The organism is Nocardiopsis sp. NRRL B-16309 (genome assembly GCF_001279585.1).
In the GTDB taxonomy this organism is placed as follows: Bacteria; Actinomycetota; Actinomycetes; order Streptosporangiales; family Streptosporangiaceae; genus Nocardiopsis.
This window is the reverse complement of sequence record NZ_LGEC01000002.1, coordinates 133,255-190,925: the sequence shown is the minus strand read 5'-3', so window position 1 is coordinate 190,925 and position 57,671 is coordinate 133,255. Positions and strand designations below refer to the sequence as shown.

The following is a 57,671-nucleotide window of genomic DNA, read 5'->3' as shown; positions in this document are numbered from 1 at the left end:
CTGGTCGGCGTGACCGCCGGGCACTTCGGCTCCGCCGGCGGCGTGTTCGGCCGGATCACCGCGTCGGTGCTCATGCGCGTCACCGACTGGTTCCTGGTCCTGCCCACCCTGGTCCTGGCCGTCGCCCTGGCGGCCGTGCTGCCCCGGGGCACGGCCACGATCGTCGTGGCCATCGGCCTCACGGTCTGGCCGCCCACCGCCCGACTCGTGCGCGCCCAGACCCTGGCCGTGGAGGCCAGGCCCTTCGTCGAACGGGCCCGCGCGCTGGGCGGCGGCCACGCCCACGTGATGGCCTGGCACGTGCTGCCCAACGTGATGCCGGTCGTGCTGGCCCAGACGACCCTGCTCGTGGCGACGTCCATCATCGCCGAGTCCACGCTGGCGTTCCTGGGCATGGGCGATCCCGCGACGATCTCCTGGGGCGGCGTCCTGGAGGCCGCGCGCACCGCCGGGGCGGTCAGCGCGGGCATCTGGTGGTACATGGTGCCGCCGGGGCTGGCGATCGCCGTCGTGGCACTGTCCTTCACCCTGTGCGGCCGCGCGCTGGAAGCCGTCCTCAACCCGCGGGAGGCACGTTGACCGCCCTGCTCGACGTCCACGACCTGCACGTGACCTACCGCTCCGGCGCGGGGGCGGTCCCCGCCGTCCGGGGCGTGGACGTGGCACTGGACGCGGGGGAGGTCCTGGGCCTGGCGGGGGAGTCGGGCAGCGGCAAGTCCACGGTCGCCCTGGCCCTGCTGCGCCTGCTGCCCTCCGGCACGCGGATCACGGGTCGGATCCTCCTGGAGGGCGAGGACGTGCTGGACATGCGCTGGGGGCGGCTGCGCGCGGTGCGGTGGGCGGGCGCCTCCCTGGTCTTCCAGGGCGCCATGCACTCGCTCAACCCGGTCCGGCGGATCGGCGACCAGATCGCCGAGCCGATGCTGCTGCACCGCACCGCGCCGGCGGCACGGGTGCCCGCGCGCGTGGCCGAACTCCTGGACCAGGTGGGCCTGCCGCCCTCGCGCGCCCGCGACCACCCCCACCAGCTCTCGGGCGGGCAGCGCCAGCGGGTGATGATCGCCATGGCGCTGGCGTGCGAGCCGCGTCTGGTCATCGCCGACGAGGCCACCACGGCCCTGGACGTGATGATCCAGGCGCAGATCCTGGCCCTGCTGCGCGGACTGATCGCCGACCACGGCATCGGGATGCTCATGATCAGCCACGACCTGTCCGTCCTCGCCGACACCTGCGACCGGGTCGCCGTCATGTACGGGGGACGGATCGTGGAGCGCGGACCCGCCCGCGAGGTCGTCCACGCGCCGGTCCACCCCTACGCCGCCGCGCTCAGTGCCGCCTTCCCCCGGATCGGCGACCCGGCCTCGCGCCTGGCGCCGCGCGGGCTCCCCGGCGATCCGCCCGATCCGTCGGAGCCCGCGCGCGGCTGCGTGTTCCGGCCGCGCTGCGCCGTGGCCGAGGCGGTGTGCGCCACCGTCGACCCGCCGCTGTGGCCGGTGGACCCCGACACCGAGGGGCACTCCGACCGGCACGCGGCGTGCGTTCACGTCGGCCCAACCCGTCGCCCGCCAACGCCCCGGGGCCGCTCGGCGGAGGGGGAGGGGCTACCGCCCTCAACGGACGCCTTCGGCGCGGTTCCCTTCGACTGTCGCCCGCCAACGCCCCGGGGCCGCTCCGCGGAGGGGAAGGGGCTACCGCCCTCAACGGACGCCTTCGGCGCGGTTTCCTTCGACCGTCGCCCGCCATCGCCCCGGGGCCGCTCGGCGGAGGGGGAGGGGCTACCGCCCTCAACGGACGCCTTCGGCGCGGTTCCCTTCGACCGTCGCCCGCCATCGCCCCGGGGCCGCTCGGCGGAGGGGGAGGGGCTACCGCCCTCAACGGACGCCTCCGGCGCGGTTCCCTTCGACCGTCGCCCGCCATCGCCCCGGGGCCGCTCGGCGGAGGGGGAGGGGCTGCCGCCCTCAACGGACGCCTTCGGCGCGGATCCCTTCCACCACCACTCGCCGAACAGGGAGGGGGAGTCCTCGTGACCTCCACCGCCTCAGGAAACGGCTCGTTGAACACCACCGACGACCCTGCCCCCGCCGTGGCCGCCCCCGCCCGCGCGGCCGGAGCCGCCGTGCCCGTGCTCAGTGCCCGGCGCGTGGCGGTCGCCTTCTCCTCCGGAACCGGGCTCGCCGGCGGCTCCGGGACCGCACGGGCGGTCGACGGCGTCGACCTCGACGTGGGGTCCGGGGAGATCGTCGCCCTGGTGGGGGAGTCGGGGTGCGGCAAGACCACGCTCGCCCGGCTGCTGCTGGGACTGGAGCGGCCGACCGCCGGGCGGGTCCTCTTCGAGGGGACGCCCCTGCGCTACCGCTCGCGGGACCTGCGCGCCTTCCGGCGCCGGGTGCAACTCGTCCAGCAGGACCCCGCCGGCTCGCTCAACCCCCGCCGCACCGTCTACGAGTCCGTGGCCGAGGGGCTGCGCGTCCACGAGGGCACCACGGCCGACGAGTCCGACCGGGTGGGCCGGGCGCTGTCGCGGGCGGGCCTGCGCCCGCCCGAACGGTTCCTGGCCGCCTACCCGCACGAGCTGTCCGGCGGGCAACGCCAGCGGGTGGTGATCGCGGGCGCGCTCGTCCTGGAGCCCGAGGTCCTGGTGGCCGACGAACCCGTCGCCTCCCTGGACGCGTCGGTGCGCGGCGAGATCCTGCGTCTGCTGCTGGAGCTGCGCGCCGACCTGGGGCTCTCGGCCCTGGTCGCCACGCACGACCTCGGCCTGGCCTGGAACATCGCCGACCGGGTCGCCGTGATGTACCTGGGCCGGGTCGTGGAGACCGGCCCGGTCGAGGAGGTCCTGGCCGCGCCCGCCCACCCCTACACCCGCGCCCTGCTGTCGGTCCTGCCGGACTCGGGGAGCGCGCCCGTGGTCCTGGCGGGGGAGCCGCCGGACCCCAAGCGCGTGCCTCCCGGCTGCCGGTTCCACCCGCGCTGCCCGGTCCTGGCCTCGGGTGCGGCCGAGCACGCCGGGGTGGCCGACCGCTGCCGCACCGAGGATCCCGGCGTGCTGGAGGAGGCGCCGGACGCGTCCGCGCGCCGGTCGGCCTGCCACTGGGTCGCGGCCGGCGCGGGTGGCCGGATCCGGCCACCGGACCACGGAGACCGGAAGCACTAGCCCCCGGGCCGTGTTGCCGCGACCATGTCAACCGAAAGAGATGTCCCCGCGCCCGCTCCCGGGCGGATCTTCACCGAGCGCGACTTCTGGCACGGCGGCGAGCTGGACCTGGACGCCTACCTCGCCCGCGTGGGCCTGCGCGGCGCGGATCTGCCCCCGACCCTCGACACCCTGCGTACCGTGCACCGGGCACACCTGGCGCACATCCCCTTCGAGAACCTCCAGCTCGTGCTGGACCGGCCCGTCCCACTGGACGTCCCGGCGCTGACCGACAAGATGGTGCGCCACCGCCGGGGAGGCTACTGCTACGAACAGAACCTGCTGTTGGCCGCGGTCCTGGACCGCCTCGGCTTCGTGTTCACCGCCCTTGCCGCGCGGGTCGTGGTCGGTGCCGAGGGCCGCACCCGGCCCGCCACCCACGCCGTGCTCCTCGTGGAGCTGGACGGCGGGCGCTGGACGGCCGACGTCGGCTTCGGCGGGGGCGGCCTGTTGGAGCCGCTTCCCCTCGTGGACGGCCACCAGGAGGCCCAGGGCGGCTGGGGCCTGCGCCTGGACCGGGTCGACGACGTGGGCGCGGACGAATGGCTCCTGCGGTCCTTCGACGGCCGGACGTGGCGGGACATGTACGTGTTCGCCACCGCCGCGGTGCTGCCCCAGGACTACGCGATCCACAGCCACTTCCTCACCAGCCACCCGCGGTCCCCGTTCCGGAACCGGCTGATGGCCCAGCGCAGGGCGCCGGGTGAGCAGCACGTCCTCACGGACACGACCCTGGTGACCACGCGCTCGGACGGCACCTCCGAGGAGCGGGAGATCGGGATCGGGGACGTGCCCGACGTCCTGGAGGAGGTGTTCGGCATCGGGCTCACGGCGCGGGAGCGCGGGGTCGTCGTCGAGCGGCTGAAGGACTACGCTGACATGTGACGCACATCACATATGCAGCCGATGGGGCGCGCACTCGGCACGGAGTACCGAAACCACCTGGAGTGTCGTCGTGCGCGCCCCGAGTCACGTGGACGTGTCATGAAACGTCCCGTGATTTCCGGGAGATGTTCATGTTCGCCGCGACGAACACCTGGGCAGGACCCTGGAGGTGCCGTCCGGTTGCGCCGGGCACCGTCGCCCAGGGAGCCGTCCATGACGTACCTGACCACCGAAGACGTCCACGACTACATCCGCGGGGTCTGTTTCAAGACCGGACCCCCCGGCAAGGTCGGGGCCGAGACCGAGTGGCTCGTCTCCGACACCGTCCGCCCCACCGAACCCGTCACGATCGAACGCCTCGCGGCCCTGCTGGAGGCCGGCGGCCCCCCGCCCGCGGGCAGCCGCATCACCTTCGAGCCCGGCGGCCAACTGGAGCTCAGCTCACCCGCCCTGCCGGGCCCGGCCCAGGCCCACCGGGCCCTGGCCGCGGACCTGGACCACATCGGCAAGGCCCTCGCGGACGACGGCCTGTGCCTGGGCGAGACCGCGCTCGACCCGGTCCGTCCGCCCGTACGCCAGATCCGGGCCCCGCGCTACGACGCCATGGAGCGCTACTTCGCCGGACGCCGCCACCCGAGCGGCCACACCATGATGTGCGGCACGGCCTCGCTCCAGGTCTGCCTGGACACGGGAGCCGACCCCGACGACGGCCGCGACCGCTGGGAACTCGCCCACCGGCTCGGTCCGGTCCTGGTCGCCGCCTTCGCCAACTCCGCCGTCTGGCGCGGCCGGCCCACCGGCTGGAAGTCCACCCGGTGGGCGATCTGGGCCGCCACCGACGCCACCCGCACCCGGCCGGTCCTGGACCGGCACGGCCACCGCGACCCCGCCGCCGCCTGGGCGGAGTACGCCCTCGCCGCCGCCGTCATGGCCGTGCCCGACCACGACGGCGGCCCCTGGCGCCCCGACCCGGGCGTGACCCTGGCCGAGTGGATCGCGGGCACCGGACCGCGCCGCCCCGTCGCCGCCGACCTGGAGATCCACCTCAGCACGCTCTTCCCGCCGGTGCGCCCGCGGGGCTGGTGGGAACTGCGCATGATCGACGCGGTCCCGGTGCGCTGGTGGCCCGTCCCCATGGCCCTCGCCGCCGCGCTCGCCGACGACCCGCGGGCCCGTGCCGTGGCGGCCGAGGCCAGTGAGCGGCTGTGCCGCGGCCACGCCCCCGACCCGCGCCTGTGGCTCAGCTCCGCCCAGCGCGGGATGGAGGACCCGGCCGTGGCCGCGTGCGCCCGCGTGTGCTTCGACGCGGCCGTCGAGGCCCTGCCCCGCATGGGCGCCGCCCACCTGGCCGTCCTCGTCGACGCCTACGCCGACCGCTACGTCCGACGGGGCCTGAGCCCGGCCGACCTGCGGCCCGTCGGCCCCGTCCGGCGCTCCCCGTCCGTCGGGACCCGGACGGAGGCGGAGGCCGACCGCAACTCCGAGCCCAGTGGAGGAGCACGGTGAACCACGACCAGGAGATCGCCAAGGAACGCATCGCCGCCGAACTAGACCGCGCCCGCCGGCGCAGCAACGCGCTCACCGTGCGGGCCCTGGACGAGGAGGACCTGCTCGCCCAGCACTCGCCGCTGATGTCGCCGCTGGTCTGGGACCTGGCGCACGTGGGCAACTACGAGGAGCAGTGGCTGCTGCGCGCCGCGGGCGGCCGCGAGGCGCTGCGCCCGGACATCGACGGGCTCTACGACGCCTTCGAGAACGCGCGCGCCGATCGCGTGACCCTGCCCCTGCTGCGACCCGACGAGGCCGAGGAGTACAACGCGCGGGTGCGCAAGGAGGTCCTGGACACCCTGGAGAACGCCGACATCGCCCCCCGCGAGCCCGGCGCGCGCCGCTCCCTGCTCGACGGCGGCTTCGTCTACCACATGGTCGTCCAGCACGAGCACATGCACGACGAGACCATGCTCGCCACCCACCAGCTGCGCCGCGGCGCGCCCGCCCTGCTGGAGGAGCCCGCCGGCGTGGCGCCGCTGCGCGTGCCCCGCCAGGACGAGGTGCTCGTCCCCGGGGGCCCCTTCACGATGGGGACCGACGACGACCCCTGGGCCTTCGACAACGAGGGCCCCGCGCACGTGGTCGACGTCGCCGCCTTCTGGATCGACACCCGGCCGGTCACCAACGCCGCCTACCAGGAGTTCGTCGAGGACGGCGGCTACCAGACCCGGCGCTGGTGGACCAGGGACGGCTGGGAGTGGTGCAAGGAGCGCGACGCCGTGGCCCCCGCCTTCTGGCGGCGCGACGGCCACGCCTGGACCCGCCGCCGGTTCGGCCGCCAGGAGATCGTGCCCCCGGACGAGCCGGTCCAGCACGTGTCCTTCCACGAGGCCCGCGCCTACGCCACCTGGGCGGGCAAGCGGCTGCCCACCGAGGCCGAGTGGGAGAAGGCCGCCCGCTTCGACCCCGCGACCGGGCGCTCGTACCGCTACCCGTGGGGCGACGAGGAACCCGAGCCCCGCCACGCCAACCTTGGGCAGCGCAGGCTCGGCCCCTCGCCGGCCGGACGCCACCCCGACGGCGCCTCCCCGCTGGGCGTGCAGCAGCTCATCGGCGACGTCTGGGAGTGGACCTCCACCACGTTCACCGGGTACCCGGGCTTCGACGCCTTCCCGTACCGCGAGTACTCCGAGGTGTTCTTCGACAGCGGGTACAAGGTGCTGCGCGGCGGTTCGTGGGCGACCCACGCCACCGCGGTGCGCTCCACCTTCCGCAACTGGGACCACCCGGTCCGGCGGCAGATCTTCAGCGGGTTCCGCTGCGCGCGCGACGCGGAACCCGCCTGATGTGCCGCCACCTCGCCTACCTGGGGCCGCCGCGGACACTGCACGCACTGCTGTACGCGGCGCCCCACTCCCTGCACGTCCAGTCCTGGGCGCCGCGCAGGCAGCGGTACGGGACCGTCAACGCCGACGGGTTCGGTGTCGGCTGGTACCCGGAACCGGAAGCGTCCGCGGGGGCCGCGCCGACCGGGTCGTCCTCTGCGCCCGGTGCGCAGGAAGCCCCCGGAGCCCTGGGAGCGCCCGTGCCGACATGGGCGCCGCTGCGCTACCGGCGGGCCATGCCCATCTGGGGGGACGCGTCCTTCGCCGACGCCGCGCGCGCCATCAGCTCCGGGTGCGTGGTGGCCGCCGTGCGCGACGCCACGATCGGGTTCGGCTCGGAGGAGTCGGGTGCCCAGCCCTTCCGCGCCGACCGGCTGCTGTTCAGCCACAACGGCGCGGTCAAGGACGACGAGGCGCTCGCCGCGGCGCTGTCCGCCCCGCCGCCGCCCGGTGTCCTCGACGCACGGGCGCCGGTCGACTCCGCGCCCCTGTTCGCGCACACCGTGCGGCTCTGGCGGGCCTCCGGAGACCTGCCGGGGACCCTGGCCGCCGTGGTCCGCCACGCCCGGGAGCACTCCGAGGGCCGCTACAACCTGCTGGCCAGTGACGGCGGGACCATCGTCGGCACGGCCGCGGGCGACACCCTCTTCACGCTGCGCGAGCCGGACGGCGGGGTCTTCGTGGCCTCGGAACCCTTCGACGACGCCCCCGGCTGGCGCGAGGTGCCCGACGGATCCGTCGTCGTGGCGTCCGCGGACCGGACCGAGGTGCACCAGATCGCCGAGCAGTCGCCCCAGTAGCCGCGCCCCGTCACGGGTAGACCATTCAGGGACACAGGAGACGCCATGTTCCGGATCGACCGAAATCTGACGGCAGACGACCTCGACAAGGCGCTGCGCAGCGACGTCGCCGCGGGTCTGACCGCGCGGCCCAAACAGCTCCCGCCCAAGTGGTTCTACGACGAGCGCGGCAGCGCCCTGTTCGAGGAGATCACCGCGCTGCCGGAGTACTACCCGACCCGCGCCGAGCGCGCGATCCTGGAGCTGCGGGCCGACGAGATCGCCGACGCCGCCGACGCCGAGGCGCTCATCGAGCTCGGATCCGGCTCCGGGATCAAGACCCGCCTGCTCCTGGACGCCATGCGGCACCACGGCCGCCTCACCCGGTTCGTCCCCGTGGACGTCAGCGGCGACTTCCTCGCCGCCTCCGCCGCGCAGCTGGCCGACGACTACCCGCGCGTCGACGTCCACGCCGTCGTCGGCGACTTCGAGGAGCACCTCGGACTCCTGCCCGTCAGCGAGAACGGCGGGCGCCAGCTCCTCGCCGTCCTGGGGTCGACCATCGGCAACCAGGAACCCGGGCCGCGGGCCGCGTTCCTGCGCGACATCCGCGCGGCGCTGGCCACCGGCGACTCCCTCCTGCTCGGTGCCGACCTGGTCAAGGACCCCGACCGCCTGGTGGCCGCCTACGACGACGCCCAGGGCGTCACAGCCGCCTTCAACCGCAACGTGCTCAACGTGATCAACCAGCGGCTGGGCGCCGACTTCGACCCCGCGGCCTTCGACCACGTCGCCCGCTGGGACGCCGGACGCGAGTGGATCGAGATGCGCCTGCGCGCCCGGAGCGACCAGCACGTGCGCGTCGCCGACCTCGACCTGGACGTCGACTTCGCGGCGGGCGAGGAGATGCGCACCGAGATCTCCGCGAAGTTCCGCCGCGAGGGGCTCTCGGCCGAACTCGGCGCGGCCGGGTTCGAGCTCTCCCACTGGTGGACCGACCCCGCCGGCGACTTCGCCCTCACCCTCGCCACCGCCCGGTGAGCGGCGGTGGGCTCACGGACCCATGGCACCGCCCAGGAGTGAGCCCACCAGGTAGGTGACCTGCGCCCCCGACAGGCCCCGACACGCCGAAGGGCACCACCGGCTCCGGTACGCTCGTGCCGTGTTCAAGGTAGGAGTTTTCGGCGCCGATGGGCGCATGGGGTCAGAGGTCGTCAAGGCGGTTCGGGCCGCCGACGACATGGAACTCGTCGCGGGCGTGGACAGCGCCGACGACCGCTCGGCGGTGCTGGGAGCCGACCACGTCGTCGACTTCACGCATCCGGACGTGGTGATGGACAACCTGGAGTGGCTCATCGGCCACGGGATCCACGCCGTCGTCGGGACGAGCGGATTCGACGAGGCCAAACTGGAGCGCGTGCGCGCGATGCAGGCCGCCAAGCCCGGGGCCAAGGTGCTCATCGCCCCGAACTTCGGTGTCGCCGCCGTGCTGATGATGCACTTCGCGCGCAAGGCCGCGCCGTACTTCGACTCGGCGGAGATCATCGAGCTGCACCACCCGAACAAGGCCGACGCCCCCAGCGGCACCGCCTTCCACACCGCCGAGCTGGTCGCCGAGGCCCGCCGCGAGGCCGCGACCGCGCCCATGCCCGACGCCACCACCTCCGAGATCCCCGGCGCCCGCGGCGCCGACGTGGACGGGGTGCGCGTGCACTCGCTGCGCATCGCCGGGCTGATCGCCCACCAGGAGGTCGTGTTCGGCACGGACGGCGAGACGCTCAAGATCCGGCACGACTCGATGAACCGCACGTCCTTCATGCCGGGCGTCCTGCTGGGCGTGCGCGGCGTCGCCGACCTTCCCGACCCGCTCACCGTGGGCCTGGACGCCCTGCTCGACCTGTAGCGCACGGACCCCCTGGCTTCGGTCCGGGGGTCCGGGCCGAGCGCCGGCGGGGACCCCCGTCGGCGCTCGGTCGTGGAAGCGGGGGTGCGGGTCGGCGCGGGGCTCAGCCCAGGAGCAGGCCCACGGAGAACAGGGCGCCGAAGGCCAGTTGCAGCTTGCCGGTCTCGCCCAGGCCCAGGACCAGGTCGCGGCCGACCTGCCCGCCCAGCACCCGGCGGACCGGGGGCACGGCCAGCGGCACGGAGAGCAGGATCAGCGGCGTCCACCAGAACACCGGGGTCAGGGCCAGCGCCACCGCGTAGGCCAGTACGAGGCCGCCCGCGAACAGGCGGCGGGTGCCCGCCTCGCCCAGCCGGACGGCCAGGGTGATCTTGCCCGTCTCGCGGTCGGTCGGGATGTCCCGCAGGTTGTTGATCACCAGCACCGAACAGGACAGCAGCCCCACCGGCACCGACGCCACCCACGCCTGCCACGGCGCGGTTCCCAGCTGCACGAACACCGTGCCCACCACCGCGACCAGGCCGAAGAACACGAACACCGACACCTCGCCCAGGCCCCGGTACCCGTACGGGGTGCGCCCGCCGGTGTAGTACCAGGCCGCCGCGATCGCCGCGGCGCCCACGAGCAGCAGCCACCACGAGGACGTCACCACCAGCACCAGGCCGACCACCGCGGCGAAGGCGAAGGAGCCCAGCGCGGCGGCGAGCACGTGCCGGGGCGGTGCGAGTCCCGTCGCGGTCAGCCGCACCGGACCGGTCCGCTCCGCGGTGTCGGTGCCCTTGACGCCGTCGCTGTAGTCGTTGGCGAAGTTCACGCCCACCTGGAGCGCCAGGGCCACCACCATGGCCAGGAGTGCCTTCCACCACACGAACCCGTCCAGGGCGAAGGCGAGCGCGGAGCCCACCGCCACCGGGACGATCGAATTCGGCAGCGTGCGGGGACGCACACCCGAGACCCATTCACCGACCGTGGCCACGCGACGGTCCCCTCACTCTCGACTACGGCGCACCTGGACGCACCGGTACCAACCCCCTCACGGTAGTACCTGCTCCGGGCTCCGGCGTCCCGGCGCACCCCCTCCGACCTACTGCGACACGGCCGCGTGCAGGCGGACCATCGGCAGGAGGCGCCCCATGTCGATCTCCCGGCGGGCGCCGTCCGGGCGCCACCCCGACGCCTCGAAGAAGGACCGCAGCGCGTTCTCCTCCTCGGGCACCCACACGTGCACCGTCGCGAACCCCGCCTCCACGAGGGTGTCCACGCACGCGTTCACCAGCCGGCTGCCGTGCCCCTGGCGGACCCGGTCCGGGTCCACGTGCAGGGCGAAGACCTCCGCGTCCTTGGCGGGCCACAGGTCGGGGTCTCCCGCCGGTCCGAAGGCGGCGAACCCCGTCACCACGCGGGTGCCCCCCTCCTCGTCGGTGGCCACCACCAGGCGGTGCCGGGAGGTGGGCGGCGACTCCAGCGCGGCCGTCCACTGGTCCCGGAACTGCTCCCTGGCCTCGTCGGCGCCGAGGCCCTCGACCACCTCGTCGGGCAGCAGCGTCCCGTACACCGCCCGCCACGAGGCCACCTGGACGTCCACGACGGTGTCCACGTCGGCGGCGCGGGCTGGACGGACGAACTGGGATACTGACACGTTCTGCCTCCTTCGGGCACGCGCCGGGGACGCGTCCCGTGACAAGATCGTCTGGGTCGGAGTTCCCGGGCCTTGCGCGGGCATGGGAACATCTAGGTTGTGAGCCTCATTATCAGAGTTATCGTGAACGCGCTCGCCCTTTGGGCGGCTGTCTTCCTGATCGACGGGATCGACGTCACGACCCAGGACACGGCCGGGCAGATCATGGTCTACCTCGCCGTCGGTGTGATCTTCGGCGTGGTCAACGCGATCATCAAACCGATCGTCAAAACGGTCGGGTGCCTGTTCTACGCACTGACGCTGGGCCTCATCGGCCTGGTCGTCAACGCGTTGCTGCTCCTGCTCACGAACTGGGTCGCGGGTCTGTTCGACCTGCCCTTCCATATCGAGGGGTTCTGGCCCGCCTTCTGGGGCGCGCTGGTCATCTCCATCGTCAGCTGGCTGTTCAGCATGTTCCTGCCGGACGGGGACGACGGCTGACCGACCCCTCCCCCCTACCCGCCGCCCCCTGACCCGCGCGGTCCCCGGGCCCGCGCGTGGCGGGGGCCCGGGGAGGGTAGGTTCACACTCCTGGGCCGTCCACCTCGACCAACGAGGACGGCGGCCGCATCGGGCTCGCTCCCGAGCGCTCCCATCGCCGGAGCACAGCAGACTTTCCCGCGATCCGGGTACCCGCCGGTACGGCCGATCGCGGTGGCGGACACGCATTTCCGCCCACCCGTGCGCGGACACTCCCGCACGGGCGTCCACGTGAGGACACAGAACACGGAGAGGAGGAGGGGGCGTCCGAGGGCCCGCCGCGTCCCGCGGCGCGGTCCCACGGCCTTTCACAAGCGATGACGAACACGACGAACCCCAAGAACCGCCCATTCGGCAAGATGCTGACCGCGATGGTCACTCCGATGCTGGAGGACGGTGAGATCGACTACGAGGGCGCGGGGAGACTGGCCGCCTACCTGGTCGACGAGCAGAACAACGACGGCCTCGTGATCAGCGGCACCACCGGTGAGTCGCCCACCACGAGCGACGACGAGAAGGACAACCTGCTCCGGGCGGTCCTGGAGGCGGTCGGCGACCGGGCCACCATCGTCGCCGGGGTCGGCACCAACGACACCCGCCACAGCATCAGGCTGGCCAAGGCCGCGGAGAAGGCGGGAGCGCACGGTCTGCTGGCCGTCACCCCGTACTACAACAAGCCGCCGCAGGAAGGCCTGATCCGGCACTTCACCACCATCGCCGACAGCACCGGCCTGCCGGTCATGCTCTACGACATCCCGCACCGCACCGGGACGCCGATCGCCTCCGAGACCCTGGTCCGGCTGGCCGAGCACCCGCGCATCGTGGCCAACAAGGACGCCAAGGACAACGTCGGCGCCAGCTCCTGGGTCATGGAGCGCACCGACCTGGCCTACTACTGCGGCACCGACATCCTGAACCTGCCGCTGCTCTCCGTGGGCGCGGCCGGGTTCGTCAGCGTCGTCGGCCACATCGTCGGCAGCGACCTGCGCGAGATGATCGACGTCTTCGAGGCGGGAGAGGTCAGCCAGGCGCTGGCCATCCACCGCCGCCTGACGCCCGTCTACACGGGCATGTTCCGCACCCAGGGCGTCATCACCACCAAGGCCGTGCTCAACCTGTTCGGCCTGCCCTCCGGCCCGGTCCGCACGCCGCTGGCCGACGCCTCCGCCGAGCTCCAGGCGCTGCTGCGCGAGGACCTCGCCGCGGCCGGCGTCAAGGGCCCGATCGGGCTCGCCCCGCACCAGGCCGTCCCGGCCAGTGCCGTCCATGTCGAGCGTCTGGCGGAGGGATCCGTATGAGCCACCCCCACCCCGAACTCGGTCCGCCGCCGCCGCTGGGCAAGGGCGCGCTGCGCATCGTCCCGCTGGGCGGGCTCGGTGAGATCGGCCGCAACATGACGGTGTTCGAGTACGACGGCCGTCTGCTCGTCGTCGACTGCGGCGTGCTCTTCCCCGAGGAGGAGCAGCCCGGCGTCGACCTGATCCTGCCGGACTTCGACTACATCCGGGACCGGCTCGACGACGTCGAGGCCGTCGTGCTCACCCACGGGCACGAGGACCACATCGGCGGCGTGCCGTTCCTGCTGCGCGAGCGGCCCGACATCCCGATCGTCGGCTCCAAGCTCACGCTGGCCCTGATCACGGCCAAGCTCGGCGAGCACCGCATCAAGCCCGTGACCGTCCAGGTGGAGGAGGGCGAGCGCCACGACTTCGGTCCGTTCGACCTGGAGTTCTTCGCGGTCAACCACTCCATCCCGGACGCACTGGCCATCGGTATGCGCACGCCCGCGGGCACGCTGCTGCACACCGGCGACTTCAAGATGGACCAGCTGCCGCTGGACGGCCGCCTCACCGACCTGGGCGGCTTCGCCCGGTTCGGCGACGAGGGCGTGGACCTGCTGCTGTCGGACTCCACCAACGCCGAGCAGCCCGGCTTCGTGGTGAGCGAGCGCGACCTCAACGACGCCATCGACAAGGTCTTCCGCACGTCGGAGAAGCGCGTCGTGGTGGCCTGTTTCGCCTCCCACGTGCACCGTGTGCAGCAGGTCATCGACGCGGCGGTCCGGCACGGGCGCAAGATCGCGTTCGTGGGACGCTCGATGATCCGCAACATGAACATCGCGCGCGACCTGGGCTACCTCACCATCCCCGGCGACACCGTCATCGACGTCAAGCAGCTCGACAAGCTGCCGCCGGACGAGGTGCTCATGGTCTGCACCGGCTCCCAGGGCGAGCCGATGGCCGCGCTCAGCCGGATGGCCAACCGCGACCACCAGATCAGGATCGAGCAGGGCGACACGATCCTGCTCGCGTCCTCGCTCATTCCGGGCAACGAGAACTCGGTCAACCGGGTGATCAACGGCCTGACCCGCTGGGGCGCCAACATCGTCCACAAGGGCAACGCGCTGGTGCACGTGTCCGGGCACGCCTCGGCCGGCGAGCTGCTGTACGTGCTCAACATGGTGCGCCCGCGCAACTTCCTGCCGGTGCACGGCGAGTGGCGGCACATGCGCGCCCACGCCGACCTGGCCAAGCTCAGCGGTGTGCCGGCCGACAGGATCTCCATCGCCGAGGACGGCGTCGTCGTCGACCTGTACAAGAGCCGGGCCAAGATCGTCGGCGCCGTCCAGGCCGGCTACGTGTACGTGGACGGCGCCTCCGTGGGCGACGTGACCGAGGCCTCGCTGAAGGACCGCCGCATCCTCGGCGAGGAGGGCTTCATCTCGGTGGTCGTGGCCGTGGACTCGAACACGGGCAAGATCCTCGGCGACCCGGAGATCCACACCCGGGGCGCGGGCATCGGCGCCACCGCCTACGACGACGTCATCGACAAGATCCAGGACTCCCTGGACAAGGCGGCGCGGGACGGGGTCAACGACCCCCACCAGCTGCGGCAGCTCATCCGCCGCAGCACGGGCCGCTGGGTCAACGACACCTACCGCCGTCGTCCCATGATCATCCCGGTCCTCGTCGAGGTCTGACCGGGGCCCGTACCACGTCCGCCCGGCCCGGGACGCGTTCCCGGGCCGGGCGGCCCCCGGTACCACTTCCGCCCGCGCGCGACACGCCGGGGCGGATGCGCGCGGCGCGGCTGGACACCTGAGTAGGCTGCACGCCGTGGCGGGCCGTCCTGCCCGGGCCCAGTGATCGTCAGTACGGTGGAGGTGACCCCCGATGCCCGCGCGTGCCTCCTCCGGCGGTTCCGGGCGCAAGAAGCCCGCGTCGCGCAAGCCCGCGGCCGGCAGGCGCATGCCCGACGGACCGATCGCCTTCGCGGTCACCATGTTCGGGCAGTTCCTCCTGGTGCTGTGGAAGCTGGTGGCGCACACCGTCGGCGGTGCCGCCCGCGCGGTCGGCCGCAGCGCACGGGACCTCGATCCCGACCTGCGCAGGGACGGCGCCGGACTCGTCCTGCTCGCCGCGGGCATCCTCGTGGCCGGAGCCGTGTGGTGGCAGAGCGAGGGCCCCCTGCTGGCCTACACCCGCCTGGCCGTCGCGGGCACCTTCGGCACGTTCTCGCCGATCCTGCCGCTGCTGTTCCTGCCCGTCGCCGTCAAGCTGATGCGCACCCCCGCCACCGGCAGGGAGGGCGACACCGGCCGGCTCTTCATCGGCTTCAGCTCGATCATGCTCGGCCTGCTCGGGCTGATCCACATCGGCCACGGCATCCCGCAGCCCTCGGAGGGCATGGCGGCGCTGCGCGAGTCCGGCGGCCTCATCGGCTTCGTCGCCTCGGGCCCCCTCAGCGCGGTCATCACCCCCTGGCTCACCGGGCTGCTCCTGGTCCTGGTGCTGCTCTTCGGCATCCTCGTCGTCACCGCCACCCCCATCCGGCGCATCCCCGAACGCCTCCAGACGCTGTTCGGCGCGCTCCTGGAGCGCGACACCGGGCCCGACGCCGGGATCGGCATCCTGGGGGCCGACGCGGAGAAGCGGAAGAAGCCCGCCAAACCGCGCCGCAAGGCGCCCAGGAGCGCCGAGGAGTCGGTGGCGGGCGACCACGAGCGCCCCTACGACAGCCCCGTGCTGCCGGGCGAGCCCGAACCGGTCGCTCCGGCCCTGACCGACGAGGAGGAGGCCGCCGCGGCCCCGGCGGGCAGGCGCGGAAAGGGCCGCGCGAAGACCAAGGACCCGGCTCCCGACCCCACCCCCGCGCCCGGCGCCACCGAACAGCTGTCCATCCCCTCCCGCGTGGTGGAGGGCGACTACGAACTGCCCGTGGCGAGCATGCTCAAGCCGGGCAGCGCGGCCAAGCCGCGCACCAAGGCCAACGACGAGATGGTCGCGGCGCTCTCGGGCGTGCTCACCCAGTTCAAGCTCGACGCCGACGTCACCGGGTTCACGCGCGGTCCGACCGTCACTCGCTACGAGATCGAGCTGGGCCCGGCGGTCAAGGTGGAGAAGGTCACGGCGCTGGCCAAGAACATCTCCCTGGCGGTCAAGAGCGCCGACGTGCGCATCCTGTCGCCGATCCCGGGCAAGTCCGCGATCGGGGTGGAGATCCCCAACACCGACAAGGACATCGTCAGCCTGGGCGACGTGCTGCGCTCCCCGGCCGCCACCTCCGACGACCACCCGATGCTGGTGGGACTCGGCAAGGACGTCGAGGGCTCCAACGTCGTGGCCAACCTCGCCAAGATGCCGCACGTGCTGGTGGCCGGCGCCACCGGTGCCGGTAAGTCGACCTGCATCAACGGGCTCATCACCTCGCTGATGATGCGCTCCACGCCCGACGAGGTGCGGATGATCCTCGTCGACCCCAAGCGGGTCGAGCTGACCATGTACGAGGGCATCCCGCACCTGATCACCCCCATCATCACCAGCCCGAAGAAGGCCGCCGAGGCGCTCCAGTGGGTCGTGGGGGAGATGGACCGCCGCTACGACGACCTGGCCGCCTCCGGCTACCGGCACGTCGACGACTTCAACGCGGCCGTGCGCAAGGGCGAGCTCACCGCGCCGCCCGGCAGCGAGCGCGTGTACGAGCCCTATCCGTACCTGCTGGTGATCGTCGACGAGCTCGCCGACCTGATGATGGTCGCCCCGCGCGACGTCGAGGACGCGGTCGTGCGCATCACCCAGCTCGCCCGCGCCGCCGGCATCCACCTGGTGCTGGCCACCCAGCGGCCCAGCGTCGACGTCGTCACCGGCCTGATCAAGGCCAACGTCCCCTCCCGTCTGGCCTTCGCCACCTCCAGCCTCTCCGACAGCCGCGTCATCCTCGACCAGCCCGGCGCGGAGAAGCTGGTGGGCAAGGGCGACGCGCTCTTCCTGCCCATGGGCGCGGGCAAGCCCATCCGGCTGCAGAACGCCTGGGTCTCCGAGAAGGAGATCCGGGCGATCGTCGACCACTGCAAGAAGCAGTCCGAGCCCAGCTACCGCGAGGACGTCGCCGTCCCCGAGACCAAGAAGAAGGAGATCGACGAGGACATCGGCGACGACCTCGACCTGCTCCTCCAGGCCGTCGAGCTGGTGGTCACCACCCAGTTCGGGTCCACGTCGATGCTCCAGCGCAAGCTGCGCGTGGGCTTCGCCAAGGCGGGCCGCCTGATGGACCTCATGGAGAGCCGCGACGTCGTCGGCCCCAGCGAGGGGTCCAAGGCCCGCGACGTGCTCGTCACCCCCGACGAACTGCCCGGGGTGCTCGCCGACATCCGGGGCTGAGTCTCCTACGGCCTCGCGGGCTCGGCCGGGGCCACGGGCGCGGAGAACAGGGTTCTTCGTCGTCGCCTCGCCTTGCTCCTTCGGCGCGGCGGCGACGTCTCCTCCCGCAGAACCCTGTGCGCCCTCCGCGAACCCCCGGCGCGGTCCCGGGACGGTCCGCCTTGCGCCCTCTGGGGTCGCGGGTGTTCCCTGCCCGATTTGGGACGATCTTGGACGCCGCATGGGGCGTGGTGGCCTGCGCGGACGCGGGCGGCAGGGCAGAGTGGACTCCGCCACTCACAGACAGTCGTGGAGGGAGTGCGCATGGCGACGATCGGTCACACTCTGGCCGCCGCACGCATCGCGGCGGGCTACACGGTCGCGGACCTCAGCACCCGTACACGCATCCGGGAACGGGTCCTCAAGGGCATCGAGGCGGAGGACTTCGTCCCCTGCGGAGGGGACTTCTACGCCCGCGGACACATCCGGGGCATCTGCCGGGCCCTGGGGCTGGATCCGGATCCGCTCCTGGCGGAGTACGAACGCGACCACGCGAACAAGGCCAAGCTCGCCTTCGTGCCGCTCCAGCGCCACCCGGCGGCCGCGCCCGAGGCCGCCCGCGCGGTCGCCGCGGCACGTGCGGCCCGAAGATCCGGCGACCACGCCGCGGCCGAGCCGCTGAGGGTCGGCGACGAGGGGGAGGACCCCGCCGACGTGTCCGAGCGCTGGGGCCACTTCGAGCGCCGGCGCCACGTGGAGCGGCCGGTGCGGGGCAGAGTGCCCAAGGCGCGCAAGGAGCAGCGGCAGAAGAGGGCGCAGCGGGAGGGGAAGGCGCAGCAGGTGGGAAGGGCGCGGCAGGAGGGCGAAGCGCCGCCCGGCGCCGTGCCCGCCCCGCGCGTGGGCCGGCACAGCGCCGAGGGCCGGGCACGGGCGGCCGCGGACGCGGCCGCGGCGGGCAACGGTTCCGCGGCTGCCTCCGGGGCTGCCTCCGGGTCCGCCCCGGTCCGCGCCGCGGGCGCGCGCACCGCGACCCGGACCACCGTGCGCGCGAGGAGGAACCCGGCCGAGGCGGTCCGCCGGCACTGGCCGTGGGCGGTCGTGGGCGTCATCCTCCTCCTCGCGGTCTTCGTCGGCGTGCGGGCCTGGCAGGGCTGGGAGGGCGAGATCCCGCTGCGTTCGGCGGTCGAGTCCGGCAGCGTGGTCGGTCCCGTGCGGGACGGCGGCGGTACCGCCGAGGCCACGGTGACCGACGTGCCGGCCCTGGAGCCGCCCACGGAGTTCACGGTCGGGGTCGCCGCCTCGGACCGGACCTGGCTCAAGGTCACCGACACCGACGGCACCGACCTGTTCACCGGGTTCCTGCTGGAGGGCCAGAGCCAGGAGTACGTCGCCGACGACGCCCTCACCCTGCGGGTCGGCCACGCCGGTGCGCTGCGGGTGTCCGTCGACGGGCGCGACCTCGGCGCGGCGGGCTCGTCGGGCGCGGTCAAGGAGGTCACCGTCGACGCCGACGGCCTCACCGGGTGAGCGCGCCGGCCGCGTCGGGCCGGGTTCGGGCAGGTGGAGTATCCACGGTAGGGTTGGGGGTCGCGGCAGCGGCCCCCGGCCGGACGCGAGCGCGGCCCGGACCGCGCCGCGCGCCGCACCACTCGAAGCTCTCCCACACGCTTGGAAGCCATGTCATCGCGCCGTACTGTCTCACTCGTCACCCTGGGGTGTGCGCGTAACGAGGTCGACTCCGAAGAGCTGGCCGGGCGCCTGGCCGAAGGCGGCTGGGACCTCGTCGACGGCGACGCCAAGGCCGACGTGACCGTCGTCAACACCTGCGGATTCATCGACGCCGCCAAACAGGACTCCATCGAGACGCTCCTGGAGGCCGCCGAGAACGGCGGCAAGGTCGTCGCCGCCGGGTGCATGGCGGAGCGCTACGGCTCCGAGCTCGCCGACGCCCTGCCCGAGGCGCAGGTCATCGGCTTCGACGACTACTCCGCCATCACCGACCGGCTCGACGACGTCGTCGCCGGCCGCCAACTGGTGCCGCACGACCCCCGCGACCGGCGCACCCTGCTGCCGATCAGCCCCGCGGACCGCGACGCCTCCCAGGCCCACGTCCCTGGCCACGCGGCGTTCACCGACGCCGAGGGCGCCGAGGGGACCGAGCTGCCCTACCGCGCCGCGATCCCGCGCCGCCGCCTCACCGGCGGTCCGGTCGCCAACCTCAAGATCGCCTCCGGCTGCGACCGCCGCTGCACCTTCTGCGCCATCCCCACCTTCCGGGGCGCCTACATCTCCCGGCAGCCCGACGAGATCCTGCGCGAGGCCGAGTGGCTGGCGGGGGAGGGCGTGCGCGAGGTGTTCCTCGTCAGCGAGAACTCCACGTCCTACGGCAAGGACCTGGGCGACGTCCGCGCGCTGGAGAAGCTGCTGCCGCGCCTGGCCGCCGTCGAGGGCCTGGAGCGCGTGCGCGTGAGCTACCTCCAGCCCGCCGAGGTGCGCCCCGGGCTCGTGGACGTGCTCACCGGCACCCCCGGCGTCGTGCCCTACTTCGACCTGTCCTTCCAGCACGCCAGCGGCACCCTGCTGCGCCGGATGCGGCGCTTCGGCGACCGCGAGCGCTTCCTGGAGCTGCTGCGCACGGTCCGCGAGCGCGCCCCCGAAGCTGGTGCCCGCTCCAACTTCATCGTGGGCTTCCCCGGTGAGACCGAGGCCGAGTTCGAGGACCTGGTCGCCTTCCTCAGCGAGGCCAGGCTGGACGCGATCGGGGTCTTCGGCTACTCCGACGAGGACAACACCGAGGCCCTGGACCACCCGGGCAAGCTCCCCGCCGAGGTCATCGGCGAGCGCGTCGACCGGCTCAACCGGCTCTCCGAGGAGCTCATGGCCCAGCGCGCCGAGGAGCGGATCGGCACCGAGGTGACCGTCCTGGTCGAGACCGAGCTGGAGGACGGGGCCTACGAGGGCCGCTCCGGCCACCAGGCGCCCGAGGTGGACGGCAGCACCATCCTCTATGGTGAGAACCTCGCCGTCGGAGACCTGGTGCGCGCCACCGTCATCCAGTCCGCCGGCGCCGACCTGGTCGCCGAACAGGACGAGAGCCAGGCGGACGGGGAAGCCGGAGACAGATGAGCACCCAGGAACCCGCGGCGTCGCCCGCGCCCCAGGCCCCGCTGTGGAACCTCGCCAACGTGCTGACGATGAGCCGCCTGGTCATGGTGCCGCTCTTCGTCTGGTTCATGTTCCTGGACGGATCCTGGTGGCGCTTCGCCGCGTTCGCGGTCTTCGTGCTGGCCGCGATCACCGACCGCATCGACGGCGAGATCGCGCGTCGCCGCAACCTGGTCACCGACTTCGGCAAGATCGCCGACCCCATCGCCGACAAGGCGCTGACCGGCGCGGCGCTGGTCGTGCTGTCCGTGCAGGGCGACCTGTGGTGGTGGGTGACCATCGCCATCCTGGCCCGTGAGTGGGGGATCACCGCCCTGCGCTTCGCGGTGCTGCGGTACGGCGTCATGCCCGCGAGCCAGGGCGGCAAGCTCAAGACGGTCCTGCAGATCGTCGCGATCAGCATCTACCTCTTCCCGCTGTACCTGCTGCCCTTCACCGCGGTGTTCACCTGGACCGCCCACCTGGTGATGGCGGCCGCCCTGGCCGTCACCCTGTGGACCGGCCTCGTGTACGTGTTCGACGCGGTCCGCCTGGCCCGCTCCCGGGGATCGGCGGCCTCGTGACCGGGGGCGGCCAGGACCTGAGCCTGCAGGTCGCCGCGGTGGCCGCCGCCCAGGCGGCCCACGAGTCCCTGCTGGCGCGCGGTGCCACCTGTGCCACCGCGGAGTCGCTCACGGGCGGGCTGATCGGTGCGCACCTGACCGCCGTGCCCGGCTCCTCGGCCACCTACCGCGGCGGCGTGGTGACCTACGCCACCCGGACCAAGGCCGACCTCCTCGGCGTCCCGGAGGACCTCCTGGCCGCCCACGGCGCCGTCCACCCGGATGTGGCCGAGGCCATGGCCACGGGCGCGCGCCGCCTGCTCGGCGCGGATTTCGCGGTCGCGGTGACGGGCGTCGCCGGGCCGGAACCGCAGGACGGACAGCCCGTGGGCACCGTCTACGCGGCCGTCGCCGGGCCCTCCGGGAACTCCGCGGCCCATGCCTTTCGTTTCACCGGTGATCGTGGGGGTATCCGATACGCCACGGTCGAGGGCGCTCTGGCGCTGCTGGACTCGGCCGTCCGCGGGGACGCGGCGGGCGGCACCCGGTTCTGACTCCGTCGGGGCGGCGCCCCCTACCCGTTTCCCGGGAACAAAACCACACCGGGACGCGGTTCCCCCTCCAGCGAACAGGACGACAAGAGGTGCCCGAATCGGGCGTGGGGCAGGTACGGTGTTGTATATGAAGGTCGCTACCGGTGGGAGGGAGCGCGAATGATGGTCCTGCTTCGTCACCTACTTGGTGACGTGCTCAGGCGGCTGCGCCAGCGCCAGGGCCGCACCCTCCGCGAGGTGTCGGCCGATGCACGTGTGTCCCTCGGATACCTGTCGGAGGTCGAGCGCGGGCAGAAGGAAGCCTCTTCCGAACTGCTCTCTTCGATCTGCGGGGCCCTCGGGGTCCCGCTCTCGCAGGTGCTGAGAGAGGTCTCGGACCAGCTGGCCCTCGCCGAGCTCCAGGAGGCCGCACTGCTCGGTGACGCGGTCGCGTCCGACTCCGTTCCAGCGCAGGACCTCGGCATCGAGCCGGTACCGGATCGCGTTCCCCAGGTCGCCGACATGGTGGGGGTCTGACCCCCGCCGGGTCCGTATGTCAGTCCAATTTCACCGTGACGACGTGAAGGAGCCGACCACCCCTCCGGGCGGTCGGCTCCTTCTTGTCACGGGTCGAACCCCTACCGCTCGCCGGGACCCCTGGGCCGGTCGGGCCGAAGCAGAAAGGACCGCGCCGTAGGCGTCCGTTGGGGGTGGTGGCGGGCGACGGTGCGGGCACGAGCGCAGGCGCGGGCGACGGCGAAGGACCCGGCGTGAAGCGCCCGAACACAACACTCAACGGTGGGTGTGGTTCACCCAGGCCTCGGGGTCCTCGGCGAGCGCGCGGACGGGTTCGGGCAACTCGTTGGTCACCAGGTGCTGGAGGTTGACACCCTCCAGGATGGACCGCTCGCTGGCGCGCAGCGCGATCCACACCTGTTGCAGGCTGCGGGCGGCGCCGTCGTAGTCGACGTGTTCGGGGCGTTCGCCGCGAACGTTGGCCAGGGGGCCGTCGACCGCGCGGATGATGTCCGCGAGGGAGATCTCCGCGGCCGGACGGGCCAGCCAGTAGCCGCCCACGGGGCCGCGCTGGCTGCGCACCAGGCCGGCACGGCGCAGTTGGGTGAGGATGTTCTCCAGGAATTTTCCGGGGATGGACTGAGCACGCGCGAGCTGCTCCGCCGTCACCGGCCCTTCGCCGGCGACAGCGAGCTCCGCTGCCGCGCGTAGCGCGTAGTCGACCCGGGCTGAAAGGCGCATGCTGTGATTATGCCGTGTTTTCAAGGGCGAATGGGGCACCGGCCGTCCGCGGGAACGCGGCCGACCGGGATGCTGCCCCCTAAGGATACTTCTCCGACCTGCTTTCGGGGACATCGGTGACGTGTCCCGCCCGTCGACCGCCGTCGACCCCGGAGCGCCGTGCGCGCAGCGGGGGCTTCCACCGCCGACGGCGAGCCTCCGGCGCCACGTGGCGCCGGAGGGCGGATGCCGGCTCCGGGCGCGTCGCGGACCGGGTCAGCCGCGGGGCGGGACCGCGGCGCCGACCGTGCCGCCGGCGCCCAGCAGCTCGGCGGCGCTGCGCGCGTTGACGTGCGCGGCGCCGTACGTGCTCACGTAGGCCCCGCAGTCGGGCCGCCAGATGGGCAGGCCCATCTCCACGACCACCGCGGCGGGGTGGGCCGCGAGCAGGCGGCTGACGAGCTCCCTGGCCTCGGGGTGGCGGTGCGCGTCGCGCACCACGACGACCAGGTCGCGGCCGACGGCCTCGGCGGCCAGCCGGTCGGCTCCGGCGGCGTCGGGAGCGACCCGCCGCACGTCGGGGAACCAACCGGACAGGCCCCACGGGACCTCGCCCACGGCCATGCCGGCGGGCGCGTCGACCTCGACGACGAACGGGTCCGCGAGCGCGGGCAGCTCACCGTCCACCCTGGCCGCGCGGCGGGCCCCGGCCAGGCCGATGCCGTCGGTCTCGGCGGCGGCGGCCCTGCGGTCGGCGGCTTCGCGGATCCACGCCCGCAGCGCGTCCGTGCGCTCGGCGGCCTCCTCCAGGCGCTCGCCGGACAGGCGGCCCTCGCGGACCGCGTCGATCAGGGCCGCGCGCACCCGCTCGATCTGGTCGGCGTAGACGAAGCGTCCCAGGCACAGCAGGTCGCAGCCCGCGGCGACGGCCCGCACACTGGCCTCGGGGATGCCGATGCGGCCGCTGACGCCGTCCATGTCCATGGCGTCGCTCATCACGACCCCGGTGAAGCCCAGCTCGTCGCGGAGCAGGCCGTTGAGGATGCTCGGCGTGAGCGTGGCGGGGCCGTCGCCGCCCAGGGCCGGCATCTCGATGTGCGCGGTCAGGATCGTGCGGACGCCCGCCTCGACGGCCGCCCGGAACGGGGCCAGCTCGCGCCGGTGCAGCAGGTCCAGGTCGGCCTCCACGCGGGGCAGCACGTGGTGGGAGTCCTGTGAGGTCGCTCCGTGGCCGGGGAAGTGCTTGGCGCACGCGGCGACCCCGGCCTCCTGCAGGCCCCGCACGGCCGCCGCCGCGTGCCGGGCCACCAGGTCGGCGTCGGCGCCGAAGGAGCGGGTCCCGATGACCGGGTTGTCGTCGGCGACGTTGACGTCGACGGACGGCGCCAGGTCCATGTTGAAGCCCAGGCCGGCCAGGCGGCCGCCGAGCGAGCGGTGGGTCAGGCGGGTCAGGTCGGTGTCGTCGACGGTGCCCAGGGCGGCGTTGCCGGGGTAGTCGCTGCCGTGCGCCTGCCCGATCCGGGTGACGTCGCCGCCCTCCTCGTCCAGGGAGATCAGCGGCGTGTCGGCGGCCTCGGCCAGCCGCGCGTTCAGCGCGGTCACCTGCTCGGAGCCGTCCAGGTTGTTGTGGAACAGACAGACACCGGCGATGCCGTCCGCCAGCCCCTCCAACAGCCAGCGCGGGGCGTGGTGGGACTCGAAGGGGACCAGCAGCGTGGCGTTGGCCAGGCGCGCCAGGGTCGGGTCGTTCGACATGACGAACTCCGTTCGGTGAGCGTGAGAGTCCACCACAAGGACCGCGGCCGGGGGCCGTCCGTTGAGGGTGGTGGTGGCAGACGGGGCCGGGCCGGCACCGGGCGTCGGGGCGGTGCCGACCCGCGGGTGAGGGGCGGGGCGGGGGCCGGAGGCGGCGGAGTCAGCCCTTGACCGCGCCCATGGTCAGGCCGGAGACCATGCGGCGCTGGACGATCAGGAAGAAGATCATCACCGGCACGGTCAGCAGGGTGGAGGCGGCCATGATCGACCCCCACTCGATGGACACGGCGCCGAAGTAGTACTGGAGCGAGATTGGCAGCGTGTAGGCGCCCGTGTTGTTCTGCAGGAACGTGAACGCGACGACGAACTCGTTCCAGCAGGTGATGAAGGCGAAGATGCTCGCCGCGGCGAGTCCGGGCGCGACCAGCGGCATGAGGATGCGCCAGAAGATGGTCCAGCTGCCGGCGCCGTCGATGGCCGCGGCCTCCTCCAGGTCCTTGGGCACGGCGTTGACGAAGTTGCGGACCATCAGGATGGTGATCGGCAGGGACACCGCGACGTAGACCACGAACACGCCGGCGAGGTTGTTCACCAGTTCCATGTCCAGGGTCCGGCCCAGGTGGAAGAAGTTGACGAACAGCGAGATGATCAGCGCCTCGACCGGCACCATCTGGATGACCAGCAGCAGGACGATGAACACCGAGCGCAGCCGGAACCGGTACCGCGCGACGCCGACCGCCGCGAGCAGGGACAGCAGCGCCGCGACGATGACCGCGCCCAGGGTCACGATGAGGCTGTTGGTGAGGAACGACCAGAACGAGGTCCCCGGGATGAGCACCCCGGACAGGACGCGCTCGAAGTGCTCGAAGGTGATCGTGCGCGGCAGGAGCGTGGGCTCGCGGGTGAAGATCTCCCCGGTGGGCCGCAGCGCGGTGGCCAGGACCCAGTAGACCGGGAAGACCGCGAAGGCCAGGACCGCGAGGGCCGCGGTGTACAGGCCGACCCTGCCGGCGGTCCTGCGCATGCGGTGGACGTTGTTCATCGGGTCTCCCCCTGGCGGATCATCACTCGCAGGTAGTACGCGGTGATCGCGAGGACCAGGACGGTCATGATGACGGCGATCGCCGACCCCATGCCGTAGTTCGGCGGGGTCGAGGCGAAGCCGAGTTGGTAGATGTAGACGGGCAGCAGGGCCACCTCGCGGTTGGTGACGCCGCCGGCGAGGATGAACAGCTGCGTGAAGATCCGGAAGTCCCAGATCACCTGGAGGACGAGCAGCAGCGCGAACAGCGGCCGCAGCATGGGGAACGTGACGTTCCAGAAGCTCTTCCAGGCGCCGGCGCCGTCCATGCGGGCGGCTTCGTAGAGCTCGTTCGGGATGCTCTTGAGCCCGGCCAGCACACTGATCGCCACGAACGGGAACGACTGCCACACGACGGTGACGATCAGGATCGGGAAGAGCGTGCTCGGGGAGTTGAACCAGTTGAACTCCTCCCAGCCCGATCCCACGAGCCAGTCCGGCAGCGCCGCCATGATCGAGTTGAACAGGCCGTACCGCGTGTCGAAGAGCCACCGGTAGACGATCGCGGCGCTGATGACGGGCGTGGCCCAGGCCAGCATCAGGCCCAGGCCGAGGATGGTGGAGGCCCAGGTGGGGAGCTTGTTGAGCAGGATGCCCACGAGGGTTCCCAGGACCATCGTCACGACCACCATGGCCAGGCACACGACGATCGTGTTCCGGAAGATCTCCCAGAAGCGCGCGTCGGTCAGGACCGCTGTGTAGTGGGCGAAGCCGTTCCACTCCGCTTCCTGGCCCTGGAGCTGCCGCAGCCCGTAGTCGTGCAGCGACATCCACACCATCTGGACGATCGGCCAGAGCAGGACCACGGCCAGGGCCGTGAGGGCGGGGAGGATGAGGAGGTAGGGCGCGAGCGCTCGGCGTCGCGGCACCAGCTTCGAGCGGATGCGCGGCCGGGGCCCCTGCGGATCGTCAGGGGTGGTGGCGCGTTCCAGCGTTTGTGTCATGGCTGTTCTCACCTGGCGGTTGGACGGGGCGGCCGTCGGTCCGACGGCCGCCCTAGGGCGAGTACCTGCGGAACACGCCCTAGCCGTGCGCGGGAGCGCGCGGCCGTGGCTGCTCTGTGACTACTCGGTGGGGCGGTTGAGCGCCTCGGTGAGCTCGTCGTTCAGCTCGGGGAGCACGTCGTCCGCGGACTCGCCCTCGGCCATGCGCTGCACGGCGGTCTGGACCGTGGTCAGCTCCCACTGGACGTGGCCCCAGTTGGGGGTGTCCGGGAACAGGCGCAGGTCGCCGGTGGCCTGGGTGGCGGCGCCGGCCAGGACGGGGTCGTTCTGGAAGGTCTCGCTCTCCAGCACGTCGCCGTAGGTCGGGAACATCGAGGAGACCTCGTTGTAGGGAAGCGCGTTCTCCTTGCTGTTCAGCGTGGTGATGTAGTCGAACGCGGCCTCGGGGTGCTCAGAGGTGCCCCACACGGCCAGGTCGGAGCCGCCGCCGAAGGCGGGGGCCATGCCGTCCACACCGGGGATGGGCGCGGTGGCCCACTGGTCGGCGTGCTCGTCGTTCAGGTCCTCCAGCTGGGCCCTCGCCCACGGACCGTCGATGAACATCCCCAGGTCGCGGTTGACGAAGTCGGCGTGCGCGCAGTCGACCTCGTTCAGACCGATGCAGGCGCTCGGCGACACCCCGTCCACCGTCAGGTCCGCGTAGAACTCCAGGGCCTCGGTGGTCTCGGGGGAGTCCAGCTGCCCGGTCCACTCCTCGCCCTCGAGGGTGGCGAACTCGCCGCCGTTGGCCCACACGAAGCTGGCGATGCCGTTGAGGAAGTCGGTCGGAGCGGCGAAACCGGGAACGTCGTACTCGTCCTCGATGTCGGCCGAGACCTCCAGGAGCTCGTCCCAGGTCGCGGGCGGCTCGTGGCCGAGCTCGCGCAGCCAGTCGGCGTTGTACCAGAGGGCGCGGACGCCGCTGTACCACGGGACGCTGTACTGGGCGTCGCCGAAGGTGCCGTTGGCGTAGGCGCCCTCCAGGATGTCCTCGCGGTCCTCCCAGCCCTCGGCCAGTTCGGCGACGTCGTAGAGCGCGCCGGCGTCGGCCCACGTGGGAACCTGGTCGTTGCCGATCTCGACGACGTCGGGGCCGCCGCTGACCATCGCCGTCTGGAACCGCTGGGAGAACTCGCCCCAGGGGACCCACTGCACGTCGACCTCGGTGTCGGGGTAGAGCTCCTGGTACTGCTCGGAGACCGAGTCCATGAAGGCGTTCTGGTCCTCGGTGGCGTCACCCATCCGCCACACGGTGAGGGTCTCGGGGCCTTCGGCGGAGCCGCCCCCGCCGCCCTCGTCGGAACCTCCGCCACAGGCGGCGGCGAGCATGACCACGGCCGAGGCCGCGGCGATCTTGGTGAACTTCATGGTGTACCTGTCTCCCTTCGCACGGCGCGCTGGGGCTCGACGCCTGTGCTCGACGCGGCCTGGGATCATAGGTGATCCGACCGCTTCGACGACTGTGTGGGAACTGTGCTGGGATCGCACGTTGGCCGCCCCGCCGGTGCGGGTGCCGAGGGGTCCGTGTCCGCGAACGACTCGGACCTTTCGGGACGTGACCTCCTGTGAGGTTGTGAGCTAAATTAACAGGAAACTTTCCTAATAAAAACAGGGTGAGGTGTCACGGTTATGTCTCAACGTCCGGGAACTCCCCGGCTGCTACGCCAGCTCAACGACCGCGCGGCGCTGGAACTGCTCCTCTCCGCCGGTCCGCTGACCAGGACGCAGCTGGGCACGAGAACAGGACTGTCCAAGGTGACCGCCTCCCAGCTCCTGGCCCGGCTGGAGGAACGCGACCTGGTCCGCGTGGTCGGCAGCAAGGCCGGCGGCCGCGGGCCCAACGCGGCGCTCTACGCGGTCGTCCCAGAAAGCGCTTACGTCGCGGCCCTGGACGTCAGCGCGAGCCGCGTGACGGCGACGATCGCCGACATCACCGGCCGCGTCATCAGCGAGGTGAGCGTCGACCCCAGCGCCTCGGACGATCCCGTCGCGCTGGTGCACACCGCGGTGATGCGCCTGGCGGAGAAGGCGGGGGTCCCCCTCGACCGGGTCCGCGCCTGCGTCATAGGCACACCCGGCGTCGTCGATCCGCGCACGGGCGACATCCGTTTCTCCTTCGATCTCATGTCCTGGCACGAGGGGGTGCTGGAGGCCCTGCGGGCCGATCTCAAGCGGTCGGTGGTGATCGAGAACGACGTGAACCTGGCCGCCCTGGCCGAGCACGCCGAGGGCGCCGCCTCCGGGGTGGCCGAGTTCGTGCTGATCTGGCTCAGCGCGGCGGGCGGCGTCGGCATGTCCACGATGATCGACGGGCGCATCCACCGCGGCCGCTCGGGCGGCGCGGGCGAGATCGGCTACCTGCCGGTGCCGGGCGCGCCGATGCCCAGCGACATCGGGCTGTCCGGTGGCTACGAGTCGCTGAGGGACCACTCCGAGGACCTGCCCCACGGGTTCCAGGCCCTGGTCAAGGCCAACCAGGTGGTCCGGCTGGCGGCCGAGCACGGCATCACCGGTGAGGACGTGGTGGACGTCGTCAGCGCCGCCTCCGCGGCCGGGACCCCCGACGCCGACGCCTTCCTCGACGCCTTCGCCGAACGCCTCGCGCGCGGGGTGGCCGCCGTCAGCGTCGTCATCGACCCCGGCCTGGTGGTGCTCGGCGGCGACGTGGCCAGGGCGGGCGGCGCCAAGCTGGCCGCGCGGGTGGAGGCGGCGACCGCCAGGATCGGGCCCAACGCCACCGAGGTCGCGCAGGGCACGGTCGAGGGCAGCCCCGTGGTCCGGGGGGCGCTGCTGCACGCCCTCGAACGCGCGCGCGAGGAGGTGTTCTCCTCCACCGTGTGAGGAGCGGCCGACCGTGGCACGGCGTCAGCCGACGGGCTCGGAGGACGTGATCACCCGCATGGAGGCGTCCGCCCGCCCGTCCCCGAGCTCGGCCGGGACGTCGGGGGACGGCCGGTGGGAGCGGCCCGCCTCCGGGTCGCCGATCTCCCCGGCATGCATCCAGCGCTCCGGTACCCCCCTCTCTCCTCGTGCCCGGGCGCCGGGCGCGACGGGGGAGGGCGAGGGGCGCCGGATCGAGCCTCGGGCTTGCCCCGGACCGGTCAGCCCGGTTCCCTCGCCATCACGATCCGCGGTAGCACCCGGATCGGAGCCTCCGCCTCCCACAGGCGCGCCAGCTCCGGCCCCCACGCCGCGCGGGGCAGGGGAGCGAAGCCGCGTGCGGTGTACCAGGGCCCGTTCCACGGCAGGTCGCGGAACGTGGTGAGCGTGATCCTCGTGTGGCCCGGCGCGGCGGCCTCGGCGCACACGGCCGCCAGCAGGGCCGAGCCGACGCCCCGGCGCCCGTGGCCGGGGTCGACCGCGATCTGTTCCAGGTGGGGGTGCCCGTCGACCACGACGGTCGCCGCCAGGCCGCACGGCCGCCCGTCGGAGTCCACCGCGACCAGGACGCGGTCGGCGTGCGCCAGCAGCGCGCGGGGGTCGTCCGGGGGCAGCTCCACCCCCGCGTCGGCGAACACCGTGTCCGCCGCGAGTGACACCCGGACCAGGTCCGGCTCGTCCCCGGCCCGCATCGGTCGGATCCGCACGTCCGCGCCCCTCTCTCGGTGTCTCGTCCGGTGCCATCGTTGCCTGTTCGCGGTGCGTCCGCCACCGCACCACCGCCCGTCAGTCGCGCAGGCGCAGGCCCTTGGGCGTGACGTGGAACCCGGCGGACACCAGCGCCGCGTCCAGCGGCGTCCCGAAGACGTCGGCGCCGTCGGCCCGCTCGACGACCACCGGCCCCAGCCCGCGCTCGCGCACGGTCGCCGCGAGCACCGTGGCGGCGCGTTCCAGGAGGGCCGGGGACGCACCGAAGGTCACCGCCGAGCGTCCGCCCAGGTGCAGGTAGAGCGTGGGCCCGCCGTCGTCGAGCACCACCAGCGCGTGCCCGACCCGGGCCGGCCGCCCGGCGCCCTCGCGGCCGGTCGGCGGCCAGGGCAGGGACTGCCCGTAGGGATTGGCGGGATCGGTGGCGGCGAGGACGACGCGTCCGCCCCCGTCGGCCTCGGCGCCCGCCGTCCCCCGAGTGCCCCCCGACACCTCTCCGGAGGTGCCTCCCGACACCGCGCGCAACCGGTCCACCGCGCCGGGCAGCGCGAACTGGGCGCCGCCCAGCCCCTCCACGAAGTAGCCGCGGCGCACCTGCCCCGACTCCTCCATCGACCGCAGCACCTGGTACTCCTCCCGGGAGATGCCCCGGCCCTGCGACCCGTAGGTCACCAGGCCCTGCTCGTCCAGCTTGGCCTGCGCACGCGCGAGCGCCCGCCGGGTCGGGTCGGCCTCGCGCTCGGGAAGCGCCGACCACCGCCCGGCGGCCGTGGGCGGCCCCGACCGCGACGGCATCACCGGCCGTCCCCGGCGCCCGGCACGCGCGGGTGAGCGCCTGCGCACCGACCCGGCCCCCAGCAGGGCCCGCAGGGGGGCCAGGGAGTCGTTGGTCACGTGCCCCGCCCACAGCAGGTCCCACAGCGCCTCCACCAGCGCGGCGTCGGAGACCACCGACCCCAGGGCCCGGGAGGCGCGGTCGGACAGGTCCCGGAAGAACAGCCCGCCGCCCCCCGACAGGGCCTCCAGGACGGCGGAGGCGACGGGCTCGGTCTCCGCGTCCACGGGATGTGGGTCCGGCAGCAGCACGGCCGCCTCGTCGGCGGGCACCAGCGTCAGCCACCCGTCGTCCCCGGGCAGGCCCGCCCGCCGTCCGCCACCGCCGCCCCCGGCGGATGGCCTCCGGGCGCGGCGCCCCCCGCCCAGACCCGCCCACACCACCTCGCCCGCCTGGGTCAGCGCGTCCAGCGCCACCGGCGCGTAGCCCTCGACCCGGGCGGGCAGCACGCTCGACTCCAGGTCCGGCGCGGCGATCGGCGCACCGCGCATCGCCTCCACGGCGGCGAACACCGCGTCCGGACCGCGCAGCCGTTCACCGGGGACCGCGTGCTGCCATCGCGGGACGAACCGGGCCAGCGCCGACGGCGGCACCGGCTCGACCTCGCGGCGCAGCCGGGCGATGGAGCCCCGCCGCAGCCGCCGCAGGACGTCGACGTCGCACCACTCAGTTCCGCCCCCCGCCCTGCGCCCGCCAGCGCCCGTGGGCGGCTCCGCGGTGGGACGGGCACCTTCGATGGACGTCGGCGGCGCGGTTCCCACCTGTCGCTCACCATCGTCTGTGGGCGGATCCGCGGCGGGGCGTGTCCCCTCGGCGGATGTCCGGGGCGCGGTTCCCCAGGGGCGGAACTCACCGCGGACGACCCGCCCCGACTCCGCCAGCTCCCGGAGCACGCCCAGGACCACGTCCTCGGACAGGCCCAGGCGCTCGGCCGCCTCCGCCGCCGTGAACGGGCCGTGCGTGCGCGCGTACCGCGACACCAGGTCGCGCCGCGGTGCGTCCACCGGCTCCAACAGGGCCTCGGGCACTCCCGGGGGCGGGACCGTGCCGATCGCGTCGCGCAGCCGGGCCGCGTCCTCCACCGCGTACCAGCGGTCGGCTCCCGCCACGGGGCCGCGCACGACGCGCCCGGCCTTCGCCAGGTCGTCCAGCCACGCGGGACGCACACCGCGTTCGGCCGCCTCCCGCGTGGTCAGCGGACCGATCTCCCGCAGCAGGTCGGCGGCGGCCTCCGCGTCCCGGACCGGGGCCGCGATGCGCTGGAGGAGGGCGTCGGTGTGCTCCACGACGTCGGGGTCGAGCAGTTCCCGCAGGTCCACCGCGCCCAGCAGGTCGGCCAGCAGGGAGGAGTCCAGCGTGAGCGCCTGCGCGCGCGACTCCGCGGCCGGGGCGTCCCCCTCGTAGAGGAAGGCCGCCGTGTACTCCATCAGCAGCGACTGGGCGAACGGCGAGGCCCGCTCGGTGCGCACCTCGACCACGCGGACCCGCCGGGACCGGATGTCGGTGAGCAGTTCCACCAGGGCCGGGACGTCGAACACGTCGCGCAGGCACTCGCGCACGGTCTCCAGGACGATGGGGAAGGACCCGTACCGGCCCGCGACCGACAGCAGGTGCGCCGAGCGCAGCCGCTGCTGCCACAGCGGCATCCGCTTGTCCGGGCGCTGGCGCGGCAGGAGCAGGGCGCGGGCCGCGCACTCGCGGAACCGGGCGGCGAACAGCGCCGAGCCGGTCAGCTCCTGGGTGACCAGGTCCTCCACGGAGTCCGGATCGAAGGCGACCAGGTCGGTGAGCTCCCGGGCGAGGACGGCGGCGTCGTGCTCGATGTCGGGCAGCCGGATCACGATGCCGTCGTCGCCGTGCACGACCTGGGCGTCCACCCCGAAGCGCTCGCGCAGCCGGCCGCCGAGGGCCAGGGCCCAGGGGGCGTGCACCCGTGCGCCGAGCGGGGAGTGCAGCACCACGCGCCAGTCGCCGACCTGGTCGCGGAAGTGCTCCAGCACCACCGTGCGGTCGTCGGGCGCCTGCCCGGTGGCCTCGCGCTGCTCGGTCACGTAGGCGACGAGGTTGTCGGCCGCCCAGGGGTCCAGCCCGGCGGCGCGGGCGCGCTCGACGGCGTCGTCGGGATCGGCCGCGGCCAGTTCCCTGGTCAGCGCGCCCACGGCCCGGCCCAGCTCGGCCGGGCGGCCCATCGAGTCCGCCTTCCAGAACGGCATGCGGCCGGGGCGGCCCGGGGCGGGGGAGACCAGGACGCGGTCGGCGGTGATCGCGTCGATCCGCCAGGAGGTCGAGCCGAGGACGAAGACGTCGCCCACCCGCGACTCGTAGACCATCTCCTCGTCCAGCTCGCCGACCCGGGTGGGCGCCCGCCCGGTGCCCGCGGTCCCGGACAGGTGCACCGAGTACAGGCCGCGGTCGGGGATGGTGCCGCCGCTGATCACCGCGAGCCGCTGCGCGCCGGGCCGGGCCCGCAGGACGTCGGCCTCGCGGTCCCACACCACCCGGGGCCGCAGCTCGGCGAACTCGTCGGAGGGGTAGCGGCCCGAGAGCATGTCCAGCACGGACTCCAGGACGGAGTCGGCCAGCCGGGCGAAGGGCGCGGCCCGGCGGACGAGCGCGGCGAGGTCGGCCACCGGCCAGTCGTCCATGGCGACCATCGCGACGATCTGCTGGGCCAGGACGTCGAGCGGGTCGCGCGGTATCTCCAGGCGCTCGATGTCCCCCGCGCGCATGCGCTCCACGACCACGGTCGCGGCCAGCAGGTCCCCCCGGAACTGGGGGAAGAACACCCCGCGCGAGGTCTCCCCGACCTGGTGCCCGGCCCGGCCCACGCGCTGGAGCCCGCTGGCGACGGAGGGCGGCGACGCCACCTGCACGACCATGTCGACGGCGCCCATGTCCACCCCCAGCTCCAGGCTGGAGGTCGCGACGACGCACCGCAGGCGGCCCGCCTTGAGGTCGTCCTCGATGAGCGCGCGCTCGGCCTTGGAGACCGATCCGTGGTGGGCCCGGGCGATGACGGGCTCGCCGCCCCTGCTCTGCCCGGACTGCCCGATGACGTCGGCGGCGTGCTCCTCCGGTGGCAGCCCGCCCTCGTGGAGTTCGGCGTGCAGGTCGTTGAGCCTGGCGCAGAGCTTCTCCGCCGTGCGGCGGCCGTTGGTGAACACGATCGTCGAGCGGTGGGCCTCGACCAGGTCCAGCACCCGCCGTTCGACGTGCGGCCAGATCGACCCCCGCGAGAGCGGGACGGAGCCGCCGGGGTCGGCGCCGGCGGAACCGGCGGGGCCCGGGCCGGGCTCCTCCATGTCGGGGACGGGCACGACCACGCTCAGGTCCATGTGCGGGGTGTCGTGCGGGGCGACCATGGAGGCGCCGCCGAGGAACTCCGCGACCAGTTCCGGCGGGCGGACCGTGGCGGACAGGCCGATGCGCTGGGCGGGCCGGTCCAGCAGGTCCTCCAGCCGCTCCAGGCTCAGGGCCAGGTGGGCGCCGCGCTTGGTGCCCGCCAGCGCGTGCACCTCGTCCACGATCACCGTCTCCACACCGGCCAGGCTCTCGCGGGCCCTGGAGGTCAGGACCAGGAACAGGGACTCGGGGGTGGTGATGAGGATGTCCGGCGGGCGGGTCGCCAGGCGCCGCCGCTCGGCGGCCGGGGTGTCGCCGGTGCGCACGCCGACGGTGACGGGGGACAGCGGCAGGCCCTGGTCCCGCGCGGCGGCGGAGATCCCGGCCAGCGGGGCGCGCAGGTTGCGCTCGATGTCGACGGCCAGGGCCTTGAGGGGGGAGACGTAGACGACGCGGCAGCGGCCGTCACCGGGGGACCGGGTGAGCCGGTCCAGCGACCACAGGAACGCCGAGAGCGTCTTGCCGGACCCGGTCGGGGCGACCACCAGGGTGTCGCGGCCCCGGGAGATCGCGTCCCAGGCCTGGGCCTGCGCGGGTGTGGGGCCGCCGGGGAAGGCCTGGTCGAACCAGGTCCGGGTCGCGGTGCCGAAGCGTTCGCCGATCATGCCGACAGTGTGCCCGCCGCGGCCGACGAACGCGGTCAGGGGTGCCGTGCGCGTCGGGCGGATCACCGATACTGGGGCCGATGAGACTCTCGGATTTCTGGCACAACATGCACGAACAGTTCGGCGAGGCCTACGCGGAGAGCCTGGCCAAGGACTACGTCATCGAGGGGCTCGGCTCGCGCACGGTGCAGCAGGCCCTCTCCGACGGCGTGGCGGCCAAGCGGGTGTGGAGGGCGGTGTGCGAGGCGTTCGACCTCCCGACGAACGCCCGGTGAGGCGACGGGTCCTCGAACACAAGTTCGGGTAGTGTGGGTTGTCCACAGGCGTTCGTCCGGCATCGCGTTTGTCGTAGCGACGGCGTAGCGTCGTGCGCATCATGAAGAAGAAGGCATCCACCCAACAACAGGGGTACCCCGTGGCATCTGGTGACCGAGACAAGGCTCTCGAAACAGCTCTCGCACAGATCGAGCGGCAGTTCGGCAAGGGTTCCATCATGCGGTTGGGCGACGACGAGCGCCCGCCCATCGAGTCGATCCCGACCGGCGCGATCGCGCTGGACGTCGCGCTCGGCATCGGCGGTATCCCGCGCGGCCGCATCGTGGAGATCTACGGACCGGAGTCCTCCGGAAAGACGACCGTCGCGCTGCACGCCGTGGCCAGCGCCCAGAAGTTGGGCGGCATCGCCGCGTTCGTGGACGCCGAGCACGCGCTCGACCCCGTCTACGCCAAGAAGATCGGCGTCGACACCGACGACCTCCTGCTCTCCCAGCCGGACACCGGTGAGCAGGCGCTGGAGATCGTCGACATGCTGATCCGCTCCGGAGCGGTCTCCATCATCGTCATCGACTCCGTGGCGGCCCTCGTGCCGCGTGCGGAGATCGAGGGCGAGATGGGCGACAGCCACGTCGGCCTGCAGGCCCGGCTGATGTCCCAGGCGCTGCGCAAGATCGCCGGTGCCCTGCACCAGACCGGCACCACCGCGATCTTCATCAACCAGCTGCGGGAGAAGGTCGGCGTCATGTTCGGGTGCATGAATTACAGCACCCGAGTCACCCTTGCCGACGGCACACAGGAGAAGATCGGCAAGATCGTCAACCAGAAGATGGATGTCGAGGTCCTCTCCTACGACCCCGAACGGGACGAGGTCGTGCCGCGCAAGGTCGTCAACTGGTTCGACAACGGTGTAGCCGACGAGTTCCTGCAGTTCACCGTCGCTCGATCCGGTAAGAACGGGCGTTCGCAGTTCGCGGCGACCCCGAACCACCTCATCCGTACGCCTGGCGGTTGGCGACAGGCGGGCGAGCTCCTGCCCGGTGACCGTGTTCTTTCCGCTCAGACCCACTATCTGAGCGAACAGCAGATCCAGGTCGTCCTCGGGTCGGTGATGGGCGACGGCACACTCTCCGCGAACACCAGGGGTCGCGAAGGCACCCGGTTCAGGATGGGGCATGGGCAAGAGTCCTACCTGGACTGGAAGGTCTCGCTGCTGGACAACATCGGCCACTCTCGAACCACCAATGACAAGGGCGCGGTATTCGCCGACTTCACACCGCTTCCGGAGCTGGCCGAGCTTCGGGAGGCTGTCTACTTCGGTGATGGAAAGAAGCACCTGAGCTGGGAGTACCTGAAGAAGATCACGCCGCTCGCACTCGCGGTCTGGTACATGGACGACGGCTGCTTCACGGTTCGGTCCAAGGGCGTCCAGGCTCGGACGGAGGGCGGCAGCGGGCGCATCGAGATCTGCGTCGAAGCGATGAGCCCTGGTACGCGCGAACGGCTCACCGATCACCTGCGTGACACCTATGACCTGGACGCCAAGCTCGTCGTTCGGGGAAGCCGCCGCATCCCTTACATCCAGTTCACCACAGCGGCCAGTGCCAAGTTCCAGGAGCTTGTGGCGCCCTACGTGCACGAGTCGATGAGCTTCAAGCTGCTTCCGCGCTTCCAGGGCCGGTGCCGGGTGGTTCCGGAGCGCTCCGAGCCGGTGGAGCGCCTGGTGGCCTCCCCGATCCTGGACATCCAGGTCAAGCCGGAGACCCGCAGCATGCACAAGTTCGACATCGAGGTCGAGGGGAACCACAACTACTTCGTTGACGGTGTCATGGTGCACAACAGCCCTGAGACGACGACCGGCGGCAAGGCGCTCAAGTTCTACTCCTCGGTGCGCCTGGACGTCCGCCGGATCGAGACGCTCAAGGACGGCACCGACGCGGTCGGCAACCGCACCCGCGTCAAGGTCGTCAAGAACAAGGTGGCCCCGCCCTTCAAGCAGGCCGAGTTCGACATCCTCTACGGCGTGGGCGTCTCGCGCGAGGGCAGTCTGATCGACCTGGGCGTGGAGCACGGCATCGTCCGCAAGTCCGGTGCCTGGTACACCTACGACGGCACCCAGCTCGGCCAGGGCAAGGAGAACTCGCGCAACTTCATGCGCGAGAACGTCGACCTGGCCAACGAGATCGAGAAGAAGATCAAGGAGAAGCTGGGTATCGCGGTCAAGGGCGACGACAGCGCCTCCGGCCCCGGCGAGTCGGCCAAGCCCGCGGCCGACGCGGCGGCCAAGGAGCCCGCGAAGCCGACCGCCAAGCGCACGGCGGCGGCCAAGACCACCAAGGCACCCACGACGCCGGATGCGTGAGGCCGGGGAGCACGTGGAGGATCCCGAGGCCAAGGCGAGAGCCCTGTGCCTGCGGATGCTCTCGCATTCCCCGCGCACCCGGGCCCAGCTGGAGCGGGCCCTGCACCGCCGCGAGTTCCCGGACGAGGTCGTGCGGTCGGTGCTGGGCTCGTTCGACGAGGTGGGCCTGATCGATGACGAGGCCTTCGCCCAGGCGTGGGTGAGCTCCCGGCACCACGGTCGGCGGCTGTCCCGGAGCGCGCTGGCCCGCGAGCTGCGCACCCGGGGGGTCGAGGAGGACACCGTGCGCGAGGCGGTCGCGCAGCTGTCGGACGAGGACGAGGCGGAGGCCGCCCGCGACCTGGCCCGGCGCCGCCTGGCCACGACGAGGGGCAAGGACAAGGAGGTCCGCATCCGGCGGGCCCTGGGCGTCCTCGCCCGGAAGGGCTACTCCGCGGGCCTGTCCTACCGGGTGGTCCGGGAGGAACTCGAACGCGAGGGCGTCGAGGCGGAGCTGTACGACCCGGACCTGTAGGCCGTGTCGTGTGCCGCGAGGACCGGTGGCCGGGCGGATAGCGGCTCGACCGGTCGGGCGGTCGGCCGTTGAGCCAGGATTCGGCCGGTCAGACGTCCGTGCGGTCAGTGGCCGGGCGAATCAGCGGTCGGCCGTTGAGCCAGGATTCGGCCGGTCAGCCGTTCTGGTGTTCGTGCCGACGGGCCTCCTCGGCGACCGGCGTCCCGTTCTCGTCCGCCTCCGGCGCCGCCGAAGGTGAGATCTCCGGAGCGGCCGCCTCCGGGCGGTCCGGCGGAGTCGTGGACAGGGTGAGCGGCCGCACGCCGACCCCGAAGTCGGTGCCGAAGACGCGGGCGTAGAACGCGAGTTCGGTGTCCAGCGCCCGGATACGGGCCTGGGCCGAGCGGAAGCCGTGGCCCTCGCCCTCGAACTCCACCAGGGCGTGCGGGACACCGCGTTCGCCCAGCGCCGTGGCCATCGCGCGGGCCTGGTCCGGTGTGACCACCGGGTCCTCGGTGCCCTGGAGCAGGAGCACGGGGACGTCGATCTCGTCGATCCGGTTGATGGGCGAGCGCTCCCGGTAGCGTTCGGTGAAGCCCGGCAGCGTGCCGACCAGCGAGTCCAGGAAGCGGGACTCGAAGTCGTGGGTGGTCTCGGCCAGGCCGAGCAGGTCGGCCACCCCGTAGTAGGACACCCCGCAGGCGAACGTGTCCGCGGTCAGGGACAGCAGCGCCGTGAGGCCGCCCGCGGACGGACCACGGATGGCCAGGCGGTCGGGATCGGCCAGGCCCTGGTCCACGAGGGAGCGCGCTACGCCGATCGCGTCCTCCACGTCCACCACGCCCCACTCCTTGTGCAGCCGCTTGCGGTAGGAGCGGCCGTAGCCGGTGGATCCGCCGTAGTTGACGTCGGCCACGCCGATGCCCCGACTCGTGAAGTAGGCCTTGACCAGGTCGTACTCCGTGGTGCTGTGCGAGACCGGCCCACCGTGCGCGTGGACGACGAACGGCGCGGGCCCCGACCCCTCGGGCGGGTACACGTTTACGTGGACCGGCGCGCCGTACCTGCCGGGAAGCGTCTGGGCCTGCGGGACGGGGATCCTGACCGGCGCGGCGCCGCCGTCGGCCGTGCCCGTGGCGCCGTCCGCACCGGTGCCGGGCAGATCGCTGGTGCGCAGGACCTCGATGCTCCCCGTGGCCGGGTCCAGGCGGACCAGGCACGGCGGCGTCGTCGGTGAGGCGGCGATGGCCACGACGGACTCCCCGTCGGAGTCCAGCTGGGACCAGGAGGTCAGGCCGGTCGGGATCGGGGTCAGATCGAGGGTGTCGGGGTCGTAGAGGCCGGGGGTCATGTCGGCGTGTCCGTGTAGTGCGACGACCTTTCCGGAGGACAGCACCTGGAACGAGCGGTGGCCCAGGCGCCACGGCGGGACGTGGAACTCCTCCTCGGCCGGGTACAGGGCGATCGCCTGGCCCTTGAGGCCCGCCTGGTAGAGGTTCCACCACCCGGGCCAGTCGGAGGCGAGGTAGAGCGTGGAGTCGTCCACCCACAGGGGGGAGAGGACCGACTCGTCCACACCGCCCTTGAGCGTGTACTCGGCGCCCTCGCGGGGGACCACGCGGAGTTCGGTGCCGTCCCACGGCATGCGCGGGTGGTTCCAGCGGACGTAGGCCAGGTGGCCGCCGTCCGGGGACTCGGTGGGGGAGGCGTAGAAGTCGGCGCCGGAGGCCAGCTCACGGATGGCCGAGGGATCCTGGGCCCCGCGTCCGGACAGCGGCACGGCGACCACGGAGCGGCGGACGCCGCCGCCGCGCCCGCTGCGGCTCCGGTGCCGCGGGGCCGCACCGGCGGGTCCGCCGACCCCGGCGCCACCGGCCGCACCACCGGCACCGGACAGGTCAGCGGTACCTGACAGGCCAGCGGTACCCGCCGCACCGACCGCACCAGCGCCACTTGCTGTACCGGTCGGACCGGCCGCACCAGCGGTACCGGCCGCACCAGCGGTATGGGCCGCACCGGTCGCACCAGCAGCATCGGTCGCGCTAGCGGTACCGTCCAGGTCAGCGGTACCGGAGGTTCCAGCGGCATCGGCCGCACCGGTCGTACCAGCGGCATCGGCCGCACTGGCGGTACCCGCTGCACCGGCCGTGTCAGTCGTGCCAGCCGCACCATTGGTCCCGGCGGTACCGGCCGTACCGGCCGTACCGGCGGCATCGACCGTGTTCCCGGCGGCCCGGCCGTTCCCGGCGACCCCGGTGAGCGATGCGTCCGTGACCGGCGCCCCGGCCGCCGCCACCGCATCGGGTGCCACACCTGTGCCGAGTTCCCCGTCTGCGCCGGATTCCCCGCCCGTGCCGCCCGTCGCCCGCGTGTCGGCCGGGCCGTGCTCCTCGCGCACGCACAGCACCGCGCGCCCGTCGGCGCTGAGCGCGAAGTCCGCGTAGCGCAGTCCCGCCTTCGTGGCGGGCTCCGGGGTGAGGGGAACCGGCTCCTTGGCGTCGCGCTCCCACAGGTACAGGCGCTGGTCCTCGGCGTGGGCGAACACCACTCCCATGCGCGGAATGGCCTTGTCGTCGCGTCGGGGCACGGGCAGGAACGAACGGCCCCCGTATTCGTGCACGCGGTTGCCGACACCCCACGGGGCGGGCAGGAGTTCGCGCACGGTGCCGTCGGCGTCGCGTCGCATGAGGGTGACCCGGCGCTCGTCGGGGCGTTCCTCCTCCCACCAGACCTCGTCGCCCACGACGGAGGGGAAGGCCATCCGGCGCACTCCTCGGGCGACGTCACCGGCGGTGATGGGCTGGGGGTTCGACAGTTCAGACATGTCCCGCTCAGGAATGGGTCTAGATCAGATGACATGTCGACCTTAGTCGTGAAGTGTCGCCTGCGGGAGACCCGCCTCGCCGACACGTCGAGCGTTACCGCGCATGACGGCCCGAAGGCGCGATCATGCACCGGGTATCGTTTTCCATTCGTGATTGCAGTGACACAGCGGGGGAGTTCCCCCCGTTCTATGCTTTCGCGGATATCACCGGTGACGCACGGTCGACGGGGGCGGTGGACGAGAGCCGCCAAGGGGCCGTGCCCGCCGAACTGCTACAGGAGGATGCCAGCGATGAGCAAGGGACGCAGGACCACGCGGGCTTCCGTGGCTGTCGCCGCGGCCGCCGTGGTCGCCCTGTCGGCGTGCGCCGCCCCGGAGGACGTGGACGGGCCCGGAGCAGGCGACGAGGACGCGGACACTACTTTCCTCCAGCTCGCGACGGGCTCCACCGGCGGTACGTACTACCCGCTCGGTGGCGAGATCGCGCAGCTGTGGACCAACAACATCGACGGCATCCAGGTCGACACGCTCGCGACCGGTGCCTCCGTGCAGAACATGCGTGCTCTGGAGGGCTCGACCGAGGACGCCGAGGCCGGTGAGATCGAGCAGAGCGAACTGGTCATGGCCGTCAACGGCGTGGCGATGCAGGCGCAGGCCGGCACCGGGCCGTTCGAGGAGGAGCCGCTCGCCAACCCGGACGACATCCTCGCCCTCGGCAACATCTACCCCGAGGTCATGCAGGTCGTCGTGAACGCCGACTCCGACATCGAGTCGATCGCCGACCTGGAGGGCGCCGACGTCGAGATCGGCCCGCCCGGCAGCGGCACCGAGGTCGCGGCCCGCCAGATCCTCGAGGCCTACGGCATCGACCCGGACGAGGACATCAACGCCTTCGACAGCACCTTCGGCGACGCCGCCACGGCGCTGGGCGACGGTCAGGTCGACGCCGCGTTCGGCATCCTGTCGGTGCCCGCGGCCGGCATCGTCGAGGTCGGAGCGAGCAACGAGGTCCGCCTGCTGCCGATCGACGGCGAGGAGGCCGAGGGCCTCATCGAGGCCGACCCGAGCTACAGCCCGCTCACCATCGACGGCGGCACCTACAACGGCCAGGACGAGGACGTCGTCACGCTGACCCAGTGGGCGACGCTCTACGCCACCTCCGGGCTGGACGAGGACCTGGTCTACGACCTGGTCAGCGTCATGTACCAGAACTCCGGCGACATCGCCCACGACGTCGGCAGCCAGGTCCAGCTGGACACCGCGGTCGACGGCCTGGGCTCGATGGAGCTGCACCCGGGCGCCGAGCGCTTCTACGAGGAAGAGGGCGTCCTCGACTGATGACCGCTTCGCTCAGGGCCGCTCGGTGGACGCCGGGCGGCCCTGCGCGTGTGGGGTCCGCGTCGGCGGTCCTGCGGGCGGCGGGCGCGGCGCTGGCCGCCGCGGCCGTCCTCCTCACGGCGACCGGTTCGGCCGACACGGGGACCGCCTGGTTCTCCGTGCGGCCGACCACCCCGTCGGCGGACGCACCGGGTCCGGTCGCCCTCGTGCCGCTGGCGGTCGGGGACCGGATCGAGCTCACCCACACGCACTCGGTCCACCGCCGTCCCGTGTACGAGGTCTTCTCGGTCTCGGCCGACGCGGGACTGGCGATGGAGGAGATGCGGTTCGACGCGCACGGAGCGAACCTCCCCTCCGGGCCCGAGACCATCGGCGGCGTGACCACCACGTTCGTCCGCGACGGTTCCGGCTACGTGGTCGACCACCACGGGCGTCCGATCGGGACGGTACGGATGGTGGTCGGCACGGCCGACGTCGACCACCGGTTGGCCGCAGGCGGCCGCGAGATCCGGCTCCTGGATCTGGTTGGACCGGGCACGGTCGTGGAACTGTACGTGCAAGCACATCGGGTGGCCCCATCCGGTGAGTGATGGGGGAATCCCCCGCCCACGAGAAGGACGAGGTTGATGACGACCGATCCCAAAGCCACCGGCGACCCCGGTGGTGACCCCGCCGGCGAGAGAGACACGATCGCCGGTGCGTCCTCCCCCGAAGCCCTCGACAGCATCCAGAGGGACATCGAGGCGATGGAGACGCACGACTACACCGAGGACACCGGGATCGAGGGGACCCGCGGCCAGCTCCAGTCGATCTGGCGCTGGAGCGTCTTCTTCGTCGCCCTGGCCCTGGCCGCGTTCCACCTGTGGACCGCGTTCACCCAGACGCTGCCCCCTCTGCAGCAGCGCTCCTTCCACCTGGCCCTCGGCCTGGGGCTGGTGTTCCTGCTCTACCCGACCAAGGAGCGCCGGGTCGAGGTCCACGGACCCTTCTACGGCATCAGCATGGCCTTCAGCGGCCTCCTGGTGGGCTACCTGGCGGTCGGGACCCTGTCCGGCACCAACACGAGCATGTACCTGTACCTCCCGCAGGCGGTGTTCGGCGGACTGGCCCTCGTCCTCCTCGGCGGCGCCGGCTGGTTCCTGTGGCGTACGCGCGCGTCCGACGCGGCCTCGCGGGCCCAGGCGGCGGGTGGCTGGACCCTCCTCGTCGGCGCGGCGCTGATCTCGCTGGACCTGGTCACCAGTGACGCGGCCGGCGGCTTCTTCTTCCTGCCCTTCCTGGGCCTGGGCCTGATCGTGGCCGCCCTCGCCCTGGGCGTCGCGCTCCTGCGCCGGCCCTCGGTGTTCCCCGTGTGGCTGTGGCCGGCCGTCACCCGGTGGGGCCTGACCGCCACGGGCGCGGCCGTCCTGGCCTACATGTCCCTGTCCGGGATCGCCGGATGGAACGTGGTCGGACCGGCGCTGGCGATCCTCGTGGTCGTGCAGCTGTCCCGCTACTCGCGCGTGACGCTCATGGGCATGCCCGTGTTCGACGTGGTCCTGGCGGCACTGGGCCTGTTCGCCGGACTGTTCATGTTCGTCAACTACCGCGAGATCGTCACCACGGTCGGCATCCTCAATCCCACGTACGTCATGGTGGGCACGATCGGCATCCTGCTGATCCTCGTGGCGGCCGGACGCGTGCTCGGCCCCGCCCTGGTGGTGCTGGCGTCGTCGCTGGTCGCCTTCGCCTACTTCGGCCAGTCCATGCCCGGCTTCCTGCGCCACCGCGGATCCAGTGTCGACCAGATCGTCACGAACCTGTGGGTGAGCACGGAGGGCGTCTTCGGGACCCCGCTGGGGATCTCGGCGACGTTCATCTTCCTCTTCATGATCTTCGCCGCCATGCTCCAGCGGACGGGCATGGAGCGGTTCTTCACCGACCTGGCCCTGGGCGCCACGGGACACTCCACGGGCGGCACCGCCAAGGTCGGCATCGTCACGAGCGCGTTCTCCGGCACGATCACCGGCAGCTCGGTGGCCAACACCGTCTCCAACGGCGCGTTCACCATCCCGATGATGAAGAAGTCCGGGTACAAGCCCGAGTACGCGGGCGCGGTCGAGGCGGCCTCCTCCACCGGCGGCCAGATCATGCCGCCGATCATGGGCGCGGGCGCCTTCATCATGATCGAGTTCACCGGGGCCAGCTACCAGCAGATCCTCACGGCCGCGGCGATCCCGGCGGTGATGTTCTTCGTCTCCCAGTACGTGGTCGTGCACTACGACGCCAAGCGGATGGGCATCGGCGGCCTGCCCCGGGAGCTGCTGCCCAACCTGCGCGTGCTGATGCTGACCCGCGGGTACCTGCTCGCTCCGGTCGTCGCGATCTTCGCCCTGCTGTCCCTGGGCTACTCGCCGATGTACTCCGCGATGGGCGCGGTCGTGGCCACCGTCGCCATGAACCTGCTCATCCAGTTCGTCACGCTGCCCTGGGCGCGCGTCGACGGCCGCCTGCGCCGCCGGGCCGCGCGTGAGGCCGGGGCGAACGCCCTGCGCCTGTCCCTGCCGATCGTCGTCGCCGCGGTGGCCGCGGCGGTGGTGGTCCTGGGGGTGCAGAACGTGTTCGCGGAGATGGGGCGCGGCATGCAGGCGATGTTCATCGCCCTGCTGCTGGCCGGCGTCGCCATGGCGGCCATGGCCCTGTTCTCGTCCTGGAAGCACTCCGAGGAGGACCAGCTCAACTTCCACGGGTTCCTGGACGGGCTGGTGGGCGCCTCGCGGCTGGCGATCCCGATCATCGTCGCGTGCGCGTCCGCGGGCATCATCGCGGGCGTCATCACCACGACCGACCTGGGACTCAAGCTCAGCCGAGGACTCCTGGGCATCGCCGAGTCGATCAGCACCTCCCTCGCGTCCCTGCTGACGGCGGTGGCGTCCTCGCCGGCGCTGGCGTGGACCGGGGCGGGCGCGGACTTCGGGACCGAGGCGGTCGCGACCCTGCGGGTCGACCTGTTCCTCATCCTGGTGATGTCGATGCTCGCCTGCCTGATCCTGGGCATCGGCCTGCCCACGACCGCGAACTACGTCATCACGGCGACGCTGGCCGCGCCGGCGATCGTGGCCGTGCTCCAGGGCGAGTTCGAGACCCGCACGCTCGCGATGCTGCTGATGGCGCACCTGTTCGTGTACTACTTCGGCGTCCTGGCCGACATCACCCCGCCGGTCTGCCTGGCCGCCTACGCGGCCTCGGGCATCTCCGGGGGCGATCCGATCCGCACCGGGTTCTACGCGGTGCGCATCGCGATCGCGGCCTTCGTCATGCCGTACATGTTCGTGTTCTCGCCGGAACTGCTGCTCCAGAACGTGAACCTGGTGTCCGGCACCGTGGCCGCGGTGACCGGTATCGCGGGCGCGGCCATGGTGGCACTGGGACTCGTGGGCTATCTGGACCGGCCGATGACCTGGTACCAGCGCGCCGCGATCATCCTGGGCGGCCTGCTCCTGGTCTCCGCGAGCTGGACCACCAACGTGATCGGCCTGGTCCTGATCACCGTGGTCATCGGCTACGAGAAGCTGCGGACCCGCCGCGAAGGCGGCCCGGAGCGCGTCCCCGACGCCACCGGGCCGGCGAACGGCGCCGAGACCGCCCCCGCGGCGGAAGCCGGTGCGGGCGAGGGCGACAAGGACTGAGGTCCGGTGTTCGGGCCCGGGTGCGCGCACCCGGGCCTTTCCGTCCGGGGTAGCGGATAGCCTGGAGCGGTGAGCCAGAGTCGTACCTACCAAGTGCGGACCTACGGCTGCCAGATGAACGTCCACGACTCCGAGCGCCTCTCCGGTCTGCTGGAGGACGCTGGGTACGCGCGCGCAGCCGAGGACACCACCGCCGACATCGTCGTGTTCAACACCTGTGCGGTCCGGGAGAACGCCGACAACCGCCTCTACGGCAACCTGGGACACCTGCGTCCGGTCAAGGACGCCAATCCCGGGATGCAGATCGCCGTGGGCGGCTGCCTCGCCCAGAAGGACCGCGGCGAGATCGTCCGCCGCGCCCCCTGGGTCGACGTCGTGTTCGGCACCCACAACATCGGTTCCCTGCCGACCCTGCTGGAGCGCGCCCGCGTCCAGCGCGAGGCGCAGGTGGAGATCGCCGAATCGCTGGAGCACTTCCCGTCCACGCTGCCCAGCCGCCGCGAGTCCGCCTACGCCGCGTGGGTGTCCATCTCGGTGGGCTGCAACAACACGTGCACCTTCTGCATCGTGCCCGCGCTGCGCGGCAAGGAGCAGGACCGCCGCCCCGGCGACGTGCTCGCCGAGGTGCGCGCGCTCGTGGACGAGGGCGTCAGCGAGGTCACCCTGCTCGGGCAGAACGTCAACGCCTACGGCAGCGGGTTCGGCGACCGGCAGGCCTTCTCCAAGCTGCTGCGCGCCTGCGGCGAGGTCGAGGGGCTGGAGCGGGTCCGCTTCACCTCCCCGCACCCTCGCGACTTCACCGACGACGTCATCGAGGCGATGGCCGAGACCCCCAACGTGATGCCGCAGCTGCACATGCCCCTGCAGTCGGGCTCCAGCAAGGTCCTCAAGGACATGCGCCGCTCCTACCGCCAGGAGCGCTTCCTGGGGATCGTGGAGAAGGTGCGCGCGGCCATGCCGGAGGCCGCCATCACCACCGACATCATCGTGGGCTTCCCCGGCGAGACCGAGGAGGACTTCGCCGAGACGCTGCACGTGGTGCGCGAGGCGCGGTTCGCCATGGCGTTCACCTTCCAGTACTCCAAGCGCCCCGGGACCCCGGCCGCCACCATGGACGACCAGGTGCCGCCGGAGGTCGTCAAGGACCGCTACCAGCGCCTGGTCGACCTCCAGGACCGGATCTCCTGGGAGGAGAACCAGAAGCTGGTCGGCCGCGAGGTCGAGCTGCTGGTCGCCGAGGGCGAGGGCAAGAAGGACGGCGAGCACCACCGCCTCTCGGGCCGCGCTCCCGACAACCGCCTGGTGCACTTCGCGGTGGGCGACGGCGAGCGGCCGCGTCCGGGCGACACGGTGACGGTGGACGTCACCTACGCCGCGCCGCACCACCTGGTGGCCGACTCCGGCATCCGTGAGCTGCGGCGCACCCGCGCCGGTGACGCGTGGGACGCCCGCAACGGCGCGCCCGCGCAGGCGCGCGAGCCCGAGGTCCTGCTGGGCATGCCCCGGATCGGCGCCCCGGCCGAGGAGCCCGCCGCCGTCGGCGGGTGCTGCGACGCCTGACGGCTCCGGCGACAGAGTGAGGAGGCCCCCGGCACGGCGCCGGGGGCCTCCGCCGTCTCCGGCCCTGTCAGAGCCGCACGTAGAGGTCGTGGAACCGCCGATTGTCCGGCCTCGTCACGCTGGGCAGGACCACGGGGAAGAGCACTTCTTTGGTGGGGGAGTGCGGGTAGACGGTGCCCTTGCCCACGTCGGCCCGCCGGGCGACGTCCTCGATGGTGATCTCGGGGTAGCCCCAGGTCACGGTAGGACCCCGGCCAGGAGGAACTCCGCGCTCCCCATCGCGAACAGGCTGAATCCGAGCAGGTGGACCCCGGCGGGCAACCTGTCGGAGGATCTCTCGGTGTGCGTTGTCGTGTCCATGCGGACCACCTCCACCGGGAGGATCGGGCCGTCCGAGCGGTTTCGGCAAACGATGTTGCCGAAACAGGGATGGACGGGTTCACTGGTCCCATGGACGAACAACCCAGTGTCGACGCCGTGATCGAGCAGATCGCGCCCCGCCTGCGCCGCGCCCGGGAAAGGAAGGGCGTCAGCCTGACCGGCCTCGCGCGTACCACCGGGATCTCGACCAGCACGCTGTCGCGGTTGGAGTCGGCCCAGCGCAAGCCGAGCCTCGAACTCCTCCTGCCGATCACCGCGGCGCTCGGCGTGCCCCTCGACGAGATCGTTGCGGCGCCCCGGATCGTCGACCCGCGCGTGCCCCAGCACCCGACCAGGAAGGACGGCCGGGTGCTGATCCCGCTGTCACGGCGGCAGGGCGAACCGCGCGCGTACAAGATGACCATCCCGGCGCACGACGAGGAGCCCTTCCTGCGGACCCACACGGGCCATGAATGGCTCTACGTGCTGCGCGGACGACTGCGGGTGCGGCTGGGCGAACGCGACTTCGTCATGGGGGAGGGGGAGGCGGCCGAATTCGACTGCCAGATCCCGCACTGGTTCGGAGCCGCCGGACGGGGCGGGGTGGAGGTGCTCAGCCTCTTCGGCAAGCAGGGCGAGCGCATCCACCTGCGCACTCCGCGCCGCTGAGGCGCATGCGGCGGGCGGGCCCGGGACGGATGTTGCGCGAGAGGCGGCACCGGCGGGCCCGGGACGGGTGTGAGCCTTGGGGCGGCACCGGCACCGAGTGCGACCGCCGCCGGACCGCCTCGGCCCTACCCGTTCGCGCCCCGGAAGCCGGGCATCACCGTGGCCACGTCCACCAGAGCCTCGTCGGGGGCCTCGGGAGTCCCGGCCAGGGCCGTGTCCACCAGGGCCAGGGCGCGGTCGGTGAGCTCGGGCGCGTCGTAGGGCAGCCAGCGGATCCGCGGGTCGCGGCGGAACCACGACTCCTGGCGGCGGGCGAAGCGCCGGGTGGCCTGCGCGGTGGCCGCCTTGGCGTCCTCCTCGGACAGGATGCCGTCGAGCTGCTCCAGCGCCTGCGCGTAGCCCAGGGCGCGCGAGGCCGTGCGGCCCTCGCGCAGGCCCTGTCCGTCCAGCCGCCGGACCTCCTCCAGCAGTCCCCGCTCCCACATGCGCTCCACCCGGGTGTCGATCCGCGTGTCCAGCTCCGGACGCGGAGCGCTCAGTCCGATCTGGAGGCAGGGGTAGAACGAGGTGTGGTCGGGCAGCGTGGCGGTGAAGGGGCGCCCGGTCAGTTCGATGACCTCCAGCGCGCGCACGATCCGGCGGCCGTTGCCCGGCAGGATCGCGCGGGCGGCGGCGGGATCGGCCTCGGCCAGGCGGGCGTGCAGCACGCCCGGACCGGCGTCGGCCAGTTCCCCCTCCAGCCTGGCGCGCACGGCGGGGTCGGTGCCGGGAAAGTCCAGGTGGTCCAGGACGGCCCGCACGTACAGGCCGGAACCGCCGACCAGCACGGGGATGACGTCGCGCTCGGCGCACTCCTCCACGCGTTCGCGGGCCATCGCCTGGTAGCTGGCCACGTCGGCGGGTTCGGTGACCTCCCAGACGTCGAGCAGGTGGTGGGGGACGCCGCGCCGTTCCGGTTCGGACACCTTGGCGGTGCCGATGTCCATGCCGCGGTACAGCTGCATGGAGTCCGCGTTGATCACCTCGCCGCGGCGACCGGTGCGTTCCTCCAGGCGGAGTGCCACGTCGACGGCGAGGTCGGACTTGCCCACAGCGGTCGGGCCCACGACCGCGATCACCTTGATCATCACCCCAGCCTAGTCATGCGATCGCCTGCCACGGTCGTGTTCCCGCGGACGGGTCGCCCGCCGCGCCGACCGGTCGCGCATAGCAATAATCACGCTGTTATGAAATAGATTTACGGCTTCGCCGCACAAACGAAGAAGACAGGGAAACTCTGTTGGAGCATGATCGGTGTTGAATTGCCGGAGGGTCGGTGTGTTCTCTGAGTTGAATATGGGTGCGGTATGAACAAAGCAAGAATCGCTGTTGTCGGCATGGGTCTCTGTTACCCTGACGCGCATTCACCCGCGGATCTCTGGGAGAATGTTCTGGCTGGTAGGAGGGCTTTTCGTCGCCTTCCTGCTGAGCGCATGAATCTGGAAGATTACTGGTCGGAGGACCCGTCCGCCGAGGACCGATTCTACTCGGACAAGGCGGCGGTCCTGCGCGGATTCACATTTGACCGTGCGCACTACCGTGTCTCCGGGAGTTCTTTCCGGTCCACCGACATGACGCATTGGCTCGCGCTGGAGACCATGTCGCGGGCCCTGGAGGACGCCGGTTTTCCGGCTGGGGAGGGCCTGCCCCGGAGGTCCACCGGCGTGGTCATCGGCAACAGTCTCACCGGTGAGTTCTCCCGCGCCAACACGATGCGCCTGCGGTGGCCGTACGTGCGACGGACCTTCGCCGCCGCCCTGGCCGAGCACGGGTGGTCGGAGGAGGAGACCGACTCCTTCCTGGCCGAGGTCGAGGGGGCCTACAAGTCACCGTTCCCGCGCATCGACGAGGACACCCTGGCCGGCGGCCTGTCCAACACCATCGCCGGCCGGGTCTGCAACCACTTCGATCTCGGCGGCGGCGGCTACACGGTGGACGGCGCCTGCTCCTCGTCGCTGCTGTCGGTCTCCACGGCCGCCACCGCCCTGGCCGAGGGTGCCCTGGACGCCGCCCTGGCGGGGGGCGTCGACCTGTCCATCGATCCCTTCGAGGTCATCGGCTTCGCCAAGACCGGTGCCCTGGCCACCGGCGAGATGAAGGTCTACGACAAGGACTCCAACGGCTTCTGGCCCGGTGAGGGCTCGGGGGCGCTCGTGCTCATGCGCGAGGAGGACGCCCTGGCCCAGGGCAAGCGGATCTACGCCGTCATCACGGGCTGGGCGGTCTCCTCCGACGGCAGCGGCGGCATCACGCGGCCCGAGGAGGGCGGACACCGGCTGGCCCTGGAGCGCGCCTATGAGCGGGCCGGATACGGGATAGAGACGATCGGCTACTTCGAGGGCCACGGCACCGGCACCGCGCTCGGAGACGAGACGGAACTGACCGCACTCTCCGGCGCCAGGGCCGCGGCAGCCCCCTCCGGGCAGCCGGCCGCCCTGGGCTCGGTCAAGGCCAACTTCGGCCACACCAAGGCCGCCGCGGGCGTCGCGGGACTGATCAAGGCCGTCCTGGCCGTCCACCACCGTGTCATCCCGCCGGCGACCGGCCACCACGACCCGCACCCGCTGCTGGAGGAGGAGTCCGCTCCGCTGTTCGTGCCGGACCGGGCACTGCCCTGGCCGCAGGACCGCCCCGTGCGGGCGGGCGTCTCGGCCATGGGGTTCGGCGGGATCAACACCCACGTGACGGTGGAGTCGGCTCCGGGCGGCGGTGGCGCCGGAGTCACCGCCCGCGTTCGCGCACTCGTGGCCGGCCGTCAGGACGCCGAACTCCTCGTCGTGGAGGGCGCCGACGTAGCCGCCGTACGGGTCCGGCTGGAGGAGCTCCTGGAGTCGCTGCCGCGCCTCTCCTACGCCGAGCTCACCGACCTCGCCCACGCGCTCGCCGTCGGCTCCGGCACGGCGCCGGCGCGTGCCGCCGTGGTCGCCTCCTCGCCCGAGTCCGCCGCGCGCGCGGTGCGGGCACTGCTCGACCGCATCGACGCGGGCGAGCAGGAGGTGCTCTCCCCGGCACAGGGAGTCTTCCTCGCCCACCGCGCCACGCCTCCCCGCGTCCGCTACCTCTTCCCCGGACAGGGGTCGGGAAGCGGTCGGCCCGGAGCGTTCGCACGGCGCTTCGACCGCGCCGCCGAGGTCCTGGCCTCGGCCGGCCTGCCACAGGGCGGTGACCAGGTCGCGACCGAGGTCGCCCAGCCCCGCATCGTGGCCGGCTCCCTGGCCGCACTCGCGGTGCTGGAGGATCTCGGGCTGAGGGCCGACGGAGCCACCGGGCACAGCCTCGGCGAGCTGACCGCCCTGCACTGGGCCGGCGCGCTGGACGCCCGGAACGTGCTGGACCTGGCGGCGGCGCGCGGACGCGCGATGGCCGACGCCAGCGACGGAGGCGGTGCGATGGCCGGGCTGGCGGCCGCACCCGAGAAGGTGCGGGCCCTGATCGGGGACGAGTCCACCGTGGTCATCGCCGGGTACAACGGCCCCGGACAGACGGTGGTCTCCGGTCCCGCCGAGGACGTGGAGAGGGTGTGCCGGCGTGCGCGGGACGGAGGCGTCAACGCCACACGGGTGAACGTCTCCCACGCCTTCCACTCGCCACTGGTGGCCCCGGCCGCCGACGTCCTGGGGCGGCGGCTCACCGAGACCGACTTCGCACCCCTGTCGGCGGGGGTGGTGTCCACGGTGACCGGGCGCGAACTCGACCCCGACACCGACACGCGTGCGCTCCTGCGGGACCAGGTGGTGCGACCGGTGCGCTTCCAGGAGGCGGTCGAGCGCCTGGCGCGCGACGCCGACCTGCTGCTGGAGGTGGGGCCGGGACGTGTCCTGTCCGGGCTCGCCGCCTCCTGCGCCCCGGAGGTCCCCGCGCTGCCGGTGGACACCGACGCGGTGACGCTGGCGCCCTTCCTGTCGGCCGCGGGCGCGGCCTACGCCCTCGGCGCCCCCGTCGACGTGCCGGCCCTCTTCACGGGCAGGCTGGTCCGTGAGCTGCCGGAGGAGTTCGAGTTCCTCGCCAGCCCCTGTGAGGCCGCGCCCCGCCTGGACGCCGGGCGCACCGACGGCCGCTCCGCCGCGCCCGCGGCACCCTCGGCCGAGGACGCGACGGGCGGGGAGGAACAGGACACGCTGGGCCTGCTGCGCTCCCTGGTGGCCGCGCGTGTCGAGCTGCCCGAGTCGACGGTGAGTGCCGCCACGCGTCCGCTCGACGACCTGCACCTCAGCTCGATCACCGTCGGTCAGATCGTCAACGAAGCCGCACAACGGCTGGGCCTGCCGCCGATGAGCGCGGCCTCCGGCTACGCCACCTCCAGCCTGGGCGAGATGGCGCAGACCATCGAGGCCCTGGCCGAAACCGCCGACGACCGGACCGCCCCCGCCCAGGTGGCCGGTGCGGCGCCGTGGGTGCGCGCCTTCGAGGTCGCCCACGTGCCCGCCGACGTCGCCGAGGCCCCGGCCGGCGACACCGGCGAGCCGGAGCCGGCCGACTGGAGTGTCTACGCCCCGCCCGGGCACCCCCTGGCCGCGCCGCTGCGGGACGCGCTCTCGCGGATCGGCGGAGGCGTCCTGCTGTGCCTGCCCGCCGAAGGCGGTGCCGACTTGGCCGGGACCTTCCTGGACGCCGCCCGTGCGGTTCTGGCCTCGGGTCCCCAGAGCCGGTTCGTCGTCGTGCAGGGCCGGCGCGGGGCCTCCGGCGTGGCCCGGACCCTGCACCAGGAGCTGCCCGGCCTGACCACCACCGTGGTCACCCTGGACGATCCCGAGCCGGAGTCGGAACGCGACCGCGAGCAGGCGGTGCGCCAGGTGGTGGAGGAGGTCGCCGCCGGGCGGGGCTACACCGAGTCGCGCTACGGAGCCGACGGCCGGCGCACCGTGCCCGTGCTGCGGGCGGTGTCCCCGCCCGACGGCGCCGACGCGGGCGAGCCCCCGCTCGGTGCGGACGACGTGCTCCTGGTCACGGGAGGGGGCAAGGGCATCACGGCCGAGTGCGCCCTGTCCCTGGCCCGGGAGTACGGTGTCGGCCTGGCGCTCCTGGGCCGCGCGGCGCCGGAGGACGACGAGGAGCTCGCGGCCAACCTGGAGCGGATGGCGGCGGCCGGGGTGCGCTACCGGTACGACCGCGCCGACGTGACCCGGCCCGAGGAGGTCCGTGCCGCGGTGGACTCCTTCCAGCGGGAGCTGGGCGCGGTCACCGCCGTGCTGCACGGCGCGGGCCGCAACGAGCCGGCCGCCGTGGCGAACGTGACGGAGCCGCTCATGCGGCGCACCCTGGCGCCCAAGACGGACGGGCTCGCCGCCGTCCTCGGAGCGATCGACCCCGAGCGCCTGCGCCTGCTGGTCTCCTTCGGCAGCATCATCGGCCGGGCCGGGCTCCGCGGTGAGGCGCACTACGCCACCGCGAACGACTGGCTCACCGAGATGACCGTCGAGTACGGCCGCGAGCACCCCCACACCCGGGTGCTGTCCCTGGAGTGGTCGGTGTGGTCGGGCGCCGGGATGGGCGAGCGCCTGGGCGTGGTCGAGGCCCTCATGCGCGACGGCATCACCCCGATCTCCACTGAGGAGGGCATCGCCGTCCTGCACCAGGTCCTCGCCGACCGCGAGGCCGGCCCGGTACTGGTCGTCAGCGGTCGCGCCGACGGGCTGCCGACGCTGTCCGTCGAACAGGGCGAGATCCCCCTGGGCCGGTTCACCGACCGCGTCCTGGTGCACTACCCCCGGGTCGAACTCGTCACCGAGGCGGTTCTGTCCTCGGCGGACGACCCCTACCTGGACGACCACCTGCTCGACGGCGACATGCTCTTCCCCGCTGTCATCGGCATGGAGGCGATGGCCCAGGTGGCGGTCGCCGTGAGCGGGCACGAGGGGCCTCCGGTGATGGAGGGGGCGCGATTCCTGCGGCCGGTGGCGGTGCGCCCGGGCGGCAGCACCACCATCCGGGTGGCCGCGCTGGTGCGGGACGCCGACACGGTCGAGGTCGTCATCCGCAGTGAGGAGACGGGCTACGACGCCGACCACTTCCGTGCGCTCCTGCGCTGGCCCGGCTCCGCACCGCGGGAAGGCGGTGCGGCCGCGGAGGCACCGCTGCTGCCCCGGGTTCCGGTGGACCCGGCCGAGCTCTACGGGGGCGTCCTCTTCCAGGGCAAGCGGTTCCGCCGCCTGCTGTCCTACCGGAGGGTGAGCGCCCGGCACGTCGTCGCCGAGCTGTCCACGACCGCGCCCGGCGACTGGTTCGGCTCGTTCCTGGCCCAGGAGCGGGTCCTGGCCGACCCCGGTGTGCGCGACGCGGCCATGCACGTGCTGCAGGCCTGCGTGCCGGACGGAACCCTCCTGCCCGAGGGCGTGGACCGGCTGGTCCTGGCCGGGCCCGAGGACCAGGAGGCCGACTGCGTGCTCCTGGAGGCGGTCGAACGCCTCCAGGACGGCGACTCCTACGTCTACGACGTGGACCTGCGCGACTCCGTCGGGACCGTGGTCGAGCGGTGGGAGGGCCTGCGCCTGCGCGCGGTGCGCAGGAGCGGCGGGGCCGGGCCATGGGTGCCGTCCCTGCTGGGGCCGCACCTGGAGCGGGAGCTGGAGCACGTGCTCGGCGGCTCGCGAGCCGTCGTCGTCGACCCCGACCCCGAGTCCGGCGCCGCCCAGGGCGTGGAGGAGCGGCGGGGCAGGACCGAACTGGCGGTCGGGCGGGCGCTGAACCGGGTCACCCGGGTGCGGTACCGGCCTGACGGCCGCCCCGAGATCCCCGGGGCGCACGTGTCGGCCTCGCACGGGGCCGGCGTGACCCTGGCCGTCGTCGGCGACACGGCCCTGGCCTGCGACGTGGAAGCCGTCGCCGAGCGCTCCGACGAACAGTGGTCGGGGCTGTTGGGCGAAGGGCTGTCGTCCCTGTGGCGGCTGGTCGCACGCGAGGCGGACGAGTCCGCGCACGTGGCGGCGACACGCCTGTGGGGAGCCCTGGAGTGCCTGCGCAAGGCGGGCGGCACCGGCCGCGCGCTGACGTTCGAGGGGGTCGGTGACCACGGCTGGGTGGTCCTGTCCTCGGGCACTGACCGGATCGCCACCTGGGTCACGGACCTGAACGGAAGTCCTGACCCGACGGTGTTCGCCGTCCTGTCCCGAGAGGAGAGCTGATGTCCGACTACTACGAGATCCGCCACACGGTCGGCTTCGAGGAGACCAACCTGGTGGGCAACGTGTACTACGCCCACTACCTGCGCTGGCAGGGCCGCTGCCGAGAGATGTTCCTCAAGGAGCAGGCACCGGAGGTCCTGGAGGACCTGCGCGGCGACCTGAAGCTGTTCACCCTCAAGGTCGACTGCTCGTTCTTCGCCGAGATCACCGCCTTCGACGAGCTCTCCATCCGGATGCGGTTGGAGGAACTGACCCAGACCCAGGTGCAGTTCTCCTTCGACTACGTCCGCTTGGACGGGGAGGGGGAGCTCCTGGTGGCCCGGGGCAGTCAGCGGGTGGCCTGCATGCGCGGCCCCAACACGGCGACGGTCCCCACCCGCGTGCCCGAGGAACTGCGTGCGGCGCTGGCGCCGTACGTGTCGGAGTCGGGGCCGGCCGGTGCCGCCCCCCGAGGGGCGGTGGCCTGACATGGTTGCCCTGCGCAAGGTGATGTCCACGTTCGCGACCGGGGTGACGGTGCTCACCGTTGGTGGGGACACCCCCCACGGCATGACGGCCAACGCCTTCTGCTCGGTCTCCCTGGACCCTCCCCTGGTGCTGTGCTGTGTCTCCGGTACGGCCCGCCTGCACAAGGCGGTGGTCACGCAGGGGCACTTCGCGGTCTCGGTGCTGTGCGCCGAACAGGAGGACACCGCCCGCTACTTCGCCAGCCGGGAGAGGCCCGAGGGAAAGGAGCAGTTCGCCTCGGTGCCCTGGCTGCCCGGACCGAGCACGGGGGCGCCCCTGATCGCGGACGCCCTCGCCTGGCTGGAGTGCGAGGTGACCGAGGAGATCGAGGCCGGTGACCACTCCGTGTTCGTCGGCCGGGTCGTACACGCGGACGCCGGGGCCGATCGGTCGGCGCTGGTGTTCCACGGCGGCGCCTTCCGCGGGCTCTCCCACGGCGCCGCGAACGGCAGGGTGAAGGCGGGATGAGCACCTCGGAGGCGGATCTGAGGCCGGTGGCCGTGCCCAGGGAGGCGCGGCCGCCGGCCCCCGGCGGCCGCACGATGGCGGAGCTGCGGCGCGAGCGCGACACGCTGCGCGGCCTCACCGAGGCCGGTGACCCGACCGGCATCGAACGCCAGCACGGACTGGGCAAGCGCACGGCGCGTGAACGCCTGGACCTGCTCCTGGACGAGGGCTCGTTCGTGGAGCTGGGTGTGTTCCGGCGCCGCAGGGACGAGGGGCCCACCACGGAGGGGCGCCGCCCGCACACCGACGGGGTGGTCACGGGTTCGGGCACGGTCGGCGGCCGGCGGGTGTTCGTCTACGCGCAGGACTTCACGATCCTGGGCGGTTCGCTGGGTGCCGAGCACGCCAGGAAGATCCACCGCGTCATGGACCTGGCCCTGGACAGCGGAGCGCCGATCATCGGGCTCAACGACAGCGGCGGCGCCCGCATCCAGGAGGGCGTCGCCGCCCTGGACGGGTACGGCGGCATCTTCCGCAGGCACGTGGCCGCCTCCGGGGTCGTCCCCCAGATCAGCGTGATCCTGGGGCCCTGCGCGGGCGGCGCCGCCTACTCCCCGGCGCTCGCGGACTTCACGTTCATGGTCCGCGGCACGGCCCGGATGTACCTGACCGGCCCCGACGTCATCGCCGCGGTGAGCGGTGAGCGCATCGGGCACGAGGAGCTGGGCGGCGCGGACGTGCACGGCGCGCGTACCGGTGTGGCCGCCGTGGTCCACGACGACGAGGAGGAGTGCCTGGAGGACGTGCGCCACCTCGTGTCGCTCCTGCCCGACAACAACCTGTCCGCGCCTC

At 72.7% G+C, this 57,671-nt stretch carries 43 protein-coding genes and 2 pseudogenes (2 of these 45 only partly in view); 31 read left to right on the top strand and 14 right to left on the bottom strand.

Annotated features, from left to right (window positions below; translation table 11 throughout):
• The 9 genes and pseudogenes from ADL05_RS00760 to dapB form a co-directional block, all read left to right on the top strand.
• On the top strand, positions 1 to 579 hold the 3' portion of the coding sequence (locus tag ADL05_RS00760) for an ABC transporter permease (protein WP_053614862.1). 351 nt of this gene lie to the left of the window's left edge; only the last 579 of its 930 coding nucleotides appear in the window; its start codon lies off the left edge, out of view; the stop codon is at positions 577 to 579.
• Positions 576 to 1,580: pseudogene (locus ADL05_RS00755) on the top strand (ABC transporter ATP-binding protein); the annotation flags it as partial. The gene ADL05_RS00760 and the pseudogene ADL05_RS00755, both read left to right, overlap by 4 nt.
• A gap of 503 nt (positions 1,581 to 2,083) precedes the next feature.
• Positions 2,084 to 3,154 carry an ABC transporter ATP-binding protein gene (locus tag ADL05_RS00750; protein WP_053615039.1) on the top strand — a complete coding sequence of 357 codons (1,071 nt, stop codon included), beginning with the start codon at positions 2,084 to 2,086 and terminating at the stop codon, positions 3,152 to 3,154.
• A 24-nt stretch (positions 3,155 to 3,178) separates the two neighbouring features.
• The gene (locus ADL05_RS00745) at positions 3,179 to 4,078 is read left to right on the top strand and encodes an arylamine N-acetyltransferase (RefSeq protein WP_053614861.1); all 900 of its coding nucleotides are present in this window, start codon (positions 3,179 to 3,181) and stop codon (positions 4,076 to 4,078) included.
• Positions 4,079 to 4,291: 213 nt separating this feature from the next.
• Entirely contained in the window at positions 4,292 to 5,584 is a 1,293-nt protein-coding gene (gene egtA, locus ADL05_RS00740; RefSeq protein ID WP_053614860.1) for an ergothioneine biosynthesis glutamate--cysteine ligase EgtA, read from the top strand.
• Positions 5,581 to 6,915 (top strand): ergothioneine biosynthesis protein EgtB, encoded by a 1,335-nt coding sequence (egtB, locus tag ADL05_RS00735; RefSeq protein WP_053614859.1) that lies wholly within the window; start codon positions 5,581 to 5,583, stop codon positions 6,913 to 6,915. Before egtA ends, egtB begins: the two co-directional genes overlap by 4 nt.
• Positions 6,915 to 7,754, top strand: coding sequence for a class II glutamine amidotransferase (locus ADL05_RS00730; protein ID WP_053614858.1), 840 nt, complete (start codon positions 6,915 to 6,917; stop codon positions 7,752 to 7,754). The genes egtB and ADL05_RS00730 overlap by 1 nt, the downstream gene beginning before the upstream one ends.
• Before the next feature lie 45 nt (positions 7,755 to 7,799).
• A complete protein-coding gene (gene egtD, locus ADL05_RS00725; protein ID WP_053614857.1) occupies positions 7,800 to 8,774 on the top strand; it encodes an L-histidine N(alpha)-methyltransferase in 975 nt (324 codons plus the stop codon).
• Between the two features lie 121 nt (positions 8,775 to 8,895).
• Positions 8,896 to 9,636 (top strand): 4-hydroxy-tetrahydrodipicolinate reductase, encoded by a 741-nt coding sequence (dapB, locus tag ADL05_RS00720; RefSeq protein WP_082376000.1) that lies wholly within the window; start codon positions 8,896 to 8,898, stop codon positions 9,634 to 9,636.
• 103 nt (positions 9,637 to 9,739) lie between these two features.
• On the opposite strand, the gene ADL05_RS00715 is transcribed toward dapB, so the two are convergent.
• Both ADL05_RS00715 and ADL05_RS00710 read right to left on the bottom strand, forming a co-directional pair.
• Complete coding sequence (locus ADL05_RS00715) at positions 9,740 to 10,612, bottom strand: 1,4-dihydroxy-2-naphthoate polyprenyltransferase (protein WP_053614855.1); 873 nt, start codon at positions 10,610 to 10,612, stop codon at positions 9,740 to 9,742.
• A 108-nt stretch (positions 10,613 to 10,720) separates the two neighbouring features.
• Complete coding sequence (locus tag ADL05_RS00710; RefSeq protein ID WP_053614854.1) at positions 10,721 to 11,275, bottom strand: N-acetyltransferase; 555 nt, start codon at positions 11,273 to 11,275, stop codon at positions 10,721 to 10,723.
• Between the two features lie 99 nt (positions 11,276 to 11,374).
• Here ADL05_RS00710 and ADL05_RS00705 point away from each other — a divergent pair, with 99 nt between their 5' ends.
• From ADL05_RS00705 to ADL05_RS00665, 9 genes are all read left to right on the top strand, one after another.
• Positions 11,375 to 11,755: a phage holin family protein gene (locus tag ADL05_RS00705; RefSeq protein ID WP_082375999.1), complete on the top strand. Its 381-nt coding sequence runs from the start codon at positions 11,375 to 11,377 to the stop codon at positions 11,753 to 11,755.
• A 356-nt stretch (positions 11,756 to 12,111) separates the two neighbouring features.
• Entirely contained in the window at positions 12,112 to 13,092 is a 981-nt protein-coding gene (dapA, locus tag ADL05_RS00700; protein WP_053614852.1) for a 4-hydroxy-tetrahydrodipicolinate synthase, read from the top strand.
• Positions 13,089 to 14,774 carry a ribonuclease J gene (locus ADL05_RS00695; RefSeq protein ID WP_053614851.1) on the top strand — a complete coding sequence of 562 codons (1,686 nt, stop codon included), beginning with the start codon at positions 13,089 to 13,091 and terminating at the stop codon, positions 14,772 to 14,774. Before dapA ends, ADL05_RS00695 begins: the two co-directional genes overlap by 4 nt.
• 193 nt (positions 14,775 to 14,967) lie before the next feature.
• Entirely contained in the window at positions 14,968 to 17,454 is a 2,487-nt protein-coding gene (locus ADL05_RS00690; RefSeq protein ID WP_053614850.1) for a DNA translocase FtsK, read from the top strand.
• A gap of 303 nt (positions 17,455 to 17,757) precedes the next feature.
• Entirely contained in the window at positions 17,758 to 18,960 is a 1,203-nt protein-coding gene (locus tag ADL05_RS00685; RefSeq protein ID WP_053614849.1) for a helix-turn-helix domain-containing protein, read from the top strand.
• A gap of 150 nt (positions 18,961 to 19,110) precedes the next feature.
• Positions 19,111 to 20,559 (top strand): 30S ribosomal protein S12 methylthiotransferase RimO, encoded by a 1,449-nt coding sequence (rimO, locus tag ADL05_RS00680; protein WP_053614848.1) that lies wholly within the window; start codon positions 19,111 to 19,113, stop codon positions 20,557 to 20,559.
• The gene (gene pgsA / locus ADL05_RS00675; protein WP_053614847.1) at positions 20,556 to 21,161 is read left to right on the top strand and encodes a CDP-diacylglycerol--glycerol-3-phosphate 3-phosphatidyltransferase; all 606 of its coding nucleotides are present in this window, start codon (positions 20,556 to 20,558) and stop codon (positions 21,159 to 21,161) included. Before rimO ends, pgsA begins: the two co-directional genes overlap by 4 nt.
• Positions 21,158 to 21,694 (top strand): CinA family protein, encoded by a 537-nt coding sequence (locus tag ADL05_RS00670; RefSeq protein WP_053614846.1) that lies wholly within the window; start codon positions 21,158 to 21,160, stop codon positions 21,692 to 21,694. Before pgsA ends, ADL05_RS00670 begins: the two co-directional genes overlap by 4 nt.
• A 159-nt stretch (positions 21,695 to 21,853) precedes the next feature.
• Entirely contained in the window at positions 21,854 to 22,210 is a 357-nt protein-coding gene (locus tag ADL05_RS00665) for a helix-turn-helix domain-containing protein (RefSeq protein ID WP_053614845.1), read from the top strand.
• A 255-nt stretch (positions 22,211 to 22,465) separates the two neighbouring features.
• On the opposite strand, the gene ADL05_RS00660 is transcribed toward ADL05_RS00665, so the two are convergent.
• From ADL05_RS00660 to ADL05_RS00640, 5 genes are all read right to left on the bottom strand, one after another.
• On the bottom strand, positions 22,466 to 22,930 hold the full coding sequence (locus ADL05_RS00660) for an Rrf2 family transcriptional regulator (protein ID WP_053614844.1): 465 nt from the start codon (positions 22,928 to 22,930) through the stop codon (positions 22,466 to 22,468).
• Positions 22,931 to 23,185: 255 nt separating this feature from the next.
• Positions 23,186 to 24,664, bottom strand: coding sequence for a glycoside hydrolase family 3 protein (locus ADL05_RS00655; protein WP_053614843.1), 1,479 nt, complete (start codon positions 24,662 to 24,664; stop codon positions 23,186 to 23,188).
• A gap of 160 nt (positions 24,665 to 24,824) precedes the next feature.
• Positions 24,825 to 25,706, bottom strand: a complete 882-nt coding sequence (locus tag ADL05_RS00650; protein WP_053614842.1) for a carbohydrate ABC transporter permease — start codon at positions 25,704 to 25,706, stop codon at positions 24,825 to 24,827.
• On the bottom strand, positions 25,703 to 26,689 hold the full coding sequence (locus ADL05_RS00645; RefSeq protein WP_053614841.1) for a carbohydrate ABC transporter permease: 987 nt from the start codon (positions 26,687 to 26,689) through the stop codon (positions 25,703 to 25,705). Before ADL05_RS00645 ends, ADL05_RS00650 begins: the two co-directional genes overlap by 4 nt.
• A gap of 120 nt (positions 26,690 to 26,809) precedes the next feature.
• Entirely contained in the window at positions 26,810 to 28,096 is a 1,287-nt protein-coding gene (locus ADL05_RS00640; RefSeq protein ID WP_053614840.1) for an extracellular solute-binding protein, read from the bottom strand.
• A gap of 261 nt (positions 28,097 to 28,357) precedes the next feature.
• Here ADL05_RS00640 and ADL05_RS00635 point away from each other — a divergent pair, with 261 nt between their 5' ends.
• Positions 28,358 to 29,569 (top strand): ROK family transcriptional regulator, encoded by a 1,212-nt coding sequence (locus tag ADL05_RS00635; RefSeq protein WP_053614839.1) that lies wholly within the window; start codon positions 28,358 to 28,360, stop codon positions 29,567 to 29,569.
• Positions 29,570 to 29,593: 24 nt separating this feature from the next.
• On the opposite strand, the gene ADL05_RS32090 is transcribed toward ADL05_RS00635, so the two are convergent.
• The 3 genes from ADL05_RS32090 to ADL05_RS00625 all read right to left on the bottom strand — a co-directional run bounded on the left by ADL05_RS32090 (position 29,594) and on the right by ADL05_RS00625 (position 35,158).
• Positions 29,594 to 29,728, bottom strand: coding sequence for a hypothetical protein (locus ADL05_RS32090; protein ID WP_255351828.1), 135 nt, complete (start codon positions 29,726 to 29,728; stop codon positions 29,594 to 29,596).
• A gap of 101 nt (positions 29,729 to 29,829) precedes the next feature.
• Positions 29,830 to 30,300 carry a GNAT family N-acetyltransferase gene (locus tag ADL05_RS00630; RefSeq protein WP_053614838.1) on the bottom strand — a complete coding sequence of 157 codons (471 nt, stop codon included), beginning with the start codon at positions 30,298 to 30,300 and terminating at the stop codon, positions 29,830 to 29,832.
• 94 nt (positions 30,301 to 30,394) lie between these two features.
• Positions 30,395 to 35,158, bottom strand: coding sequence for a DEAD/DEAH box helicase (locus tag ADL05_RS00625; protein WP_053615038.1), 4,764 nt, complete (start codon positions 35,156 to 35,158; stop codon positions 30,395 to 30,397).
• 80 nt (positions 35,159 to 35,238) lie between these two features.
• On the opposite strand from ADL05_RS00625, the gene ADL05_RS29195 reads away from it, so the two are divergent.
• The 3 genes from ADL05_RS29195 to recX all read left to right on the top strand — a co-directional run bounded on the left by ADL05_RS29195 (position 35,239) and on the right by recX (position 38,307).
• Positions 35,239 to 35,433: a DUF3046 domain-containing protein gene (locus tag ADL05_RS29195; protein WP_082375997.1), complete on the top strand. Its 195-nt coding sequence runs from the start codon at positions 35,239 to 35,241 to the stop codon at positions 35,431 to 35,433.
• Between the two features lie 101 nt (positions 35,434 to 35,534).
• On the top strand, positions 35,535 to 37,793 hold the full coding sequence (gene recA / locus ADL05_RS00620; RefSeq protein WP_053615037.1) for an intein-containing recombinase RecA: 2,259 nt from the start codon (positions 35,535 to 35,537) through the stop codon (positions 37,791 to 37,793).
• Complete coding sequence (gene recX / locus ADL05_RS00615; RefSeq protein WP_053614837.1) at positions 37,786 to 38,307, top strand: recombination regulator RecX; 522 nt, start codon at positions 37,786 to 37,788, stop codon at positions 38,305 to 38,307. The genes recA and recX overlap by 8 nt, the downstream gene beginning before the upstream one ends.
• Before the next feature lie 154 nt (positions 38,308 to 38,461).
• Here recX and ADL05_RS29190 read toward each other — a convergent pair whose 3' ends face one another.
• A complete protein-coding gene (locus ADL05_RS29190; protein WP_231640546.1) occupies positions 38,462 to 41,110 on the bottom strand; it encodes a prolyl oligopeptidase family serine peptidase in 2,649 nt (882 codons plus the stop codon).
• A 291-nt stretch (positions 41,111 to 41,401) separates the two neighbouring features.
• On the opposite strand from ADL05_RS29190, the gene ADL05_RS00605 reads away from it, so the two are divergent.
• The 4 genes from ADL05_RS00605 to miaB all read left to right on the top strand — a co-directional run bounded on the left by ADL05_RS00605 (position 41,402) and on the right by miaB (position 47,676).
• Positions 41,402 to 42,448 carry a TAXI family TRAP transporter solute-binding subunit gene (locus ADL05_RS00605; protein WP_053614836.1) on the top strand — a complete coding sequence of 349 codons (1,047 nt, stop codon included), beginning with the start codon at positions 41,402 to 41,404 and terminating at the stop codon, positions 42,446 to 42,448.
• Positions 42,449 to 42,498: 50 nt separating this feature from the next.
• Positions 42,499 to 43,038, top strand: coding sequence for a DUF1850 domain-containing protein (locus ADL05_RS29185; RefSeq protein ID WP_231640545.1), 540 nt, complete (start codon positions 42,499 to 42,501; stop codon positions 43,036 to 43,038).
• 36 nt (positions 43,039 to 43,074) lie between these two features.
• Positions 43,075 to 46,116 (top strand): TRAP transporter permease, encoded by a 3,042-nt coding sequence (locus ADL05_RS00595; RefSeq protein WP_082375995.1) that lies wholly within the window; start codon positions 43,075 to 43,077, stop codon positions 46,114 to 46,116.
• A 93-nt stretch (positions 46,117 to 46,209) separates the two neighbouring features.
• Positions 46,210 to 47,676 (top strand): tRNA (N6-isopentenyl adenosine(37)-C2)-methylthiotransferase MiaB, encoded by a 1,467-nt coding sequence (gene miaB / locus ADL05_RS00590; RefSeq protein ID WP_255351830.1) that lies wholly within the window; start codon positions 46,210 to 46,212, stop codon positions 47,674 to 47,676.
• A gap of 124 nt (positions 47,677 to 47,800) precedes the next feature.
• On the opposite strand, the pseudogene ADL05_RS29180 reads toward miaB, so the two are convergent.
• Positions 47,801 to 47,902, bottom strand: a pseudogene (locus ADL05_RS29180) (TetR/AcrR family transcriptional regulator); the annotation flags it as partial.
• A gap of 11 nt (positions 47,903 to 47,913) precedes the next feature.
• The gene (locus ADL05_RS32085; RefSeq protein ID WP_255351827.1) at positions 47,914 to 48,036 is read right to left on the bottom strand and encodes a hypothetical protein; all 123 of its coding nucleotides are present in this window, start codon (positions 48,034 to 48,036) and stop codon (positions 47,914 to 47,916) included.
• 90 nt (positions 48,037 to 48,126) lie between these two features.
• Between ADL05_RS32085 and ADL05_RS00585 the strand changes: the two genes are divergently transcribed.
• A complete protein-coding gene (locus ADL05_RS00585; protein WP_053614835.1) occupies positions 48,127 to 48,705 on the top strand; it encodes a helix-turn-helix domain-containing protein in 579 nt (192 codons plus the stop codon).
• Positions 48,706 to 48,830: 125 nt separating this feature from the next.
• On the opposite strand, the gene miaA is transcribed toward ADL05_RS00585, so the two are convergent.
• Positions 48,831 to 49,832: a tRNA (adenosine(37)-N6)-dimethylallyltransferase MiaA gene (gene miaA, locus ADL05_RS00580; RefSeq protein ID WP_053614834.1), complete on the bottom strand. Its 1,002-nt coding sequence runs from the start codon at positions 49,830 to 49,832 to the stop codon at positions 48,831 to 48,833.
• A 219-nt stretch (positions 49,833 to 50,051) separates the two neighbouring features.
• Between miaA and ADL05_RS00575 the strand changes: the two genes are divergently transcribed.
• The 4 genes in view from ADL05_RS00575 to ADL05_RS00560 are tightly spaced (at most 1 nt apart) and all read left to right on the top strand, a layout consistent with a single transcriptional unit that may run on beyond the window.
• Positions 50,052 to 55,865, top strand: a complete 5,814-nt coding sequence (locus ADL05_RS00575) for an SDR family NAD(P)-dependent oxidoreductase (RefSeq protein WP_082375993.1) — start codon at positions 50,052 to 50,054, stop codon at positions 55,863 to 55,865.
• Positions 55,865 to 56,332, top strand: coding sequence for a thioesterase family protein (locus tag ADL05_RS00570; RefSeq protein ID WP_053614832.1), 468 nt, complete (start codon positions 55,865 to 55,867; stop codon positions 56,330 to 56,332). The genes ADL05_RS00575 and ADL05_RS00570 overlap by 1 nt, the downstream gene beginning before the upstream one ends.
• Before the next feature lies 1 nt (position 56,333).
• Complete coding sequence (locus tag ADL05_RS00565) at positions 56,334 to 56,840, top strand: flavin reductase family protein (RefSeq protein WP_053615034.1); 507 nt, start codon at positions 56,334 to 56,336, stop codon at positions 56,838 to 56,840.
• A protein-coding gene (locus ADL05_RS00560) for an acyl-CoA carboxylase subunit beta (RefSeq protein WP_053614831.1) crosses the window boundary here: on the top strand, positions 56,837 to 57,671 show its 5' portion. It continues 788 nt past the right edge of the window; 835 of the gene's 1,623 nt are visible here — the first part of the coding sequence; its start codon is at positions 56,837 to 56,839; its stop codon lies beyond the right edge, outside the window. The genes ADL05_RS00565 and ADL05_RS00560 overlap by 4 nt, the downstream gene beginning before the upstream one ends.

Coding starts and splice junctions, on each gene's coding strand:
- ADL05_RS00565 (WP_053615034.1), top strand. CDS start 56,334: ATGGTTGCCCTGCGCAAGGTGATGTCCACGTTCGCGACCGGGGTGACG.
- pgsA (WP_053614847.1), top strand. CDS start 20,556: ATGAGCACCCAGGAACCCGCGGCGTCGCCCGCGCCCCAGGCCCCGCTG.
- ADL05_RS32090 (WP_255351828.1), bottom strand. CDS start 29,728: ATGCATGCCGGGGAGATCGGCGACCCGGAGGCGGGCCGCTCCCACCGG.
- ADL05_RS00660 (WP_053614844.1), bottom strand. CDS start 22,930: ATGCGCCTTTCAGCCCGGGTCGACTACGCGCTACGCGCGGCAGCGGAG.
- dapA (WP_053614852.1), top strand. CDS start 12,112: ATGACGAACACGACGAACCCCAAGAACCGCCCATTCGGCAAGATGCTG.
- ADL05_RS29190 (WP_231640546.1), bottom strand. CDS start 41,110: ATGTCTGAACTGTCGAACCCCCAGCCCATCACCGCCGGTGACGTCGCC.
- ADL05_RS00635 (WP_053614839.1), top strand. CDS start 28,358: ATGTCTCAACGTCCGGGAACTCCCCGGCTGCTACGCCAGCTCAACGAC.
- egtA (WP_053614860.1), top strand. CDS start 4,292: ATGACGTACCTGACCACCGAAGACGTCCACGACTACATCCGCGGGGTC.
- ADL05_RS00625 (WP_053615038.1), bottom strand. CDS start 35,158: ATGATCGGCGAACGCTTCGGCACCGCGACCCGGACCTGGTTCGACCAG.
- ADL05_RS29195 (WP_082375997.1), top strand. CDS start 35,239: ATGAGACTCTCGGATTTCTGGCACAACATGCACGAACAGTTCGGCGAG.
- ADL05_RS00650 (WP_053614842.1), bottom strand. CDS start 25,706: ATGAACAACGTCCACCGCATGCGCAGGACCGCCGGCAGGGTCGGCCTG.
- ADL05_RS00595 (WP_082375995.1), top strand. CDS start 43,075: ATGACGACCGATCCCAAAGCCACCGGCGACCCCGGTGGTGACCCCGCC.
- ADL05_RS00665 (WP_053614845.1), top strand. CDS start 21,854: ATGATGGTCCTGCTTCGTCACCTACTTGGTGACGTGCTCAGGCGGCTG.
- ADL05_RS00640 (WP_053614840.1), bottom strand. CDS start 28,096: ATGAAGTTCACCAAGATCGCCGCGGCCTCGGCCGTGGTCATGCTCGCC.
- recX (WP_053614837.1), top strand. CDS start 37,786: ATGCGTGAGGCCGGGGAGCACGTGGAGGATCCCGAGGCCAAGGCGAGA.
- ADL05_RS00645 (WP_053614841.1), bottom strand. CDS start 26,689: ATGACACAAACGCTGGAACGCGCCACCACCCCTGACGATCCGCAGGGG.
- ADL05_RS00745 (WP_053614861.1), top strand. CDS start 3,179: ATGTCAACCGAAAGAGATGTCCCCGCGCCCGCTCCCGGGCGGATCTTC.
- ADL05_RS00570 (WP_053614832.1), top strand. CDS start 55,865: ATGTCCGACTACTACGAGATCCGCCACACGGTCGGCTTCGAGGAGACC.
- ADL05_RS00585 (WP_053614835.1), top strand. CDS start 48,127: ATGGACGAACAACCCAGTGTCGACGCCGTGATCGAGCAGATCGCGCCC.
- ADL05_RS00685 (WP_053614849.1), top strand. CDS start 17,758: ATGGCGACGATCGGTCACACTCTGGCCGCCGCACGCATCGCGGCGGGC.
- ADL05_RS00695 (WP_053614851.1), top strand. CDS start 13,089: ATGAGCCACCCCCACCCCGAACTCGGTCCGCCGCCGCCGCTGGGCAAG.
- ADL05_RS00655 (WP_053614843.1), bottom strand. CDS start 24,664: ATGTCGAACGACCCGACCCTGGCGCGCCTGGCCAACGCCACGCTGCTG.
- ADL05_RS00690 (WP_053614850.1), top strand. CDS start 14,968: ATGCCCGCGCGTGCCTCCTCCGGCGGTTCCGGGCGCAAGAAGCCCGCG.
- miaA (WP_053614834.1), bottom strand. CDS start 49,832: ATGATCAAGGTGATCGCGGTCGTGGGCCCGACCGCTGTGGGCAAGTCC.
- ADL05_RS00575 (WP_082375993.1), top strand. CDS start 50,052: ATGAACAAAGCAAGAATCGCTGTTGTCGGCATGGGTCTCTGTTACCCT.
- ADL05_RS00630 (WP_053614838.1), bottom strand. CDS start 30,300: ATGCGGGCCGGGGACGAGCCGGACCTGGTCCGGGTGTCACTCGCGGCG.
- rimO (WP_053614848.1), top strand. CDS start 19,111: ATGTCATCGCGCCGTACTGTCTCACTCGTCACCCTGGGGTGTGCGCGT.
- ADL05_RS00730 (WP_053614858.1), top strand. CDS start 6,915: ATGTGCCGCCACCTCGCCTACCTGGGGCCGCCGCGGACACTGCACGCA.
- ADL05_RS00605 (WP_053614836.1), top strand. CDS start 41,402: ATGAGCAAGGGACGCAGGACCACGCGGGCTTCCGTGGCTGTCGCCGCG.
- ADL05_RS32085 (WP_255351827.1), bottom strand. CDS start 48,036: ATGGACACGACAACGCACACCGAGAGATCCTCCGACAGGTTGCCCGCC.
- egtD (WP_053614857.1), top strand. CDS start 7,800: ATGTTCCGGATCGACCGAAATCTGACGGCAGACGACCTCGACAAGGCG.
- recA (WP_053615037.1), top strand. CDS start 35,535: ATGAAGAAGAAGGCATCCACCCAACAACAGGGGTACCCCGTGGCATCT.